We start from the raw sequence: 54,945 nt of genomic DNA on the forward strand, positions 1-54,945 counted from the left end.
CTGCTGCCCGAGGTGCAGAACGACTTCATCTTCGCCGGCATCGGCGAGGAGATCGGCCTGTTCGGCCTCTCCGCGCTGCTCGTGGTCTACCTGCTGATCGTCGAGCGGGGGCTGCGCGCCGCGCTGGCGGTACGGGACTCGTTCGGCAAGCTGCTCGCCGGCGGCCTGGCCTTCACCCTCGGCCTGCAGGTGTTCGTGATCGTCGGCGGGATCAGCAAGCTCATCCCGCTCACCGGTCAGACCACCCCGTTCCTCTCCGCCGGTGGCTCGTCGCTGATGGCGAACTGGCTGCTGATCGCGGTGCTGCTGCGGGTCTCCGACGCGGCCCGCCGCCCGGTCACCGGCGGCGGCGGGCCGGTCCGACCCTCCGGCGGCCCGCCGGAGCAACTGCACGGTGCTCCCACGGAGGTGATCAGGCCGTGAACGCACCCCTGCGCCGGGTCGGCGTCGTCGTGATGATCCTCTTCGGGCTGCTCTTCGCGAACCTGAACTGGATCCAGGCCTACAAGGCGGACGAGTACCGCACCAGCGACTACAACGGTCGGGTCCAGGTCGCCGAGTACGAGCGCAAGCGCGGCAACATCGAGGCCGGCGGCACCGCGTTCGCGGTCAGCAAGGAGACCGACGGCGAGCTGAAGTACCAGCGCACCTACCCGGGCGGCGCCAAGTACGCGCACGTGCTCGGCTACAAGCCGGTCAACCTCGCCGACACCGGCATCGAGCGGAGCGAGAACGACTTCCTCGCCGGCACCAGCGACCAGCTCTTCATCGACCGGTTCAAGGACATGTTCACCGGCGACCAGACCGCCGGCGGCAACGTGCTGCTGACCATCTCCAAGCGCGCCCAGGACGTCGCGTACGACCAGCTGCGCAACAACAAGGAGGGGGTCAGCAAGGGGGCGGCGATCGCCATCGACCCGCGTACCGGGGCGGTGCAGGCGCTCGTCTCCATGCCGAGCTTCGACCCGAACCCGCTGGCCAGCCACGACACCAAGGCGGCCACCGCGGCGTACAACAAGCTGGAGCAGGACGCGGACCGCCCGCTGCGCAACCGCGCGCTCGGCGAGGTGCTGCCGCCCGGCTCCACCTTCAAGATCGTGGTGGCGGCCGCGGCGCTGGAGAACGGCGTCGGCAAGAACACCCAGATCCCGGCCGGCGCCAGCTTCACCCCGCCGACCTCCGGCACTCCGATCAGCAACGCCGCCCCGTCCATCTGCCCGGAGTCCCAGGTCAGCCTGCTGGAAGCGGTCACCGAGTCGTGCAACACCGGCTTCGCCAAGCTCGGCATCCGGCTCGGCGCCGAGGCCATCAAGGAGAAGGCCCGCCAGTTCGGCTTCGAGCAGGACGACCTCACCGTCGGCCAACTCGGCGAGGGCGGGCACCCAGTGGCGGCCAGCCGTACCGGCGACATGCAGAACGCCGACGGCGGCGACGACCCGGCGGCGCTCGCCCAGTCCTCCATCGGCCAGCGCGACGTCCGGATGACCCCGCTGGAGGGGGCGATGATCGCCGCGTCGGTCGCCAACGGCGGCAGCCAGATGCGGCCCTACCTGGTCCGCCAGCTGCTCGGCCCGGATCGCACCACCAGCTATTACACCGCCAACCCGCGGGAGCTGCGCCAGCCGGTCAGCGGCCAGGTCGCCGCCGACCTGCGGGAAATGATGGTCAGCGTGGTCGAGAACGGCACCGGCCGCAACGCGCGGATCAACGGCTACACCGTCGGCGGCAAGACCGGCACCGCCCAGTCCGGCCCGCAGACCCCTGACCACGGCTGGTTCATCGGCTTCGCGCTCGACAAGAACGGCACCCCGGTCTCCGCTGTCTGCGTCCTGCTGGAGGAGGCGGGCGACGGCGGCAGCGCCGAGGCGGCCCGGATCGGCGGCCAGATCATGCGGGCGGCGATCACCGACCCGGGGGGCCGCTGACATGCTCAGCCCCGGTGTGCTGCTCGGCAACCGATACCGCCTCGACGAGCGGATCGCCAGCGGCGGCATGGGCGACGTCTGGCGCGGCACCGACCAGGTGCTCGGCCGGACGGTCGCGGTGAAGAGCCTGCTCCCCGCGCTGCTCGACGAGCCCGGCTTCGCGGAGCGGTTCCGCGGCGAGGCCCGCACCATGGCCACCATCAACCACCCGGGCGTGGTCGACGTCTACGACTTCGGCAACGACCAGCAGATCGCCTTCCTGGTGATGGAGTACGTCGAGGGCGACGCGCTGTCGGCCACCCTGAACCGGGTCGGCCGGCTCACCCCCGCCCGGACGATGGCGCTGATGGCCCAGGCGGCCGACGCGCTGCACGCCGCGCACGAGAAGGGCATCGTGCACCGGGACGTCAAGCCCGGCAACCTGCTGGTCCGGCCGAACGGCACGCTGGTGCTGACCGACTTCGGCATCGCCCGCTCCGACCTGGTCGGGCAGCTCACCGCGGCCGGCTCGGTGCTCGGCACCGCCTCGTACATCTCGCCGGAGCAGGCCACCGGCGGCGTCGCCACCCCCGCCTCCGATGTCTACGCCCTCGGCGTGGTCGCCTACCAGTGCCTCGCCGGGCGGCGGCCGTTCGAGGGTGACAACCCGCTCGAGATCGCCATGCGGCACGTCCGGGAGGCCCCCCGGCCGCTGCCCGCCGACATCCCGCCGCAGGTCCGGGCTGTGGTCGAGCGGGCCCTGGCCAAGGATCCGGCCGCCCGCTGGCCCAGCGCCGCCGCGCTGGCCGGGGTGGCCCGGCAGCTGAAGCTCGCACTCTCCCAGCAGGCCCGGGCCGCCGGTCAGGCCAGCCCGGTCTCCGCCGCCCCGTCCTCGCCCGCCGCCCCGGCCGCTCCGGCCGCCCGCGCCCAGGTGCGCCCGCCGACGGCGGTGGCCCGCCCGCCGGCCGCCGCGCCGCAGCAGTCCCGCCCGCCGGTCGCGCCGCGCGCGACGGCCGCGCCGCAGCGCCCCACTGCGGTCGCGCCGGCCGCGCCGCCCCGCCCGCCAGCGGCCCAGGCCGGCTACCCGCGCGGCGCCGCCCCGGTGCCCCCACCCGCCGCAGCCCGTCCGATGGCGTACGCCCCGCAGCCGGCCCCCCGCCGGTCCCGACCCGGCATGGTGTTCGTCGCCATCCTCCTGGCCGTACTGGTACTCATCTGCTCCGGCGTGATTTCCTACAGTCTGCGGAAGGGCACGCAGTCGGGCGCGCTCGCCCCGCAGACGGTGACGTCCGGCGCGCTGCGGCATGACGGACGCGACGATCCGGCCGAATGGTCGTACCGTCGACAGGTACGGCCCGGGCTGGGCAGCGGCGAGACGACGACGAGCGAAGGACGACAGACGCGATGACAGCGCAGGCCCGCCTGCTCGGTGGCAGGTACCAGGTCGGCGAGCTGCTCGGCTACGGCGGCATGGCCGAGGTGCACCGCGGTCGCGACCTCCGGCTCGGGCGGGATGTCGCGATCAAGATGCTTCGGGCGGATCTGGCCCGGGACGCGACCTTCCAGATGCGGTTCCGCCGTGAGGCGCAGAACGCCGCGTCGCTCAACCACCCGGCGATCGTGGCCGTCTACGACACCGGCGAGGAGACCGCGCCGACCGGCGAGACGCTGCCGTTCATCGTGATGGAGTTCGTCAACGGGCGGACCCTCAAGGAGGTGCTCGGCGCCGAGGGGCGGCTCCAGCCGCGCCGGGCGCTGGAGATCTGCGCCGACATGTGCGCGGCGCTGGAGTTCAGCCACCGGCACGGCATCATCCACCGGGACATCAAGCCCGGCAACGTGATGTTGACCCAGACCGGCCAGGTCAAGGTGATGGACTTCGGCATCGCCCGGGCGCTGGCCAGCGGCGCCACCACCATGACGCAGACCAGCGCGGTGATCGGGACGGCCCAGTACCTCTCCCCGGAGCAGGCCCGGGGCGAGGCGGTGGACGCCCGCTCCGACGTCTACGCGGCCGGATGCGTGCTCTTCGAACTGCTCTGCGGCCACCCGCCGTTCGTCGGGGACAGCCCGGTCAGCGTCGCCTACCAGCACGTCCGGGAGGCGCCGCCGACGCCGAGCGACATCAACCCGGACGTCAACCCGGCGGTCGACGCGATCGTGCTCAAGGCGCTGTCGAAGAATCCGCTCAACCGCTACCAGAGCGCCGGCGAGATGCGCGCCGACCTGCTCCGTGCGGCCGCCGGCCGGCCGGTGCTGGCCACCCCGGTGATGCGCGAGGACGAGACCATGCCGATGGCGCCGGCCGCCGGCGCGGCCGGCTACCCGCCGGCCCCCGGCGCCCCGCAGACCCGGCAGATCCCGGCCCGGGTCGGCGACCCGCGTCAGCGCAAGGCGTCGTCCTGGCTGATCGCCACCTTCTCCGCGGTCGGCGTGCTCGCGGTGATCGCCCTGGTCGCCGCGCTGCTCTGGAACCAGCAGGCGGAGAAGCAGGTCACCGTGCCCACGGTGACCGGTCTGACCCAGGACCAGGCGTTCGCCCAGATCCAGCAGGCCGGCCTGGTACCCCAGGCCGGCGACCAGATCTTCAACGCCACCTGCCAGAAGGGCACGGTCGCCCAGCAGAACCCGCTTCCGAACGCCCGGCTCGAGGCGAACCAGGTGGTCACGGTCCAGGTCTGCGGCGGCCCGGCGACGAAGGCCATCCCGTCCGGGCTCGAGGGGTCGACGTACGAGAGCGCGAAGAAGCGGCTGGAGGACGAGGGCTTCGTGGTCGACCGGAAGGAGGCGGACAGCCCGGAGCGGAAGGACACCGTGCTCAAGGTGTCGCCGACCGAGGGCACGGCGGTCGCGGAGGGCGCGACGGTCACCCTCACCGTCTCCAAGGGCAACGTCGCTCAGGTGCCGAACGTCCTCAACGCCACCGCGGAGGACGCCCGGGACGAGCTGGAGGACGCCGGCTACCGGGTGGATGTGGAGCAGGGGGACGCGGTACCGGCCGACCGAGCGGGCCGGGTGCAGTCGCAGAACCCGAAGGCCGGTGAGCCCCTCGCGAAGGGCAAGACGGTGACCATCGTGGTCACTGTGCCGGAGGTGGTCGACCCGACGCCGACCGGCACGGCGACCCCGACGCCGACGAACACGCCCGACGGCGGTGGCGGCGGCTTCCCGCTGTTCCCGACCGCCCCGACGACCCCGCCGGCCCGCCTCTCCAACGACTGATGCGGCGTCCACCTCGGCTGGCGAGGGCGCACCGGTGAGGTTACGGCTGCTCGTCGGAAGCAGTTGGTGAGAGCCGTGACCGGCCGTTCCGGCTTGGCGCTCCGGTGGCGGCGGCACCTGGTACGCGGGGTCGCGCTGGGTCTGGGCGCGCTGCTGCTGAGCAGCCTTCCGTGGCTGTGGACGACGATGGGCGCGTACGGGCACGTGTACGACGAGGCGGAGGCGCCCACCGCCGACGTCGTGATCGTCCTGGGCACCGCGGTGGCGGCGGACGGGCGGCAACCGGGGGACCGGCTCGCCGGCCGCCTGGAGACGGCTGCTGCGCTGGTGCACAGCGAGCGCGCCCGGGTGGTGTTGGTCTCGGGCGACGGGGGCGGGACGTCCGGTGACGAGCCGGCGGTGATGACCTCGTACCTGACCGAGCGGCTCGGTGTCGATCCGGGCCGCGTCGTGGCCGACCCGTTCGGCCTGGACACGTACGACAGCTGTGCGCGGGCGCGCGAGGTGTACGGCGTCGAGCGGGCCCTGATCGTGACCCAGTCCTATCACCTGTCACGAGCGGTGACGCTGTGCCGACACCTCGGCCTCGATGTCGACGGAGTGGCCGCCCGGTGCTCCGGCTGCGGGTCCGCCGTGCTCGTCGGGAAAGCGGTCCGGGAGTACTTCGCCAGTGGCAAGGCGGCGTGGGACGCGTTCCGACGCAGGCCGCCGGCGGTCCACTCGCCCGCGAACCCGGGGATCCAGGACGCGCTGAAGGGCTGACCGTCCGACGGGTCAGGTGGTGGCGAAGGCGGCGCGGCGGCGCGCGTCCACCTCGGCGGCGAGTTCCGGGGCGCGCTCCAGCGCCTCCGGGTGACCGCAGCCGGCCAGCCAGTTCGCCAGCATCAGGTGGCCGCCCTCGGTGAGCACCGACTCGGGGTGGAACTGGACGCCCTCGATCGGCAGCGTGCGGTGGCGCATCGCCATCACCACGCCGGAGCCGGTCCAGCCGGTGACCTCCAGCTCGTTCGGCAGCGTCTCGGGCAGCACGGCCAGCGAGTGGTAGCGGGTCGCGGTGAACGGGTCGGGTAGGCCGGCGAGCACGCCGACCCCGTCGTGCCGCACCTCGGAGGTCTTGCCGTGCAGCAGTTCGGGGGCGCGGGCCACGGTGGCGCCGAACGCCTCGCCGATCGCCTGGTGGCCGAGGCAGACCCCGAAGATGGGCAGCTGGCCGGCGTAGGCGCGGATGACGTCGAGGCAGATGCCGGCCCGGTCGGGGCTGCCCGGCCCGGGCGAGAGCAGGACGCCAGCCGCGCCGACCCGCCCCACCTCGGCCACGTCGATCTCGTCGTTGCGGCGTACCTCGCACTCCACGCCGAGCTGGCCCAGGTACTGCACCAGGTTGAAGACGAACGAGTCGTAGTTGTCGATCACCAGGACGCGCATCGACTCACCTGTCCGGAGAGGGGGGCGGGGTGTTGTTCCGCTCGGTGTCGTACGGCAGGTCGTGCTCGTCGCCCGGGGGCGCGTCCCCCGGCACCACGTCGCCACCGGGGTCACCGGGTACGCCGGAGTCCTGGGTGACCTGCACGTCGTCGAAGGGCAGCAGCGGCTCGGCCCAGGGGAAGACCACGTACCAGAGCAGGGCCACCATCGCGGCGGCGATCAGCACGCTGCCGGTGAGCTTGCCGGGCAGCCCGAACGGGAGCTTCCGCCAGATCCAGGCGTACACGCCGTCAGCCTCCCAGCTCCGCCGGGCGACCCGCCGACTTCGGCTGGGAACGGTCCAGCTCGGCGTGGATGATCAGGCGTTGGTAGTTGTCGAACTTCGGGTTGCAGGTGGTCAGCGTGAGCATCCGCTGGGTCGGCTTCTGGCCCGGCTTGCCCGGCACCGGCGCCACCACCTCGACCTGGGTCGGCTTCACGATGTGGTTGCGGGTCACCTTGTAGACGTACCAGGTGTTCTTGTCCTCGACCACGATGGCGTCGCCGTCGTGCAGCTCGTCCAGCCGCCAGAAGGTGGCCCGGTTGCGGTGCCCGGCCACCGAGAAGTTGCCCACCTGGCCGGGCATGGCGCTGGTCGGGTAGTGGCCCGGCGCGTACCGGATGTCCTTCTGGGTGACGCCCTCGACCACCACCCAGTTCTTGTCCAGCTTCGGGATGTAGAGGCCGGCGATCGGCTTGCCCTGCACCGGTGGCTTGGGCTTGGCGGTCGGGCTGGCGCTGGCCGACGGCGCCACGGTCGGGTCGCCGTCCGGCCCCCACGCCTGCGCCAACTGCTGGCTGAGGTCGTTCTGGTGGGCGTCCACGATCGCCGACTTGCCCCACACCTCGTAGCCGGCGAAGAGGAGCACCACCAGCCCGAACGTGATCAGCACCTCGCCGGTGACCCGGATGCCGGCGCGCAGCCGGGAGGCGAGCGACGGGCGGGTCAGCTCCGAGTAGACGCTCCGGTAGCCCTCGCCGGTCTGCTCCGGCCGGAGCTGGACCACCCGCTCACCGCGGCGCGGGCGGAGCGGCTCGTCCACGTTCTCCGAGTCGCCGGCCGGGTCGGTGGGCGTACGCGGGACGGCACCCATCAGAGCGGTCGAGTCGACGGCGGGCGGGCCGCCCGGCGTACGCCCGGTGACGGCCGGGATCAGCGCGGTGGCCGCGGGGTCGGCGGCGCGGTCGGGGCTGGCCGGGGAGACCGGGGTGGCCGGCCCGGCACCCGCCGTGGCGGGGCGGGCGACCTGCGGAAGGAACGCGGTCGGCGCGTCCGTGGCGGGCGTGGGTCGCCCGGCCGGGGTCTCGGCGCGGTCGGCGAGCGGGTTCGCGGCCGGGCCGGACCGGGCGGGCGAGACCGGCCGGTCGGCGTCGAGCGGCGCGCCGGACAAGCCCGGCGCCGCCGGGCCGCGTGGCGTGAGCGGGGCCGCCGGCCGGAGGGTGCCGTTGCCCGGCCACGGCGGCGGCGCACCGGTGTGCCCCGGCCCCGTGGCGGCCGGGGAGTCGGTGTGGCTCGGCCCGGTCGGCGTGGCTGGTTGGCCAGGCACAGTGGCGGGCCGGCCGGGACCGGCGCCGGTCCACTCGGACGCCCCGCCCGGCCGCTCTGGCGCGTTGCCGGGCCGCTCGGAGGCGTTGCCGGATCGCTCGGCGACGGGGTGACCGGAGACGTCGGGCAGCCCGGTCGGGCCGGTGGCGGCCGCGCGGGGCTCGGTGGGCGCACCGGCTCGGCCGGGGTTCGCCGGCCAGCCCGGCTGCTGCTGCGCGGCCGGAGTACGCGCCGGATCGGCCGACCACGCCGGGCCGGTGGACGATTGCGGGCCGGGCGGATCGGCGAACCAGCCGGCCCCCGTGGCGGGGGTCGGGTCGGCGGGCCAGCCCCGTTCCGCGGACCGCCCGGGCCGGACACCCTCGGCGGTCCAGTCCGGCTGGTTCGCGCGGGTGGGCTCGGCGGGGCGCGGCACGTCGACCGGGTCGCGCCCGGGGGCCTGGCTGCCGCCCGAGGGCCCGGCTGCCACGTTGCGCGGCAGGACCGGATCCGGCCAGCCGCCCGTCGGGCGGGGCGTCGGAGCGGGCCGGTCGGTCTTGGGGATGAACGCGGTCGGCTCGTCGGCCGGGTCGCGGTGTCGCCCGTCCCGGCTCTCCCACCAGTCCTCCGGCGCGCGACTCACCGGGGCACCGTCGCCGAACGCAGGGCGGTCGAGTCCTCGAACGCCGGGACGGTCACCGTGGAGACGTACTCCTTGTAGCCGAGCTGGTAGTGGTCGACCGCGTCCTTGAACAACCGGACTCCCTCAGAGCCGGCGAGGGCCTGCTGGAGGGCAGCGGGATCGCCGATTGCTACGATCTTGAATGGCGGGGAGTACACCCGACCGTGCAGCAGCAGGGTGTTACCCACGCAGCGTACCGCGCTGGTGGCGAGCACGCGGACGTTCATGATTGACATGGCCTCCGCGCCGCCTGCCCAGAGCGCGTTCACCACCGCCTGGACGTCGCCCTGGTGGACGACCAGGTAGTCGTTGCTGACCCCTTCGGGCAGGTTCTGCTCGCTGCGCCGGGGGGCGTCGTTGAGTTCCACCGTGACGCCCGGCCCGGTGAGGGCGGTGAAGCCGGCGGCCTCCCGGGCGGCGTCGGCTCGCTGCTGCTGTTCCTTGATCGGTCCGTCGGTGTCGGCCAGCGCGCTGGTCTGCTGCTCCACCTCGTGGCGGAGCGCCGCGGCCTGGCGCTCGCTCGCCGCCACCTGCTCGCGGCGGTCCTCGATCAACTGGTTGAGCTGGGGCCGCCGGTCCTCGCGCAGCGCGGTGCCGCCGGCCGTGGTGGCGGTGGTGGTGAAGAGCAGTCCGGCCGCGGCGGCGATCAGCGGCACGCCGATCGACCAGCCCGGTCGTCGCTGCCGAGGTCGCCGGGGCAGCAGCGCGGCGACGGCCCGCCGGAGCACCTTCTGCCAGGAGGCCGCGCCGGATGTGTACTCCACCGAGCGTTCCTTCCGCGTCGTCTGGTTTCGGCCCGGCACCGTGCGAGCTGATGCGGTGACCGATTCGCCCCGCCTTTTTCGGTCACCCGGTGCACCGGCCTGACCCCATTCGTGGCCTGGACGGGTCTTCGGGACTACGCTAGCTGTCGAACATTATTGGCCATGGACCGTCGCCCCCGCGCCCGGTTGTCAGGCCGGACGAGGTCAGTCATCCCCTCTGGAGAGCGTCGTGCCCAAGTCTCAGGTCCGCAAGAAGAAGGTGTACACCCCGCCGACGGACGTGCGTCCGACGGCGACGGCGGCGACGCGTAAGCCTAGCCCGGTGTGGTTGCCGGTCACCGCGGTCGCGCTCATCGTCGGCGGTATCGGCTGGCTGGTGGTCTACTACCTGTCCGAGCAGGAGTACCCGGTCATGTCGTGGGGTTACTGGAACCTCGCGGTCGGCTTCGGCGCGATGGTCGCCTCGCTGCTCCTGCTCTCCCGCTGGCGCTGACCCCCGACCGCCGCCGCTGACCGCGGCGGCAGCGGCACCCAGGGCCCGGCGTGCGTCGCGGCGGCGGCGCACCCAGGGCCGGCGTGGGCGGCGCGGCGGCAGCGGCACCCGCTCCGCCCGGCTCCTGTGCGGCAATCCACATCACTCGACGCGGCCCCTGCCCGGCGGTTCCGGGCGGGGGACCCTATGGTGTGCGCAGGGCGGCGTGGCCGGGTGCGAGAAGACTCACGTTACCGCTGGGTAACCTTGCGCGTAGGCTGCACTGCATGACCGAGCGGAGCGAGGTCATCGACCGGTCCGGTCGAGGGTGCGGCAGCGGCGACTCGCCGATCGCGCCCTGACCCGGCCCCCGGTCGCCGAGCCGCTCGCCAGGCAGCAGACCGGGGAGGCCAATCTCGATGGGCAGCGTCCAGATCGTCACCACGATCCTCGCGTTCGCCATCACCGCCGTGGCGGTGGGGCTGGCGGTACGCGCGGTCATGAAGATGACGGCCGTCATCCGGCTGGGTCAGCCCGACCCGGAGCGGTTCGGGAACAAGGGCACCCGCACGAAGACCATGCTGGTCGAGACCGCCGGCCACACCCGGATGCTCCGGTGGAGCGTGGTCGGCGCGGCGCACTGGTTCGTGATGATCGCCTTCGTCGTGCTCTCGCTGCTGGTGCTCGAGGCGTACTTCGAGGTGGTCAGCACCACCGGTGAGCTGCCGGTGATCGGGCACTGGACGATCTTCGGCCTGGCCACCGAGGTCATCGGGGTGCTCGGCCTGGTCGGCATCGTGGTGCTGATGGCGATCCGGCTGCGCAACCGGCCCACCCGGCCGGGCGGCCGCTCCCGGTTCACCGGCTCCACCATGTGGCAGGGCTACTTCGTCGAGTGGGTCGTGCTGCTGGTCCTGATCTTCGGCTTCCTGATCCGTGGCTTCAAGGTCGCCACCGACCACTTCGTGTACCCGGCCTGGGCCACCCCGGTCAGCCACGCCATCGGCGCCGCGCTGCCGAACTGGGAGGCGGGCGTCAGCCTCGCCGCGCTGATCAAGATCGTCATCTCGATGACCTGGCTCATCGTCATCTCGCTGAACGTCACCATGGGCGTGGCCTGGCACCGCTTCCTGGCATTCCCGAACATCTTCTTCAAGCGCAACCCGGACCGGGCCGGCTCCGGCCTCGGCGCGCTGCGGCCGATGATGAGCGCCGGCAAGCCGCTCGACTTCGAGGAGGCCGACCCGGAGAAGGACCAGTTCGGCGTCGCCCAGGTGGAGCAGTTCACCTGGAAGGGCCTGCTGGACTTCAGCACCTGCACCGAGTGCGGCCGCTGCCAGTCGCAGTGCCCGGCGTGGAACACCGGCAAGCCGCTGTCGCCGAAGCTGCTGGTGCTGAGCCTGCGCGACCACGCGTACGCCAAGGCGCCCTACCTGCTGGCCGGCGGCGGCAAGGACCTGACCGGTGAGGAGAAGGCCACCGCCGCCCAGCTCGCGCACGTCGACGTGCTCGCCCTCGCCGAGGCCGACAAGCCGCTGATCGGCACGGCCGAGGAGGGCGGCGTCATCGACCCGGACGTGCTCTGGTCCTGCACCACCTGCGGCGCCTGCGTCGAGCAGTGCCCGGTGGACATCGAGCACGTCGACCACATCGTCGACATGCGTCGCTACCAGGTGCTCATCGAGTCGAGCTTCCCGTCCGAGGCCGGCGTGATGCTGCGCAACCTGGAGAACAAGGGCAACCCGTGGGGCGCCCCGCAGAACACCCGCGAGGACTGGACCAAGGGCCTGGACTTCGAGGTGCCGCGGGTCGGCGAGGTCGAGGACTTCGAGTACCTCTTCTGGGTCGGCTGCGCCGGCGCGTTCGAGGACCGGGCCAAGAAGACCACCCGGGCGGTCGCCACGCTGCTCAACGAGGCGGGCGTGAAGTTCGCGATCCTCGGCGAGGGCGAGACCTGCTCGGGCGACCCGGCCCGCCGGATCGGCAACGAGTTCGTCTTCCAGATGCTCGCCCAGCAGAACGTCGAGACGCTCAACGAGGCGTTCGGCGACCGGGAGAAGAGCAAGCGGAAGATCGTCGCGACCTGCCCGCACTGCTTCAACACCCTGGGCAACGAGTACGGCCAGCTCGGCGGCGAGTTCGAGGTGGTGCACCACACCCAGCTGCTGGCCCACCTGGTCGCCACCGGCAAGCTCACCCCGGTGCAGCCGGTCGACGGCGGCGTCACCTACCACGACCCCTGCTACCTGGGCCGGCACAACCGGGTCTTCGCCCCGCCGCGTGAGGTGCTCGGCACCGCGATCTCCGGCGAGCTCACCGAGATGCCGCGGAACAGCGAGCGCTCCTTCTGCTGCGGTGCCGGCGGCGCCCGGATGTGGATGGAGGAGAAGATCGGCAAGCGGATCAACGTGGAGCGGGTCGAGGAGGCCATGTCCACCGGGGCGAAGACGGTCGCCGTCGGCTGCCCGTTCTGCTCGACGATGCTCAACGACGGTGTGAACGGCAAGGGCGCCAGCGAGCAGGTCGAGGTGGTCGACGTGGCCAGCGTGCTGCTCCGTTCGGTCAAGCCGGAGCAGGCGCAGGGCGACAAGGAGACCGAGCCGGTCGCCGGCTGAGGCGTACCGCCGCGGGCGCGGTGCCACCGGGAGGTGGTGCCGCGTCCGCGGCGGTTCAGGAGGTGGCGGCGGTCATCGTCGCGGCGGTCGCGGCCGAGGTGATCACCATCAGCACGGCGGCCTCGGTCTCCTGGAGGGCCTTGCGGGTCGCGGCGGACGCCCAGTCACCGGCGGCGATCTCGGCCAGCCGGTGCTTCACCCGGTCGCTGGGCAAATCCTGGAAGAGGTGCCGATCCAGCCGGACCGCCCGGGCCAGGCCGATCAGCGCGGCGGTCCGCGGCTCCACCGGGCCGTCGGCAGCCACCGCGGCGGTCATCCGCTGCCGGGCCCGGGTCTCCGCCGCCGGCTCCGCGCCGGTCTCGGACGGATAGCGGGTACGCGGGAAGACCCACAGCACCCGGTCCGACTCCCGGCGCAGCACGCCGGCGGTGACCAGCCCGTCCAGCACCTGCTCGGGCAGGTCCCGGGCGAGCCGGCCGACCCAGTCCTTGGGCCGGCGACGCTTGTCGTCGGCGCCGATCCGGGCCAGTGCGTCGTCGAGTTGCCGCTGACCGAGCGGGGTCGGGTCGGCCACCACCAGGCGGTCGTCGACCACTTCGACCCGGCCGGCGAGCGCCAGTTCCAGCAGTAGCGCCCCGGCCAACCCGTGGTCGAGGGCGGGCCGGTTGAGCTGGAGCGTCCCCTTGTCGTCGTAGGCCAGCAGGGCCAGTTCGTGCGCGAGGGTGAGTTCGGCCATGGCCTCGACGGTAACCCGGTCGGGCCCACTCCACCCGCGACGCGCGGGTCGTGCCACCACGACCTGCCCGTGCGAGAATCGCGCCGAGGTGAGGCGACCATCGACGGCCTGCTCCTGACCACGCTGCTTCCCCTGGTCGGCTTCCTGCTGCTGACCGGCGGCAACGCGTTCTTCGTCGCGGCCGAGTTCGCCCTGGTCACCGTGGACCGCGCCGAGATCGACCGGCGGGCCGCCGGCGGTGACGGCCCGGCCGCGACCGTACGGCGGGCGCTGCGCGAGCTCTCCTTCCAGCTCTCCGGCGCGCAGCTCGGCATCACCATCACCGCCCTGCTCACCGGCTACCTCGCCGAACCCGCGCTGGCCCGGCTCTTCGCGCCGCTGCTGGACCCGATCGCCGGGCCGGCCACCGACCGGCTCACCCCGTTCCTGGCGCTCGCCCTGGCCACCCTGATCTCCATGCTCTTCGGGGAGCTGGTGCCGAAGAACCTCGCGCTGGCCCGGCCGATGCCCGCGGCGCTGGCCACCGCGGCGCCGATGCGGGCCTTCTCGCGCACCTTCGGCTGGCTGATCCGGGGCCTGAACGGCTCGGCGAACCGCCTGGTCCGCGCGTTCGGCATCGAGCCGCAGGAGGAGCTGGCCAGCGCTCGCTCACCGGAGGAGCTGGGCCTGCTGGCGGCCATCTCGGCCCGGGCCGGTGCGCTGCCGCCGGACACCGCGATGCTGCTGCGCCGCACCATCCGCTTCGGTGAGAAGCGGGCGGCCGAGGCGATGACGCCCCGGGTGGACGTGATCGCGCTGCGCGCCACGGCCACGGTGGCCGAGCTGCTCGATCTCGCCCGGCACACCGGCCGGACCCGGTTCCCGGTCTACGAGGAGACGCTCGACCTGGTCACCGGCGTCGCCGGGGTGTCCGACGCGCTCGGCGTGCCGCCGGACCGGCGCGCCTCGACCGCCGTCGGTTCGGTGGCCCGCGAGCCGGTGTACGTGCCGGAGAGCCTCGACCTCGACGGGGTGCTCGCCGCGCTCCGGGCCGCCGACGCCGACCTCGCCATCGTGGTCGACGAGTACGGCGGCACGGACGGCGTGGTGACCGTCGAGGACCTGGTGGAGGAGCTGGTCGGCGAGATCGCCGACGAGTTCGACCCGGCCGCGGTGCCCGACGTCGGGCCGGTCGAGCTGACGGTGCCCGGCGGGGAACGCACGGTGCTGGTCGACGGCGTGCTGCGCTCGGACGAGCTGGTCGAGCAGACCGGGTTCCGGCTGCCCGAGGGTCCGTACGAGACGCTCGCCGGGTTCCTGATGGCCCGGCTGGGGCACATTCCGGTCGCCGGCGAGACGGTCGAGGATTCCGGGTACGAGTTCACCGTCGTGGAGGTGGAGCGGCACCGGATCGAGCAGGTCCGGGTGCTCCGCCCCGAGGATCCGGACGACGATGGCTGAGCTGCTGGTCACGGTGCTGCTGCTGCTCGGCAACGCGTTTTTCGTGGGCAGCGAGTTCGCCCTGATCGCGTCCCGGCGCACGGTGGTGGAACCGCTCGCGGCGACCTCCCAGCGGGCCCGGTGGGCGCTCTCCGCGATGAACCAGATCCCGCTGATGATCGCCGGCGCCCAGTTGGGCATCACCATCTGCTCGCTGGGGCTCGGCGCGATCGCCGAGCCGGCCCTGGCCCACCTGCTGGAGCCGGCGTTCCACGCGCTCGGCCTGCCGGCGCCGGCGGTGCACCCGGTCGCCTTCGTGCTCGCCCTCGGGATCGTGGTCTTCCTGCACACCGTGGTCGGCGAGATGGTGCCGAAGAACATCACGCTGGCCGGGCCGGAGCCGTCCGCGCTCTGGCTGGGCCCGGCCATGCTGGCGTTCTGCCTGGCCACCAAGCCGCTGCTGCTGGCCATGAAGTGGGCGTCCCGGCGGGTGCTGCGGCTGTGGCGGATCGAGGCCACCGAGGCGGTCAAGACGGTGTTCACCGCCGCGGAACTGGCCGCGCTGGTGTCGCAGGCGCGTACCGAGGGGCTGCTCGACGCCGAGGAGCACGCGCGGATCACCGGCGCACTCGCCCTGCACGCCCGGACCGCGGCCGACGCGCTGCGGCCCTGGTCGGCGGTGACCACCGTCGCCGAGGACGTCTCGCCTGCCTCGCTGGAGGTGCTGGCCACCCGGACCGGCCGGTCCCGGTTCCCGGTGGTGCAGCGCTCCACCCGACGGGTGCTCGGCTTCGTGCACGTCAAGGACGTGCTCGGGTACGCCGGGGTGAGCCGGCGGGCGCCGGTGCCGGCGGAGGTGTACCGGCCGCTGGCAGTGGTGCCGCCGGAGCGTACGCTCGCCGACCTGCTGCTGGCGATGCGACGCGAGCGGCGGCACATGGTGCTGGTGAGCGACGGCCGCCGGCCGCTCGGTGTGGTGACGCTCGACGATGTATTGATGGCAATCGTTGGCTGACGTGCGCACACCCTTGGTACACAAGCGGTTGCGCAGGCGTGATGTGGACGTTGGTCGCCTTGATTCCGCTGCGGCCCTTCCCTAATGTGGGGCACCGGCCGCTGTGGGTCGTCTGCCTCGCCCCTTCCCCTCGGCGAGGCGCCCGGCGGTCGGACGCTAAGGAGTCGGTGCCGGTGGCAATCCTGCCCCCCCATCGTCACGCACCGGGACGGTCTGCTCGTCCGGGTGGCCTGCGCCGGGCCGCCCACCGTCTGCTCACCCTGGTCGCCGCCGCGGCCGTCGGTGCCGGCCTGCTCGCCGCGCCGGCGTACGCCGCGCCCTCGGTCGAGGAGATCGAGGCGCAGATCGACAAGCAGTGGGAGCAGTTGGAGCCCACCATCGAGCAGTACAACAAGGTGCGGGCGCAGCTGAAGAAGAACCGCAGCAAGGCAGCGGACCTGGAGAAGAAGATTCAGCCGTTGGCGCTGGAGAGCGAGCTGGCGATGGACCGGGTGGGCGATCTCGCCTCCCGCTACTACATCACCGGCCCGTCCCAGGACGTCGCGGCCCTGCTGGTCAGCGCCAAGCCGAGCACGCTCACCGAGCAGCTCACCCTCCTCGACCGGCTGGCCGCGCAGGAGCGCAAGCAGATCGAGGGTGTGCTCGCGGTCCGCAAGAAGTACGACGACCAGAAGCAGCAGCTCGAGGCGCTGATCGCGGACCAGGTCAAGCAGCAGGACGAGCTGGCGACGAAGAAGAAGCACATCGAGGGCGAGGTCAAGCGGCTGGAGAAGATGCTGCCGGTGACCACGGTCAAGACGGACCAGTGCCCGACCATCAACGGGGTGGTCAGCGAGAAGGCCCGGATCGCGATCCGGACCGCCTGCGCCCAGGTCGGCAAGCCGTACGTGTGGGGCGCCGACGGGCCGAACTCGTTCGACTGCTCCGGCCTGACCCAGTACGCGTACAAGGCGGCCGGGGTCTACCTGACCCACCACACCGGCGCGCAGTGGAACGAGGGCAAGGCCATCTCGCGCTCCGACGCGCGCCCGGGTGACCTGGTCTTCTTCTTCAGCGACCTGCATCATGTCGGGCTATATCTCGGCAACGACAAGATGGTGCACGCGCCACGCGCCGGCAAACCGGTCAACGTCTCCAGCATCAACACCATGCCGGTCGCCGGGTTCCGCCGACCCTGATCCGGCACCGAGAACGAAACGCGGGCCCCCGGTCTACCCGGGGGCCCGCGTTCGTGTCGGGCGGCTCGGCGACGAGCCCCGACTCAGGCCGGGCGGCTCACCGCGGAGCGCCCACCGGGGACGGCAGGATCAGCACGTCGTCCAGGTTCACGTAGCCGATCCGGTGACCGAACTGGACCTGCACGTAGCGCAGGTCGCCGCGGATAACCGTCCAGTCGCCCGGGGACGACCCGTCGAAGGTGACGGCCCGGTAGTACTCGCTCGGCAGGACACCGCCCACCGCGTACCGCTGGCCTGCGGCGAGCGTGTACTGCAACGGGGTGATCGCCTGGTACGGCACCCCGGTCGGGTAGGCGTCCCGCTCCGGGTAGCCCCGCCCGTAGACCGGGATGGTGGCCTTGCCGGGCTTCGGCGTCACTACGAAGCCGGTTGCCCACTTCGCGGTACGCGCCGACGCCGGGTTGTGGAACCAGGCCTTCTGGCCGAGGTACCAGATCGCCGTCCAGTCACCGCGTACCTCGGCCACCGCGTACGTCTGGCCGGCCGACGCCCGGGCGCTGTGGTCCGGGACGTACATGGTGCCCGGCGATCCGTCCGGGTGCTCGCCGAGGTCGACGGCGAGCGGCGCGTCGTGGCTCGGCGCGGTGCGCAGCAGCACCGCCGACGAGCCGCGTAGCGGGCAGGGGTCGGTGACCGGCGGCGGCGGGTTCGGCACCCCCGGGGGCTGCCGCGAGCAGCCGGTGAACGCCGGCTGGTTGTCGGCGAACTCGGGGTCGATGGTCACCAGCCCGGTGTGCGCCGTGCCGGTGGTCCGGAACGGCGCCTTGAGCAGGTCGAAGTAGTGCGACCAGTCCCAGTACGGCCCCGGGTCCCAGTGCATCCCGGCGACGGTCGACGGCACGGTGCCCGGGACGTTGTCGTGCCCGATGATGTGGTGCCGGTCGAGCGGGATGTTGAACCGCAGCGCCAGGTGCCGGACCAGCTTGGCCGAGGTGCGGTACATCGCCTCGGTGTACCAGGTGCCGTGCCCGGCGAAGCCCTCGTGCTCCAGGCCGATGGACTTGGCGTTGACGTACCAGTTGCCGGCGTGCCAGCCGACGTCCTTGGCCTTGATGTGCTGGGCGATGTGGCCGTCCACCGAGCGCAGCGTGTAGTGCCAGCCGACGTAGTCGGCCCGTTTCACCAGGCCGACGCTCGGCCAGAAGTAGCCCTCGGTGTCGTGGATGACGATGTACTCGATCTTCTGCTGGGCTGGCCGGTTGCCCAGGTCGTGGTTGCCGTAGTCGCCGGCGCCCGGGCCGTACTTCTCGTACGGGGCCGGGATCCACTCGCAGCCGAGGCCGACCGGGCACTCCAGCCCGTCGGGCCGCTCGCCGCGCCGCAGCCCGAGCTGGTGCAGCGTCGAGGTGTCCGGGTTGACCTCCCGCGCGGCGAGGGTCACCCGGTACCCGTCGTCGGTGGTCCGGCTCGCGCCCTCGCGGAGCTGCCCGTACACCTCGTCGGCGAAGGCGGCTGCGGTGTCCTCGGCGCCGGCGCCGGAGTAGCGGGCCACCGCGGCGTACCAGGCCGCCGGGTCGCTGGCCGCGTCGACCGGGCCACCCAGTTCCCGCTGGTACGCGGCGAGCAGCGCCGCTCCGCCACGGATGTTCGCGGTCGGGTCGGAGCGCAGCGCCTCCTCGCTGGCGCCGGTGAGCGCGGCGGCGGCCTGGAGGGTCTGCAGCGCGGCGTCGCCGAGAGCGGCCGGTGCCAACTCGCTGACGGCGGGCGCGGCGACGGTCAGCGGCCGTGCCTCGTCACCGCGCGGGTCCTCGCCCTCGTCGATGTGGCCACCGGCGGGCTGGGCGGTGACGTGGGCGGCGTCGGTGAGGTGCATCGGACCGTAGCCGCCACTGGTGCTCGGGTTGCCGGGATGGGTGTCCCAGCGCGACTCGAGGTACGACACGGCGAGCAGGACGCTCTCCGGCACGCCGAACTCGGCGGCCGCGGCGGCGTACTGCTGCTGCCGGTCGAGGGGCTCGGCGGCGGCCGGAGCGGCGGTGAACGGGGTGACCGCCAGGGCGAGCGTCGCGGCGGCGGCGAGCAGGGTGCGCCTGCTCCTCGATCTCGTGGATCTCGTGGATCTCGTGGACCTTGTGGACCTTGTGGACAACTGCATCGGACCCCCTGGTCAGACGGGTGGACGATGCGGCCACCTTCACCCCGGGCCGGGCCTGTCGTCAATACCTTTCCATGTATCAACTCCTAAGGAAGAAAACCTTCGACGCGTCCCGGCGAGAACCGTCGATCGCCGGGGCGTACGGAGTGTCACGGCGACACGGGTTGCGGATTGATAACGACCGTCTCTACTCTGGTCATTCGTCGGCCCGGCAACAGGTCCGTCCAACCCGGGCGGTAACGGTCCGACACCGCCGAATCGCTCGCGAGCGAACCGGGGAACCAGGTAACCCGGGGTGAATCCGCAGCCACTGCGGTAGGGCGTCCCCTTCCCGCCCGAACCCGTCAGCTAACCCGGTAGGCGGTCTGGGAAGAAGGAGTACGGAGCCCGGTGGCACACCATGCCCCGCGGCCACCGTCGGCACGGTCGGCGTACGCCGGCCCGGCGACGGCTGCGCCGCGTTCACGCTGGTCCCGCTTCACCACCGCACTCGCCGCCCTGGTCGGCTTCGCCGCCGTCCTGACCGGCGGCGCCACGGCGGCCCACGCCGAACCCACCGTCGCCGAGATCGAGCGCCAGATCGACGAGGACTGGAACAAGCTCGAACCGATCATCGAACGGCACAACGCCACCCGCCAGGACCTGGCCGCCAAGCGGAAGCAGGCCGACGCCCTGGCCGCCCAGATCAAACCGCTCCAGGCCCAGGTCGACGAGGCGATGGAGAAGGTCAGCGCGCTGGCCGTCCGCGCCTACAAGGGCGAGAACGTGCTCACCATCAACGCCCTGCTGGGCAGTCGCTCGCCGGGCGAGGTGGTCGGGCAGCTCGAAATGCTCGACCGGTTCGCCGACCGCCAGCAGCAGGACGTGCGACAGGTCGCCGACCTGCGCGACCAACTGGCCGCCAAGAAGGCGCCGCTTGACGAGATGGTCGCCCAGCTCGCCCAGGTCGAGGCGCAGCTGGCGGCGAAGAAGAAGCAGATCAACGCCGAGATCGACCGGCTGCAGAAGCTGCGGATCAAGGTGTACGGCAACGGCGGCGGCGGGCCGCTGCGTCCCGCCCCCTGCCCGGCCAGCTATCCGGGCGGCGCGGCGGGGGTGGCGGTCAAGTTCGCCTGCGCCCAGATCGGCAAGCCGTACGTCTGGGGCGCCGAGGGCCCGAACTCGTACGACTGTTCCGGGCTGATGCTGGCCGCCTGGGCCAAGGCCGGGGTCTCGCTGCCGCACAACGCCGCGCAGCAGCGCGGAGTCACCAAGACGGTCAGCCGGGGCGAGCTGCGCCCGGGTGACCTGGTCTTCTACTACGCCGACCTGCACCACGTCGGCATGTACGTCGGCGGCGGCTGGGTGGTGCACGCCTCCCGGGCCGGGGTGCCGATCAAGATGAAGAAGGTCGACGACGGCCCGATCCACAGCTACGGCAGGCCGGGCTGACCGCGTACCACCGAAAAGGGCCCGCTCCGGCGTCGGAGCGGGCCCTTTCCTGCTGCGTCAGCGGGTCGGCCAGGTGCGCCACTGCTGCCAGGAGCGGCTCGGCGTCGGGCCGCGCTGCCCCTGGTAGCGGGAGCCGTAGACGGCCGAGCCGTACGGGTGCTCGGCCGGTGAGGAGAGCCGGAAGATGCAGAGCTGACCGATCTTCATGCCCGGCCAGAGGGTGATCGGCAGGTTCGCCACGTTGGAGAGCTCCAGCGTCACGTGGCCGGAGAAGCCCGGGTCGATGAAGCCGGCGGTGGAGTGGGTGAGCAGGCCCAGCCGGCCCAGGCTCGACTTGCCCTCCAGCCGGCCGGCGAGCTGGTCGCCGAGCGAGATCACCTCGAGCGTGGAGGCGAGCACGAACTCGCCCGGGTGCAGCACGAACGGCTCGCCGTCGGGCACCTCGACCACCGAGGTCAGCTCGTCCTGCTGCTGCGCCGGGTCGATGTGCGTGTAGAGGTGGTTGTTGAAGACCCGGAACAGCTTGTCCAGGCGTACGTCGATGCTGGACGGCTGCACCAGCGTGGGCTCGAACGGCTCCAGCGCCAGGGCGCCCGCCTTGATCTCGGAGACCAGGTCGCGGTCGGAGAGCAGCATCGGAACACCATAGCGAAGCCGCCCGGGTGACCTGCGTGTCGGACTAGGTGTTCGTACACCTGTTCGATAGACTGTCCACATGGCTTCCTGGTCCGAATTCGCCGCTGACGAGCCCCGACTCGCCGACGGGATCCGCGTTCTCATGCAGCAGTACGGGCCGGGCTTCGGCTACCTGGCCACGGTCCGCGCCGACGGCGGGCCCCGGGTGCACCCGGTCTCCCCGGTGATCACCGACGAGGGGCTGTTCTGCTTCGTGGTCGACTCGCCGAAACGGCGTGACCTGGAACGCGACGGGCGCTATGCGCTGCACTCCTTCCCGCCGGAGGAGAGCGACGACGAGGCCTACGTCGCCGGGCACGCCCGCCCGGTCACCGACCCGGCCCGGGTCGCCCGGCTGGCCCGCAGCCACCGGGCCGCTCCGCACGTCGACTGGCGGCTGTTCGAGTTCACCGTCGACGTGGCGATGCTGACCCGCCGTGACGCGGGTGCCGCGGGTGGCCCCGGCAACGGTCACGGCCGCCCCGCCGTCCAGGTCTGGCTCGACCCGGGTGCGCCCGCCGACGCCCCGGCCGCCGACCCCGCGTCGCGGCTGCGGCACCACGACGCCCGCCGCGAGGCCGCCTAGCCGCGAAGACAGCGGTGCCGGCTCCGTCGTGCGGAGCCGGCACCGATGGCCGTACGTCAGATCAGGCCGCGCGGTACGCGTTCCACGCGGTCAGCATCCGGCTCGCCTGGCCGGCGGTGAACTGGTACATGCACGAGTCGTAGGTGTAGTCCATGAAGTTGGTGATCGGGTCGGCGCCCGGGGCGGTGCAGGTGTCCCGCCCGGTCGGGCACTGGAAGGCCGGCGAGGCCTCGGCCGGAGTGTCGCTGACGCCGTCGCCCTGGCCCGAGCAGCCGCCCTGGAAGGTGTGGTAGAGGTTCAGCCAGTGGCCGACCTCGTGGGTGCCGGTGTCGCCCTGGTTGTAGTTGGCGGCGGTGCCGCCCGGCAGCGACTCGCTCAGCACGACCACGCCGTCCATGCTGCTCAGCTTGCGCTGCGGGAAGGTCGCCCAACCGAGCAGGTCGTTGCTCAGCTCGCCCAGGTACACGTTGAGGGTGTTCTTGCCGCCCTCCCGCAGCGAGGACTTCATCGACCGCTCCGCCGACGAGCCCTGCACGATCGGGTACCACGCCGGGTTGGTCACCCGGTTAATCTTCTGCAGCTGGAAGCTGAACGCGGTGGCCGCGCCGCCGGTCGCGCCGCTGTAAGACTGGTTCAGCACGTTGATCTGCGAGGTGATCATCGAGTCCGGGATGTTGCCGCCGGCCCGGGTGCTGTTCTCCTGGATCACGTGCACCACGACCGGGATCGTCACGGTCGCGGCGAGGGTGGTCGCCCCGGCGCCAGCGCGGAAGCGCGCCCGCTCGCGCAGCGCGGCGGCCAGGTCGGCCTCCCGCTCGCGGGTCTCCGCGAGGGTCAGCTCGTTCGGTTCGTGCCTGGCCGCGCCGCCCGCCTTGATCCGGGCATCGGCGTGGACGTCGGCCGGCTCGACGCATGCCTCACCGGGTGCGGCGGAGAAGGCCGAAGCGGCCGGTACGACGCCCACCGCGGCGGTGCTGAGCAGCAGCGCGAGGGTCGTCGACGCGACACCGGCGGCACGCCGGGTCAGCAGGTCGGGACGAAGTCCCATGGGCCCACCTCTTTCTGGCGGCGCGACAGGGGGTATGTCACGCCGTGGCTGAGAACGTGGGCCAGACGTTACAACCGATCGACAGATTTGAGAACGCCCATATGTTGCCGGACTGAAACTTTTTCGTGGCAGCGGCTGGTCCCTCGGCCGGGCGGCCCGGCTGGGTCGGCGCGACATCCCGCAAGTTGTTGCCTCGCGGGGTCTGTGAGGCCGCTACTTCCCGAAAGTTGTGTGTGGATCTTGCGGCGCGCCGCCCGCGGGGCTGACGGCGCGGTCCGGCGGAGGGGGTACCTGGATGCACCGGCGTGGTGACTCAGGTACAGTGGTGCCGCTTGCGGGTGTAGTTCAATGGCAGAACATCAGCTTCCCAAGCTGACAGTGCGGGTTCGATTCCCGTCACCCGCTCCACCGCAAGGCCCCGGCTCAGGGCAGGTTTCCTGGCTGGGGCCTTCATCGTTGCCACCGCTTCTTGCGCCGGCCGTGCCCGCTGCGTGCCCGATCCCTGCTCTCCTTGATCTGCGAGCTGAGGCCGTCAGCGATGTGCTCGTCACGCTCCCGGGCCGTGTGCTGATGGATCACCACGGCCCGGGCGGAGGGGCCGCGCTAGCTTGCCTCACCCTGAACGGCACGGCGCTGTGAGGTCCAGGGCTGCTCCGCTCGCCGCCGGATGGCAAGCTCGTGCCTCGTGATCGATGACTTCGCCAAGGACCATCTGCACGGCCAGCTCAGGTCGATACGTCCGGCGCTGATGTGGAAGCTCGGTGGGGACGCCGTGAGAAATCCGGATCTCGTGGAGGTTCGCCCGTGAGGGCGGTCATCGTCGCGGCCGCGGTCGCGTTCATCATCTCCCTGTTCGGCACGCCGGTGGCGATTCGCGTCTTCACCGCGCTCAAGGCCGGCCAGCCGATCCGATCCATCGGGCTCGCCAGCAACCAGGGCAAGAAGGGCACGCCCACGATGGGCGGCGTCGTCTTCATCGTGGCGACCGTCCTCGCCTACGTCGCCGGGCACATCGCCCTGACCACCCTGCCCGAGCGGCAGATCGCGCAGGAGGGGCCGACCATGACGGCCCTGGTGCTGCTCGGGCTGTTCGTCTTCTGCGGCGCGGTCGGCTTCTTCGACGACTTCCTCAAGGTGCGCTGGCGCAACTCCGATGGCCTGTCCGCCAGAGGCAAGCTCCTCGGCCAGGCGCTCGTCGGCGGCGGGTTCGGCATCGCCGCGCTCTACGTGCCGAGCACCGACGGCCAGACCGTGGCCAGCGAGCACATCTCGCTCATCCGCGACATCAGCTGGCTGGACGTCGGCAAGGTCGGCGCGGTCATGGTCATCGTCTTCGTGATCATGGCGATGTCGAACGGCGTGAACCTCACCGACGGCCTCGACGGCCTGGCCACCGGCGCGTCGATCCTGGTGCTCGGCGCGTACGCGCTGATCGGGTTCTGGCAGTACCGGCACTGGTGCGCCGACGACGCGTACGCCCGCGTGAACGACTATTGCTACCAGGTCCGGGATCCCCTGGAGATCGCCATGATCGCCGCGGCGGCGGCCGGCGCCTGCGTGGGCTTCCTGTGGTGGAACACGTCCCCGGCGCGGATCTTCATGGGTGACGTGGGCTCGCTCGGGCTCGGCGCCCTGATCGGCGGGCTCGCGGTGGCAACCCGCACGACGCTGCTTTCGATCATGATCGGCGGGCTCTTCGTCATCATCACGACGACCTGGGTGATCCAGATCGTCTCGTTCCGGACCACCGGTAGACGCGTCTTCCGGATGGTGCCGTTGCACCACCACTTCGAGTTGGCCGGATGGAGCGAGGTCAACATTGTGGTCCGGTTCTGGATCGTGGCCGGCGTCTGCGTGGCGGTCGGCCTGGGCCTGTTCTACTCGGATTACTTGGCGGTCGTTGGATAAGAGCCACGCGACAAGCCTGTTGTACCCGGAGGCAGCGTGCCGCGGCGTGCGGCTCTGATAGGTGGTTGCCGGTAATCATCGGGCCGGAGAGGACACAAGCCACGGTGAGAGTTCGTCAACGAGGCGGGAGTCTTGGATGGGTCCACCGGGGAAACGCGATGAGGACTGGTTCACCAGGGTCTACGCGGCCGATTACGGGCAGGTGGTGAAGTACGGCCAGCGCCGGCTCGCCGACATGGAAGCGGCGGCTGAACTTGCTCAGGAGGTGTTCGTCATCGCCTGGCGGCGTCGCCGCGAGGTCCCGGACCGCAGCCTGCCCTGGCTGTACGGGGTGGCTCGGCGCCTGCTCGCGAACGAATGGCGAGCGCGGAGAGCTGCGCCGAATGTACTACCGATCACCGACGCTGGCCTACTGCAGAAACCGGGCTCGCCCGGCGCCGACGCGACCGTGGGCGTGGCCGATCTTCGGGCCGCCCTGGCGACCCTCACCGACCTTGATCAGGAAATCCTCCGGTTGGTCGGTTGGGAGGAGCTGACGGTTGCCGAGGCCGCCCAGGTCCTTGGCTGTACCCGCACCACCGCCGCGGTGCGCCTGCACCGCGCCCGTAGACGCCTCAACGACGCGATGTCGTACCGACCTGGATCGCCGGCACAGCAGCCGGTGCTGGCTAGTCCTCGAAAGGCCGTGTGATGTTCGGAGAAGAGCGAACCCGTACCCTCCTCAAGCCGATCGACCCGGCTCGGCACACCACCATCGCACCGCCCAGGCTGTCGGCACACGACTTGATCAACCGGGCTGAAGTTGTCGCGGAGCCCGTCGCCCATCGCCGTCAGGCACGCCCGACCCGCAGGCTGGTTCTGACGGCCGGGTCGCTGGCCGTAGCGGTCGGCGCCGCAGCGATCGCGCAAACCTTCGGCCCGTCCAACCCGGACACCTCGGAGAACGTCAGTCCACCCGGAGCGGATCCGGGGGTGGTGCTCGTGCCGGTGGCGTACGGCGCTGGCGCCCGTGACGCGGGGAGCGAGCTGCGCGCGTTGGCGAGCAGGCTCATCGACTCGGAGTACGACAACCGCACCGGCCGGTACATGTACCACCACACGAAGACGTGGGGCGACCCGGTGATGACGTCCGCCGACGGTCGCCACCACGTCGCTTTCGCGGACGAGACCAAGGTCTGGCAGGCGGCCGACGGGACCGGTAAGCAGGTCACGACTCAACTTGAGCCGCAGTATCCAGACCAGGAGTCCCGGGACTACTGGCAGCGCAACCTCAAGCCCAAGGCTGCCGCCTCCGCCACCCCCGCTCCCGACGACATGCCCCTGCCGCCGACGGACCTCGCGCCGCTGCCGTCGGGTCGGGCACAGCTGAACGAAATGCTCAAGGTCAGGTTCGGCGCAGGCGCCGTCAGCAAGGAAGTCAGCACGGTGTACGGGCGGTATGTCGTTCCGCGCCAGACGCGCGCTGAGATCCTGCGGGTCCTTGCCGATGTGCCCGGTTTCCTGTGGCGGGGCCAGGTGACCGATCGGGCCGGTCGCAAGGGTGTGGCCGTCACCTTCGACGACCGCGAGCACAACCAGCAGTCCCTTCTGATCTTCCACCCGAACACCGGGGAACTGCTCGCCCACGAGCTGCTGACCCTCTCGCCCGTACAGATCAGCTCGTACCAGGTGATCCTCGACACCGCCTGGGCCGATCAACCCAACTGAATCGCCGGTGCCGGGAGCCACTCCTACGGGGTGGCCTCCGGCCACCTCCGCGGTCGGGGCTGGGCCATTCACGGGCCACAAGCCGGTGTCAGGGGCCTCGATCGTTGCTACCGCTTCTTGCGCTGGCCGTGCCCTGAGGTACCGGCCGCGGTGGGCCGCAGCCAGTCGGCGGTGGACTCGATCACCGGCCGGTCACCGCCCGGCCGAGTCGTTCGGGGACGTCCTGAATCAGCAGGTTCGATGGGGTGACGAAGGCGTCGAAGCGACCGTCGATCGACCGGTCGAGCAGCGGCTTGTGCCGCTCGGACGGTAGGCCCGCCAGCCCGAGAAACCAGCCGAGCACCTGCCGGCAGTGCCACTCCCAACCGCCGTCGGCGCAGGTGCGGTCGACCACCACGGTGACCAGGTGCAGCGCTGCCCGTTCCCAGTCGGCCGGGTCGGCGGGGCCGGCGACGAGTAGCGGCAGGAACCGGTCGAAGCGTTCGGCCAATTCCTCCAGCCACCCCCGCCACTCGATCAGCGCCTCGGCCACCACGCCGAGCGTCTGCTCCGGGTCACCCATGCTGTCGGCGGGGCAGCACCAGGCATGGACCGGGCCGCCGCCAAAGTCGGCCTCGCCGACACCCCACCGCCAGCCCGACGCCCAGTGCCCGTAGTGATCGACGATCGCAAAGCTCATCTCGTCCGCCCACCGGGTGCCCTGCTGCTGCCCCCATCTGTACACCTCCGGTCTGCCCGACCGGCCGGATGGCCGGGTGGGGACGGCGGCGGAGGGCGGCAGCGATTGGATGACGGCCGGGGCGGTGTCCGGATCGAACGGCTGTCGGGCCGGGTTCACCTCCGCCCACGTCAGGTACCAGGGCACGATCATCGGGTCCCGGCTGGGGAGGTACGGCTCGGTGTATGGCACGTCGGACAAACAACCGCTCCAGTGGGGCCGGCCTCTGACTCGCCCACCGTATTAGACCGGCTGCCTCGACTCGACCCCATTGATCACGGCCGGCCTGGTGGCGGAACAGGCCGCTTGGCTGTCGGCGTGTCCGATGCCTGCCCGATTCCCTTGGCCCTCTTCTGGTCGGCGCGCACCGCATCGTGCAGCGCCTGGGGCGATGACCCGATCAGCCTCCGCCGTGGCGTGCCGCGTTCGGCCATACTGGTCCGCCATGGACCTGGACGAGTATCAGCGCGGCGCCCTCCGTACCGCCGCTCCACGTGACAAGCGGAACGAGCTGCTTCACCTGGTGCTCGGGCTGGTCGGCGAATCGGGTGAGATCGCCGAGAAGTTCAAGAAGTGGGTCCGCGACCTGGACAGCGACGAGTCGCGGATCGACCGGGCCGACATCGCCAAGGAACTCGGTGACGTGCTCTGGTACGTGGCCGTGCTCGCCGACTACCTCGACCTGTCGCTGGACGACATCGCGACGGCCAACCTGGCCAAGCTGGCCAGCCGCCAGGGCCGTGGCGTGCTGAGTGGCAGCGGCGACAACCGCTGAGCCAGGGGTTGGGCGTACCCACAACCATCGACCGTGCGGATGCTTCGTCCGGGAAGTCGTACAGGACCTGGCCTGGGGTTTCCTCCTCCAAGGAGCGGGGAGATCGGACGCGTGGAGCATCTGGAGGAGTCCCCCGAGGGTCGGCTGGTTCGGGAGCTGAGAGGGCTGAGCAGGGAGGAGGCCGGGCTGTCGTTCTGGTCCGCTCTGCAATACATCACGGACGCCGCCGCCGTCCATCGCGACGAGGAGCTGTACCGCGCCGCCCGCAAGATCGGCATGGCCGCGTTGTCCCAGGGCATCCCGTTGCCGTTCAACGCGAAGTACGTACTTTGCCCCGTCTGCCATGCCTATCCCGGTCAGAGCTGCAGCAACCTGCCGGGCCACGTCTTGGAGGACGAGTTGCACTCGGAGCGGGTCGAGCGGGGTCGGAAGCTGCGCGAGTTGATCAAAGAATGAAGCTGCCCCCGCGCGAACCACGACGCGACGCAAGGGTGACCCGGGTCTGGTGGGTTCGGCCCGATAGCGTGTCGGCATGAACGAATCGCCGGAGGGCGACGAGTACGAGGCCGAGTCCAGGCCGGTGCGGGCCTTGCCGGAGGCGACCGTCGCGGGAGACTGGCCTATCCTCGCCGCCATCGCGGTCGCAGTCGCAGGTCTGCTCATTTGGCGTCGACGGAGCCGACGCGGCTAGCAGCGACACGTCGTGGCGGGTTCGGGCTTGCGGCCACGAGCAGGCACGAGACGCATCTCCGCCGACCTCCGGCCGCAAGCGCTTCGGGCAGCACGACCCCTTGAGCACGCTTGTCCGAACTGAGGCGCGCCGGACAGCGGTGCCCGGGAGCGGTGCATATTCTCCCGGCCATGGGAGCAATCAAGCCGTGGCACCTGTTCGTCCTGACACTCTGCTGCCTTGTGCCGACTGCCGCCGCGATCGTTGGCGGGGTCTGGGCGGTCCGCCGATCCCGTAACCGTCGCTGACCGGAGTCGCCGGGCGCTTCCGGCCAGCGGCCGCTCGTCACGTGGGACGTGGTTCGTAGAACGGGCGGAGCTTCACAGCGCGGACGTCTTCGAACAGGACGTTGAGGTGCTCGTCGTACCCACTGTCGGCGTGGGCGTGCAGCAGCAGGGTTGAATGGCTAATGCTGTAGCGCCAAGGGCGAAACCGGCGGCGCAGCGTGAGGGGTCCCATCGCCCGATCATGACCCCGACGGCCCGCGTCGACCACGCGGCTCAGCGGACCCGACAGGCCAGCCGATCTTGTCCGATCCCGAGCTGACAGTGGCCGTCCGCGACCCGCAAGCTCGGAACTGCCGGCGATGATCTCAGTAGTATTTTCCCGTGTCCCGGCCCGTGATCTTCGACCTCTTCCACACCCTGGTCCACGGTGCCGACGACGAACGCGACCGGGTGGTCGGCGAGATGGCGCTCATGGTCGGGGTGGATCCGGCCGCGCTGGTCGCCGCGTACCACGCCACCTGGCGTGAGCGGCTTGTCCGGTGGGACGTGGAGGAGACGATCCGCGTCCTCGCCGGACGGCTCGGCGGCGCCCCGACCGACGAGCAGGTGACCCGTGCGGCTGCCCACCGACGATCCCTCGCGCGCCGGGTGCTGGGCTCGGTCTCGACCGCGACCCTGGACATGCTCGACGCGCTGCGCGACGCCGGGCATCCGCTGGCGCTCATCAGCAATGCGACGTCGGAGACCGCCGAGGCATGGCCGCGGAGTCCACTCGCCCGCCGCTTCGACGTCGCGGTCTTCTCCTGCGACGTCGGGGTGGCCAAGCCGGACCCGGCGATCTACCGGACGACCGCTGAGCTGCTGGGCGTCGCGCCGGCGGAGTGCGTCTTCGTCGGGGACGGCGCGGACGGCGAGCTGGCCGGCGCGGCAGGGGTCGGGATGACCGTGCTCCGGACCACGGAGCACAACGACACCGACCCGAGCTGGGACGGGCCGGCGTTCGCCACCCTTCGCGACCTGCCCACCCTGCTGCACCAGCCGCCCGGGGCTTCAGGAAGTACCGGCCGCGCGTCTCGCACAACGCCAACCGATGACCTGAGGTAAGGCGGGATGTGATTAGCCCGCCGGGCAGATTAGGTGCTGTGGGTAGGGTGCTCGCCATGGTCGGGGACGCCGTATGCCGTTGACGAATCCGTGGCTGTCCGGGCCCACGCCGAACAAGCGGCTCGACCGCGAACGGCTGGAAGAACGCATCCTCAACCTGCTGTCGTCGCAGAACATGTGTGTGCTCGCGACCACGGGTCCGGACGGCCCCCTGGCCACCCCGGTGCGCTACTACCCGCTCGGCTTCGCGGTGCTCTTCACCGCGGCGCCGCGTTCGCCCAAGATGCGCAACATCGCCGCCGACCCGCGCGTCTCTGTCGGCATCTTCGCGCCACTGGTGGGGCTGGCCAGCAGCCGCGGCGCCCAACTGTTCGGGACCGCCAGGGTGCTGGATCCGCAGCATCCGGACCGTGCGCACTACTGGACGGCGTTCCGCTGGGAGAACGAGCACGCGGAGCGCGGGCGACCGCTGTCCGAGCCGCCCGAGGACACACTCGTGGTCATCGAAGCGGAGCGGATCGTCTACACCGAGCACTGGCTGCGGCGGGAAGGGTTCGCACCACGCCAGTTCTGGCGTCGCTGACGACGCCTCCCGCGGCGTGGCGGGCGGCTGGAACCGCACCACTACATCGCCCGCCACGTCGCCTCAGGGGAGGTGGGCCGTGGCCGAATTGGCGGACCCCGCCGCTGGCACGACGTACGCACCGGCCCGTGCCGCGGCTGCGGCGGCCTCGGCGGCGCGGTCCGCGGCGGCCTCGTCCAGTGGGTCACCGCTGAGCAGCAGGCGATGGTAGAGCGGAGCGGAAACGGCGCGGATCACCTCGCGGGCGTCGGTGCCGGTGGGCACCTCGCCGCGATCGACGGCTTGCCGCACGCAGGGCGCCCACTCCTGCAGGCGCGTGTCGTAGAACCGGTGCAGGGCCTCCGCGGTCCGCTCGTCCCAGCTGGCGGCTGCGATCACCGCCTTGAAGAGCGGTCCCTGTCGCGGGTCGGTCAGCGTGCGCTGCACGAGTCGGGCGTTCGCCCGCAGATCGCCGAGGAGCGACCCGGTGTCGGTTCGGGGTAGTGAGTCCTCGGCCATCTCCACCAGCAACTCGGCCACCAGTCCGGCGGCCGAGCCCCAGCGACGGTAGACGGTCGTCTTGCCGACGCCGGCACGTTCGGCGACCTCGGCCAGGTCCAGGTGACGGAAGCCTTTCTCGGCCAGTACGTCGCCGGTGGCCCGCAACACCGCTCGCCGCACCCGCGCGGTCCGTCCGCCGGGCCGCAGCGTCCCGGCCGGCGCCTCGTCAGCAACCATAACGGGCCTCCAGTTTCGTTAAGGGCGGGTCGATGTTATCGTAGCCAGGCACCTAACGGAACTACAGTTCCGTTAGGTGCTGCTGCTGCCGACCTAGGGAAGGACCGGTCATGGAATTTCGACGCCTGGGAGCGTCCGGCCTCACGGTGCCCGTGTTGAGCTTCGGCGCCGGCACCTTTGGCGGTCGGGGGCCGTTGTTCGGAGCCTGGGGCACCACAGACGTGCCGGAGGCCCGGCGGCTGGTGGACATCTGCCTGGACGCCGGCGTCACGATGTTCGACACCGCCGATGTCTACTCCGACGGAGCCTCCGAGGAGGTGCTGGGTGCGGCGATCAAGGGGCGCCGGGACGGCCTCATCCTCTCGACGAAGAGCGGCCTTCCGGTGGGCGACGGACCGAACGACGCCGGCTCCTCGCGGCTGCGGCTGATCCGAGCGTGTGAGGACGCGCTGCGTCGCCTCGGCACCGACTACATCGATCTCTTTCAGCTGCACGCCTTCGACGCCGGCACGCCGATCGAGGAGGTGCTCTCGACGCTCGACGACCTCGTACGGGCCGGGAAGATCCGCTATGTCGGCGTCTCCAACTTCGCCGGCTGGCAGTTGATGAAGTCCCTCGCCGTCGCCGAACGCTACGGCTACCCCCGCCACGTCGCCCACCAGGTCTACTACTCCCTCGTCGGGCGCGACTACGAATGGGAACTGCTACCCCTCGGGCGCGACCAGGGGGTCGGCGCCGTGGTCTGGAGCCCGCTCGGCTGGGGCCGGCTCACCGGCAAGGTACGCCGAGGCGCGCCGCTGCCGGCGCAGAGTCGCCTGCACCAGACCGCCGACTACGGCCCGCCGGTCCCCGACGAGCTGCTCTACCGGGTGGTCGATGTCCTCGACGAGATCGCGGCGGAGACCGGCAGGGCCGTACCGCAGATCGCCCTCAACTGGTTGCTGCGGCGCCCGACCGTGTCGTCCGTTGTCGTCGGCGCCCGGAACGAGGCCCAGCTGCGCCAGAATCTCGGCGCCGTTGGTTGGTCGCTCAGCGACGAGCAGGTGGCACGGCTCGACGCGGCGAGCGCCACGACGCCGCCCTACCCGTACTTCCCGTACCACCGACAGGAGGGGTTCGCTCGCGTCAACCCGCCGGCGGTCCCCGCCGCGGTCCACGCCGGTCGGGGTTGACCCGGGAACGACGACGGCCCCTCGGCTCCGCGGGCGTGCCGCGCCGGGTGCCGCCCCGGCGCTGGCCGCCCGACGGGCGCCAAACATGCAACCGAAGGTTGCACGTCGGGAGGTGGTTGGGTAGGTTAGACGCAACCAAAGGTTGCGAAAGGGTGGTACGCATGGAGTACGGATCGATCGAGCGCGACATCCAGGTCGACGCCTCGCCCGAGGTGGTCTTCGAGGTGATCAGTCGGCCCGAGCACATGCGGGAGTGGTGGCCCGACGACGCGCGGTTCGAGTCGGTCGCCGGCGCACCCGGCGAGCTCGTCTGGCGCGACGCGGAGACCGGCGAGACGACGACCATCGCCCTCGCCGTCGTCGAGGTCGATCCACCGAAGCGGTTCTCGTTCCGGTGGTGCTACTCAGCGCCGGACCGGGCCGGGAACTCGCTGTTCGTCACCTTCGACCTGGTCCCCACCGGCGGGGGCACCCGGGTCCGGATGACGGAGACCGGTTTCCGGGAGATGGGCTGGGAGATCGCCCAGCTCGAGGCGCAGTACCGCGACCACGAGAGCGGTTGGGACCACTACCTCCCCGCGCTCGGCGCGTACGTGGCGCGGCTGGTCGCCACCGCATGAGCACGGCGATCGACGACGAGCTGTGGTCGGCGGTCGGCGACCCCATCCGGCGTACGATGATCGATCTTCTGCTCGCCGGAGGGCCGGGAACGGCCACGTCACTGAGCGAGCGGCTGCCCGTCACCCGCCAGGCCGTCTCGAAGCACCTGGCCGTCCTGGACCGGGTCGGCCTGGTGCACGGCACGCCGGCCGGTCGGGAGCGCCGCTACCAGGTCGATGAGGCGCAGCTCGCCCGAGCTGTCGCCCAGTTGTCGGCGGTGGGCGCCACCTGGGACGCCCGACTCCGCCGGATCAAGCGGATCGCCGAGGCGATCGAACGCAACCGCGACAACAACCGAGGAGACTGAGATGGTCGACATCCTGCACCGGGTCGGCGTCGTCGCGCCGCTCGACGACGTCTACCGGGCGGTGGCAACGCCGGAGGGCATCGCCGGCTGGTGGACGACGGACACCACGGGCAAGAGCGAGGTCGGCGGCCAGCTGGCGTTCCGGTTCGGCGACGTCGGCGGCTTCGACATGGAGGTCCTGGAGCTCGATCCCGCCGGCCACGTACGGTGGCGGGTCACCGACGGGCCCGCGGAATGGGTCGGCACCGAGATCGACTGGCGCCTCGACCGGCGCGGCGAGTACACCATCGTCCAGTTCCGGCACGAGGGCTGGCGCGAGCCGGTCGAGTTCATGCACCACTGCAGCACCAAGTGGGCGACGTTCCTGCTCAGTCTCAAGGAGCTGGTGGAGACCGGGCGCGGCCGGCCGGCGCCGGACGACGTCCGGATCAGCGACTGGCACTGATCCCGGCGGCCGGACCCGGACCGACGCGCCGACGCCGGTCCGGGTCCGGCACCCGCTCAGCGACAGCGGCAGAACCGGGTCCGGCACCCACTCAGAGGTAGAGGCAGAAGGGGTGGCCGGCGGGGTCGAGGTGCACCCGTACGTCGTCCTGGGGTTGGAAGTCCGCCAGGGTGGCCCCGGCGGCGACGGCGTGGGCGGAGGCCGCCTCCAGGTCGTCGACCTGGATGTCGAGGTGGATCATCATCTGCGGATCTCCCGGCCCGGCCGGCCACACCGGCCGTACGTAGTCCGACTCGGTCTGGAACGCCAGGCCGGCGCCGCCGCCCGGCGCGCGCAGCGTGACCCAGTCCGGTTCGTCCTCGTCCCGCGGCCACCCGAGCAGGCGTTCGTAGAACGCGGCCAGTTCCCGGGCGTCGGGCGAATCCAGCACGGTGGCGGTCAGCGTCAGCCGAGGTCGATCCTCCATACCACCGTCCATACCCAGGTGTCGGCGTGGGTCAAGCACGCGCGCCCCGACCGGCCTTCCGCCCCGGCCGGCCTTCCGCCCCCGGCCGGCCGGGGCGCCGCGGCTCAGGCGCGCCCGCTCAGCCGCTCGGCGGCGTCGACGGCGTTGCGGAAGAGCATCGCCACCGTGGTCGGGCCGACCCCGCCGACCCGGGGCGTGATCGCGCTGGCCACCTCGGCGCACGACTCGTCGACGTCCGGCAGCAGCCGGCGGCCCTCGTAGCGGACGCCGGCCCCGATCACCACCGCGCCCGGCTTGACGTGCTCCGGCTGGATGATCCCGGGTACGCCGGCGGCGGCGACCAGGATGTCGGCGCGCCGGGTGTAGCGGTCCCAGTCCGGCACGCCGGTGTGCACGACGGTGACCGCCGCGTTGGCGGTGGGCCGCTTCTGCGCCAGCATGATCGACAGCGGCCGGCCGAGGGTCGCGCCCCGGCCCAGGATGACCACCTCACGCCCGGCGACCGGGATGTCGTAGTGGGCCAGCAGCGCCTCGATGCCGGCCGGCGTGCAGGGCAGCGGCCCGGGCAGCCCGAGCGCCAGCCGCCCGATGTTGAGCGGGTGCATCCCGTCGACGTCCTTGTCCGGGTCGACGCTCTGCAACGCCCGGTCGTAGTCGAGGTGGGCCGGGACCGGGTACTGCACGAGCAGCCCGTGCACCCCCGGGTCGGCGTTGTAGCCGGCGATCACCCGGTGCAGGTCCTCCTGCGTGGCGTCGGCCGGCAGGTGGGTGTGCGGCGACTCGAAGTTCAGCTCCGCCGCCTGGCGCTGCTTGATCCGGATGTAACCGGCGCTGGCGTCGTCGTCACCGACCAGTACGGTCGCGAGCGCCGGCACGACGCCCGCCCGGCGCAGCCGGGACACCCGGTCGGCCACCTCGGCGAAGACCTTGTCGGCGAGCGGCTTGCCGGACAGCAGCCGGGCGGTGTGCGGGATCACGGCGGTGTCGTCTGCGATGGGCATGGCTCCCCCAACGTGGGTGCCCAGGCGGTCGACTCCCACGGCGAGCTCCCCGATGGTTGGTGCCATCCCCGTGCCGCCAGTCGCGTTCCCACCCAGCTTGCCCCATCCGGCGTCGGCGGCGCCAGGCGACCCCGGGCGCCGCCGGCACCGTCGCCGGAAAAAATCTTGGCCGGTACGGTCCGGAACCGGGCCACCCGTTCGTCACCCTGGTGAGAATCACCGACCAGGGAGAGCCGAGATGAAGTACATGATGTTCGTCTGCAGCGACACCGAGCCGGACGCCGACCGGGAGAACTGGCCCGACATCGAGGCGTGGGTGGCCGAGAACGACGCCCGTGGCCGCCGGCTGACCGGCGACGTGCTGGCCGAGACGACGGCGGCCACCACGGTCCGGGTGCGCAACGGCGAGCTGCTGGTGTCCGACGGTCCGTTCACCGAGACCAAGGAGGTGATCGTGGGCTTCGACCTGCTGGAGTGCGCCGACCTGGACGAGGCGATCGAGGTGGCCCGGACCCATCCGATGGCCCGGGCCGGCCGGATCGAGCTGCGCCCCTTCGCCGATCTGGCCCCGGGTGACTGACCCACCGGCGGCCGCGACGGCGGACGCCGTCGCGGCCGCCTGCGCCGACTCGTACGCCCGGATCGTCGCCGCGCTGATCCGGGTGACCGGGGACTGGACGCTGGCCGAGGACTGCGCCCAGGAGGCGCTGGCGCTCGCCCTCGAACGGTGGCCCGGCGACGGCGTGCCGGCCAACCCGGGTGGCTGGCTGATGACGGTGGCCCGCAACCGCGCGCTGGACGTGCTGCGCCGGGCCTCCGTCGAACGCCGCAAGCTGCACGAGCTGGCGCTGCTCACGCTGGCCGGCCCGGAACCCGCCGGGGAGGCACCGGCCGGCCCGGACCTCGCGACCGGGGAGGAGATCGTGGACGACCGGCTGCGGCTCGTCTTCACCTGCTGCCATCCGGCGCTGTCGCTGGACGCCCGGGTGGCGCTGACGCTGCGCGTCGTCTGCGGCGTGCCGACCGCCGACATCGCGCGCGCCCTGCTGGTCAGCGAGTCGACGATGACCCGGCGGCTGACCCGGGCGAAGACCCGGATCACCACCGCCGGCATCCCCTACCGGGTGCCGACCGGCCCGATGCTCGCCGAGCGGCTGCCCGGCGTACTCGCGGTGCTCTACCTGCTCTTCACCAGGGGCTACGACGCCGACGGCGAGCCCGCGTTCGCCGACGAGGCGATCCGGCTGGCCCGCCTGCTCGTCCGGCTCATGCCCGACCAGCCGGAGGTCGCCGCGCTGCTCGCGCTCTTCCTGTTGCAGCACTCCCGCCGGGACGCCCGGCGCGACGCCGACGGCAACCTGCTCACGCTCGACCGGCAGGACCGCACCCGCTGGGACCGCGCGGCGATCGCCGAGGCCGTCGACCTCCTGGCCCGGGTGCGCCCGGCCGGCCCGTACGCCCTCCAGGCCCGGATCGCCGCGTGCCACGCCACCGCCGCCTCCGCCGCGGCCACCGACTGGCCGGCCATCGCCCGGGCGTACGACGACCTCGCCCGGATCCAGCCGTCACCGGTGATCGGGCTGAACCGCGCGGTGGCGCACGGCTTCGCGCACGGGCCGGCGGCCGGGCTGGCGCTGCTGGCCGAGGCCCGGGCCGGCGGGGCGCTGGACGGCTACCCGCCGGCCGTGGCGGCCGAGGCCGAGCTGACCGCCCGCCAGGGGGACCGTGAGCGGGCGGCGGCGCTGTTCCGGCGGGCCGCCGCGATGTGCCGGGCGGGTTCCGAGCGGCGCGCCCTGCTGGACCGCGCCGCCGACCTGTCGACCTGAACCGCCGCCGACCGGATCAGGTGCCCGCCGTCAGTGCCGGTGCGCGGCCATCCAGGCGGTGGCGTGGTCGACCAGGGCGGGCTGCGGCATCAGCCGGGCGGTCGCCCCGCCGACCCGGCCGGTCGTCGCCTGCCCGGTGGCGTCGAAGTCGGCGCCCAGGCGGTCGAAGTCGCTCTCGTCGGTCACCACGTCGACCCAGGTGGCCCACCGGCTGGTCCCGTCCGGCTGCCGCAGGGACGACCCGGTCGCCGCGCGCGGCGGCGCGGCCTGCCGGTACTCGGCGAGGTGCAGGGAGGTGTTCGAGTCGTACCCGCAGCCGAGCAGCAGCACCTTGCCGGCCAGCCGGTACACCGCGCCGAGCGGCGAGCGCTCGCCCAGCGCGTCGTCCAGCGGGTGCCCGGCCACCACCTCCACCGCGTGCCGGCCGAGGGCGGCGAAGGAGACCTGCGGGTGGTCGCTGCGCAGCGCCCCCGGCCAGGTGCGGACCGTCTCGGCCAGGACTCCCATGTACCGGCTGGGCGTGCGCGCCGGGTCGAAGCCGGGCGTCCGCTCCCGGATCACCGGCCACCACGCCTCCGGTACGGGCGGGTGCCGCCAGCCGGCCGGGTCGGTGTTGTCCGGCGTGTGGGTCGGCACGACCAGGGTTCCGTCGGGGCCGACGGCGGCCAGCAGCGCCTGCACGACCGCCTGGGTGCCACCGGCGACGAACCCGAGACTCCGGTAGGACGAGTGCACCAGCACCACGTCACCGGCGGCGAGGCCGAGGGCGCGCAGGTCCGACGCGAGGCTGTCCACGGTGTGCGGCATCGACTGGTCCACGCGGCGCAGCGTACGAGGCGGAGGTGCCGCCGCCCACCGGTTTCCGGCGGTCAGCCCGCCGCGGCGGTGGGCAGCGGGTCGGCAGCGCGGCGCGGCAGGGCGGCCAGCGCCAGCCCGAGCAGCGCGCAGAGCGTGCCGGCCACGAAGAACATCGCGAGCGCGGGTTGCCCGAGCCATTCCCACAGCGGGTGCCAGCTCGGGTGCGGCTCGTCGAGGTGGTGGCCGAACAGGTGCGGAACGGTCAGCAGGACCGGTGACCACCACAGGAACATGCTCACCGCGAACAGGACGGTGACCGCGTTGCGGGCCGGGTGCGCGGCCTCGGTGCGCCGGCTCGCCCACCCGAAGAGCAGCCAACCGATGCCGGCGCCGAGCAGGCCACCGAGCAGGCCGGCGGGCAGCACCGCGGGCGGGGCGGCCCGGTTCAGGCTCACCATCAGGTAGCTGCTCACCCCCTGGGGCGGCGAGGTGATCGTCACCCGCAGCACGGTGTCTCCCCGACGGGCCAGGACGGTGGTCTCGGTGTACCGCACGACCGAGGCGCACCACTTGTCGGTGCAGCCGGAGTCCCCGGTGACCATCGGCTCGGACAACTGCCAGCCGGCCTGCCGGAGCCGCCGCTCGGTGTCGGCGACCGTCCGCTCGGCCGGCGCGGGCGGCGCGCCGGCCGCGGTGAGCACCGTCTCGCCCAGTTGGTACTCGCCGCCGTCCGGGAAGAGCACCTGGTCGAGGTTACGAAGCCGCAGCGGCTGGCTGTAGAAGGTGAACAGGGCCGTAGCGGGCTCGACGTCGCCGAGCCGGTGACCGGGGAACACGTCGGCGAAGAGCGCGGCGGCCTCGGCGCGGTCCGGCTGCGGGCGGGAGGTCTCCCAGGCGACCCGGGTGGCGGCGGCCGCGGTGAACAGCCCGCAGATGACGGCCGCGAGGGTCGCCCAGGCACCCACCGTACGGCTGGCCGGGCGGCCGAGCCGGCAGCGCAGCCCGTGCCGGAGCAGATCGACCGCCTCCCGCAGGGTCGGTCGGGTGCGGCCGGGCGGTGCGGCGTCCAGCAGCACGCCGACCATCTCCTCGCCCCGGGCGCGGCGGTAGGCGCGCGGGTGGCAGCAGAGCAGCCGCCGGTAGCGGCGGGCGAGTGGATCGCCGGTCGGCGGCATGGCCGTCCCTTCGAAGGTGGCGCGGGTCAGGCGGTACGCGGGCGGAGCGGGCGTAGCCGGGCCTCGGCGGCGGTGGTGAGCTGGCGCAGCCGGGCGGTCTCGGCGTCGAGGGCGGTGACGCCGTCCGGGGTCAGCCGGTAGTAGCGGCGTAGCCGCCCGTCGACGGTCTCCTCGCGGTCGGGGGCGACCAGCCCCTGCGCGCTGAGCCGGTCGAGGGCGGCGTAGAGGGTGCCGGGCAGCAGCGTGACGCGTTGCTCGGAGAGGGCGGCGACCTCCTGGATGATGCCGTAGCCGTGCCGCGGGCCGGCGGCGAGCGCGGTGAGGATGAGGAACGTCGGCTCGCGCATCGGGGTCACGCGGGTCAACATATTCAGATCATTGATACATGGCAAGGCCGGCAGCCCGACCCGGCGGTTTCCGTCGGTGCCGGTGGTTAGGCTGCTGATCATGCGGATTGGCATCGTGATCCTTCCCGACCAGCGCTGGTCCGAGTCGCAGCGCCGCTGGCGGCAGGCGGACGAGTGGGGCTTCGACCACGCCTGGACGTACGACCACCTGGGCTGGCGGGACCTGGTCGACGGGCCGTGGTTCGACTCGATGGCCACGCTGACCGCCGCCGCGACGGTGACCTCCCGGATCCGCCTCGGCACGCTGGTCGCCTCGCCGAACTTCCGGCACCCGGCCGCGTTCGCCCGGCAGGTGACCGCGCTCGACGACGTCTGCGGTGGCCGGTTGCTGCTCGGCCTCGGCGCCGGCGGCATCGGCTTCGACGCCGCCGTGCTCGGCGGCGAGACGCTGCCGCCGCGGCAGCGGGTGGACCGGTTCGGCGAGTTCACCGAGCTGCTGGACCTCGTCCTGCGTGAGGACGGGACGACCTGGCGGGGTGACTGGTTCGCCGCGGTGGACGCCCGGAACAACCCCGGCTGCGTCCAGCTGCCCCGGGTGCCGTTCGTGGTGGCGGCGAACGGGCCCCGCTCGATGAAGCTGGTGGCCCGGTTCGGCCAGGGGTGGGTCACCACCGGCTCCGGCGGCGACGACCTGGACAGCTGGTGGGACGGGGTCGGCGAGCTGTGCGCCCGGCTGGACAAGACGCTGGCCGCCGCCGGGCGCGACCCGGTCACCCTGGACCGCTACCTCTCGCTCGACTCGGCGCCGGAGTTCTCGCTGCGCAGCGCCCAGTTCTTCGCCGACCAGGTCGAGCGCGCCGCCGCGCTCGGCTTCACCGACGTGGTGACCCACTGGCCCCGGGCCAGCAGCTGGTACGCCGGCGACGAGGAGGTGCTGGTGGACGTGGCCACCCGGCTGCTGCCCGAGCTGCGCCGCGGCTGACCGGTCCGCCCGCTGCCCCGACCTGCGGCGGTTCCGGCGGCTACGGTCCGAGGTCGCCGGTGGCCACGCCGCCCTCGCCGGCGGACACCAGCCGGAAGCGGATGCAGACGATGTCGGTGTCGTCGGTGACCGGGGTGCCGACCCGGTCCCAGTAGGCCGCGTGCCCGGCCCGCCACTCCTCGATCGACCGGTCGCCCTCCCCCTCCGAGCGGGCGAAGTCCCAGGACACCTCGGCGAACGGGACCACCTCGACGCCGGTCACCTCGACGACGCCGGCCAGCGCGTCCGCGTCGTCGACGAGGACCAGCCGCTCACCGACCTGCTCCAGCTCCTCGCCCTCCTCGGCGTACTCGGTGAGCAGGCCGGCGGTGGCGGTCTTCACCCCGGCCAGCACCAACGTGTTCAGCCGCGTCCGCAGCTCGCCGGGAGTGCCGAGGGCGAGCGTGCGCAGTCCACCGATCCGAGGCCACATCCTGCCGAGGCTACGCCCGGGACGGTCGGGGGTCGCCAGATTTGTCGCCCACGGACGGACGGTCCGGCGATACGGTGGGCGGATCGACGATCAGGAGGCAGCCATGGCGGACCGGCGTGCGGTGCTCATCCCTGGCCGAGGCTATGACACCCGGTTCCCGCTCTTCCTCTACCTTGGTGAGGCGCTGCGCCGCGCCGGCTTCGCCCTGCACGCCATCTCCTGGCAGGTGCCCGAGAGCCTCGGGTCGGACCGGGACGGGGCGGGCTCGGCCGCCGACTGGGTGACCGGGCAGGTCGCCCCGACCCTCACCGGGCGGATGGAACTGCTGGTCGGCAAGTCCCTCGGTACGCTGGCCGCGCCGCTCGCCGCCGACCGGGGGCTGCCCGCCGTCTGGCTCACCCCGCTGCTGCACATGGCACCGGTGGTCGACGCGCTGGACCGCGCCACCGCACCGTTCCTGCTGATCGGGGGCACCGCCGACCCGTCCTGGGACGGCGCGGTCGCCCGCCGGCTCACCCCACACGTGGTGGAGATCGACCAGGCCGACCACGCGCTGATGGTCCCGGGTCCGCTGGCCCGCTCCGCCGAGGCGCTCGGCCGGGTCTGCACGGCGGTGGAGGAGTTCGTCCGCTGAGCCGGCCGGCCGCCCGGTGCCGCGCCCACTCCCCGCGGCTGCGGGCAGCGACGTGGCCCCGCCCGGCCGTTCAAGCGTGCAGCGCGTCGGCGGTCACCAGGCCCCGGATCCGTAGCTCGACGGCGAGCTCCGGGGCGCAGTCGAGGACCACGGTGGCGGTGCCGACCGGTTCGGCCCCCCGGGCGGCGCAGATCTCGTAGATCGCGCGCACCTGTGCCGCGGTGGCCACCCAGTCGTCCACCACCAGCACCCGGTCGGTCCGGTCCAGGGCGTGGTCCCGCACGGCCAGGTCCACCCGCCGGCCGCGGAAGTCCGGCGGGCTCTGCGCCCAGGTCAGCGGCCCGGCCGGCAGGCGACCGTCGCCCGGCTTGTGCGCCGGCACGAAACCCACCCCGAGCGCGGTCGCGGCGAGCGGACCGAGCAGGAAACCGGTGACCGCCGGGGAGACGACCACGGTGGGCCGGGCCGCCCGGAACGGCTCCACCAGGGCCGGACCCAGGCGGGTGAGCACATCCGGATCCCGCCACCAGCCGGAGACGTCGCTGACCAGGTGGCTGGCGCCGGGACCGGGGTCGATCCAGCGGAACAACGCGGCCAGACGTTCGCTCAGCTCAGCGGGCATGTCACCCATCCTGCGGGATCGGCGCGAACCCCGGCGGGGCAGGCGAGCACCGGGCGGTCACGGGCGGTCACCGGGCCGGGCGGCCCACCTCGGGTCGGATGATCGGCCACACGTATGACCGCAATTCCGGGCATACCACAATGATCACGTTGACTTCGGAAGTACTTCTCTCGTTACGGTCCGAGCCGGTTTGTTCAGATCGCGAAAGGACCGGTTCCGGTGGCTGGTAGGCACCACGTCCGTACCCGCAGGTTCTCCTCGCCGGCCGGGATCGCGGCCGCCGCGGCGCTCGGCGTCGCGCTCGCCGTCGGCGGCACCGTGGGCGCCGTGCAGCTCACCGCCGGCTCGGAGCCGGCGCGGCCGGTCGCCGTCGACCTCTCGCCGGCCACGCCCGGCAGCGCCGCACCCAGCCCGTCGAGCCCGAGCCCGTCGCCGAGCGTGACCGCGAGCCCCGCGGCCACCCGGTCGCCGCAGGCGCCGTCGCGGAGCAAGCCCCGCACCGCCAGCCCGAAGCCGACCGCGACGGCGAAGAAGACCGCCACCACCAAGGTGGTGGAGAGCGGCTCGTGCGGCGCCTCCTTCTACTCCGACGGCCAGCTGACCGCCAACGGCGAGAACTTCAACCCGGACGCGCTGACCGCCGCGCACAAGACGCTGCCGTTCAACACCCGGGTCCGGGTGACCAACCCGGACAACGGCAAGTCGGTGACCGTACGGATCAACGACCGGGGCCCGTTCATCGAGGGCCGCTGCATCGACCTGTCCCGGGCCGCGTTCGCCGAGATCGCGTCGCTCGACCTCGGGCACGTGGACGTGCGCTACGAGGTGCTCGGCTGAGCCCGTGCCGGACGGCGATCGGCCCGGCGGCGGGGGCCGCGCGGTCAGAACCTCCTCAGTCGACGGGCCAGGTCCATTCAACCGTTCACGTCCATCAGGCATGCTGTCCCTCGTACGTACGCAACCCTTCCAGTCGGGCCGCGGCCCGCTGAGCCCCGGATCCCGCGCCGGTCTCGGCGCGGCCCTCGCCCTGCTCGCGATCGTGTCCTCGGTCGAGCTGGCCGACGGGCGGCCGGCCCACTACATCGCACTCATGGTGGCCGCGCCCTTCCTGGCCGCCGCGCTGGCGTCCTGGCGGGTGGTGCTGGGCGTCGGCGTCGTGGCCACTGCGATCGGCGCTACGTTCGCCCTCTGTGACTGGTCGATCTCCCTGGTCAACGGGGTGAACGTGGCCGGCATCGCGCTCGGCACCGGCATCGCGGCCGCTGTCGCCGCGGTGCGGCAGCGACAGGCCGAGCAGATCGCCGAGCTGTCCAAGCTGGCGGCGGTGGCCCAGCAGGCGGTGCTGCGCCCGCTCGGCCCGCAGGTCGGCACGCTCTCCGTCGCCGGCCGGTACATCTCGTCCACCGCCACCGCCGAGATCGGCGGCGACCTGTACGAGGCGATCGACACCCCGTACGGGGTCCGCATGATCATCGGCGACGTACGGGGCAAGGGGCTGGAGGCGGTCCGGCTGGCCAGCATCGTGCTGGGTTCCTACCGGCACGTCGCGTACGAGCGGGCCGACCTGCGCGCCGTGGTGGCCGACCTGGACCGGGCGGTGGCCCGCAGCGTCGGCGACGAGGACTTCGTCACCGCGGCGCTGGTCGAGGAGCGGGGCGGGACGCTCACCATCGTCAACTGCGGCCACCCGCCGCCGCTGCTGCTGCGCCGGGGCGCGGTGATCCCGCTGGAACCGCCGGCGCCCGCCCCGCCGCTGGGCTTCATGCCGGTGGTCCGGCCCCGGGTCGAGCGGCTGGAGCCGGGCGACCGGCTGCTGCTCTTCACCGACGGGCTCGGCGAGGCCCGGCGGGACGGGGAGTTCTTCCCCACCGCCGACCGGGCCTGGCGGCTGCTCGGCCACGGCACCGTCGCCGACGGGCTGGCCTCGCTGGAGACCGCGCTGGTGGAGTGGGTGCACGGCCGGCTCGACGACGACATCGCCCTGGTGCTGATGGAGTACACCGGCTCCCGGGGCGGCTCGGACACGCCCGTCCCCAGCTGGGAGGTCGGCGCCGCCGAGAGCTGAGCGCGACGGCCGCCGGCACGGCGTACCGGGCCGGAAGGACAGCTGAACCGCAGGTGTGTAATCGCTGTCACTTCCGGAATCGGGTTGTCGGTACCTACCCGTGAGTAATACAGTCTGGGTTACTGATCGGTAACACCTGTCCGGAAGCGGGGCCAGCGAGCATGACCCACTACAAGAGCAACCTTCGGGACCTCGAGTTCAACCTCTTCGAGGTCTTCGGGGCGGACCGGGCGTTCGGCCAGGAGCCGTACTCGGATCTCGACGTCGACACCGCGCGCAGCATCCTCGCCGAGGTCGACCGCCTCGCTCGCGAGGACCTGGCCGCCAGCTACTCGGACAGCGACCGCAACCCGCCGGTCTTCGACCCGGCCACGCACACCGCGCCGCTGCCGGAGTCGTTCAAGAAGTCGTACCAGGCGTTCATGGAGTCCGAGTTCTGGCGCCTCGACCTGCCGCCGGAGCTGGACGGCACCAACGCCCCGCGGGCCCTGTGGTGGGCGCTCGCCGAGCTGGTCCTCGGCTCGAACGCCCCGGTCTGGATGTACGCCTCCGGCCCGTCCTTCGCGCACGTGCTGCACGTCGAGGGCACCGAGCGGCAGAAGAAGTGGGCCAAGCTCTTCATCGACAAGCAGTGGGGCTCCACCATGGTGCTCACCGAGCCGGACGCCGGCTCGGACGTCGGCGCCGGCCGCACCCGCGCCATCCCGCAGCCGGACGGCTCGTGGCACATCGAGGGCGTCAAGCGCTTCATCACCTCGGGCGAGCACGACCTGACCGACAACATCGTCCACTACGTGCTGGCCCGGCCGGTCGGCGTGGAGGGCGTGGGCGGCCCGGGCACCAAGGGTCTGTCCCTGTTCGTCGTGCCGAAGTACCACTTCGACGAGGAGACCGGCGAGCTGGGCGAGCGCAACGGCGTCTTCGCCACCAACGTCGAGCACAAGATGGGCATCAAGGTCTCGAACACCTGCGAGATGACCTTCGGTGAGCACGGCGTGCCGGCCAAGGGCTGGCTGCTGGGCGACAAGCACGACGGCATCCGGCAGATGTTCATGATCATCGAGTACGCCCGGATGATGGTCGGCACCAAGGCGATCGCCACCCTCTCCACCGGCTACCTGAACGCCCTCGAGTACGCGAAGAGCCGCGTGCAGGGCGCCGACCTGATCCAGCAGGCCGACAAGACCGCGCCCCGGGTGACCATCACCCACCACCCGGACGTGCGCCGCTCGCTGCTGCTGCAGAAGTCGTACGCCGAGGGTCTGCGCGCCCTCGTCCTCTACACCGCGTCCTGGCAGGACAAGGTCGCCATCGCCGAGGCGGCCGGCGACGAGAAGGCGACCAAGCTCGCCAAGCGGGTCAACGACCTGCTGCTGCCGCTGGTCAAGGGCGTCGGCTCGGAGCGGGCGTACGAGCTGCTCGGCCACGAGGCGCTGCAGACCTTCGGCGGTTCCGGCTTCCTGCAGGACTACCCGCTGGAGCAGTACGTCCGGGACGCCAAGATCGACACCCTGTACGAGGGCACCACGGCGATCCAGAGCCTCGACCTGATCTTCCGGAAGATCGTCCGGGACAACGGCAAGGCCCTGATGGCGGTGGCCGCCGAGATCCAGGAGTTCATCACCACCGAGGGCGGCAACGGCCAGCTCAAGGAGGAGCGCCAGGCGCTCGGCAAGGCGCTCGCCGAGGTGCAGAACATCCTCGGCGTGATGACCGGCTGGCTCGGCGAGGCGCAGGGCGGTGACACCCGGGCCCTCTACAAGGTCGGCCTGAGCAGCCGCCGGTTCCTGCTGGCGATCGGCGACCTGGTGGTCGGCTGGCTGCTCCAGCGGCAGGCCGACGTGGCGCTGAGCGCCCTGAACGGCGAGGTGTCCGCCGCCGACAAGGCGTTCTACACCGGCAAGGTGGCCGCCGCCCGGTTCTTCGCCCGCGAGGTGCTGCCCCGCATCGGCGCCGACCGCCGGATCATCGAGGGCACCGACCTGGACGTCATGGACCTCCCGGAGGAGGCCTTCTGAGTCACGCCGTACCGCGCCCCGGCGCGGCGGCGAAGCCGGGGTGACCCGGCACCGGCCCGGCACCGACGGCCGGCGGGCAGCAGCCCGCCGGCCGTCGGCGTGTCTCCGGGCCGGGTGTCGGTCCGTGTCCCTGCCGTCCGGATCGCCCCGGGGTCGGCCATACCGGGTGCGACGGCGCTCGGGTGGGAAGTCGCGGGATTTGCCGGTGCCGGCCGGGTAGCCCGTCGGTGTGGCGGGTAACCCTCGCGCGACGAACGTCAGAGCACGCCCAGAGCCACCGCACGGGGGAGTGCAGCGCACATGGGCATTGGTAGCGGGATCTTTCTCATCGCCATCGGCGCGATCCTGACCTTCGCCATCCGGGCCAACGTCTGGTGGATCGACCTGCGCGCCGTCGGCTGGGTCTTCATCCTGGCCGGGCTGGCCGTACTGCTCACCACGCTCTGGTTCTGGCAGGACCGGCGCAAGCGGGCGCGGACGCTCATCGTGGAGGAGAACCGGCTGTCCCATCCGACCGCGATGATGCCGCCCCCACCGGACCCGCCGCCGCCGACCGCACCGCCCTCGTGAGCCGGCCGCCGACGGCCTGAGGGCCGCCTCCGGAGCGCCGCGTCCACCAGCGGCACCCGAGCCACCCGCCGAGCACCGGGCGGGTGGCTCGACCACGTCCACCCGCGCACAGGCTCAGCCGCGGGCGGTGTGCCGGTCGGTGATCTCGGCCCGTCCGCGGCCCAGTTCCGCCCAGGTCACCCCGGTGCGGTGCACCACCACGTCGCTGGTGCGCAGGCCGTCCTGGTCCGCCCGCTCCGGGTCGAGCAGCGCGGAGAAGAGCGAGATGCCCGGGTTGTGGGCGACCAGCAGCACCGTCCGGGCGGCCGGGTCGACCCGCCGGACCAGCGCCAGCAGGTCCTCCGGCTGCGCCTCGTAGGCGTCGGCCTCGTAGTGCACCGCCGGCGCGGGGCCCGCCGGGCCGCCCTCCGGCGGCGTACCGGTCATGCCCATCGCCACCCGGTGCCAGGTCTGCCGGGTGCGCCGGGAGGCCGAGCAGATCACCACGTCGGGCAGCAGCTCGTGCCGGGCCAGCCAGGCGCCGGCCGCCGCGGCGTCGGCCGCCCCGCGTACGGACAGGCCCCGATCGACGTCCGGCCCGTCGTCGGGCGGCTCGGCCTTGGAGTGCCGGAGCAACACCAGCGTCCGTTCCTCGGCGTACGCGTCCGTCATGTCCTCAGCTTGCCCGATTGGCGATCACAGCGCCGGGGTAAGTCGATGGATGCCGCAACCTCACCGATGGCCGCGGCGGAGGTAAACGCCAGCTGACAGCCGAGGAGGCGCCGAGATGGGCATTGGTGGCAGTATCTTCCTGATCGCACTGGGTGCGATCTTCGCGTTCGCCGTGCAGGCGGATCTGGGCTGGCTCGACCTGAGCGTCGTCGGCTGGGTGCTGATGCTCGCCGGGGTCGCCGGTCTGCTCGTCACCCTCTACTTCTGGAACTCCCGGCGGCGCACGGTGGTCGCCACCCCCGCCCGGGGCGACCGGGTGGTCGCCGAGCGGGTGGTGCCGGTGCAGGACGACCGGGTCGTGCAGGAGTACCGCGAGGTGCGCCGCCCGGGCCGCACGGTCTGACGCCATCGCCTGCTTCCGGGGGCTCCGCGACGTCGCGGAGCCCCCGGCGCGCGTCCGTCAGGCGAAGAGCGCGAAGTAGATGGCGATGTGGTGGCAGATCGCGGCGACCAGCGTGCAGGCGTGGAAGAACTCGTGGTGGCCGAAGACGGTGGGCCACGGATTGGGCCGGCGGAGCGCGTAGAAGATGGCGCCGACGCTGTAGATGGCGCCACCGACGATCAGCAGCACCAGCGCGGCCACCCCGCCGGAGTGCAGGATGTCCGGCAGCATCGCGACCGACACCCAGCCGAGGGCCAGGTAGAGCGGCGCGGAGACCCAGCGGGGGGCGTGCGGCCAGACCAGCTTGAGCGCCACTCCGGCCAGCGCACCGCCCCAGACCACCGACAGCATGACCACCGCCGGCCGGAAGTCCAGCAGCAGGACGCAGAACGGCGTGTAGGTGCCGGCGATGAACACGAAGATCATCGAGTGGTCCAGCCGGCGCATGATCTGGTAGCCGCGCTCCGACCACACCCGACGGTGGTAGAGGGCGCTGGTGCCGAAGAGGCCGCAGACCGTCAGGCTGTAGACCACGCAGCTGACCAGCGGCGCCCAGCCGGGCCGGGTGGCGGCGATCGAGCAGAGCACGATCCCGCAGACGAGGGCGACGAAGAAGGCGTACGTGTGCAGCCAGCCGCGCATCCGGGGTTTACCGATGTCGACCGGCTTGAGTCGAAGCGGGGCGGAGGTCGTCACGCCCAATAGGTTACGGCACCGTAGGTTACTTGTTGGTAGTGCAACCGGTCACTCCCGCCGCGGGACCTCCGACCCTCCCGCCCGGCCAGCCGGATCGGCGAGGATGGCCGGATGCGGATCCGACCCGTCGGGGCGCACGCCCTGCTGCTCGACTGCGCCGAACCGGAAGCCCACCCCGCGCCCGCGCCGGACGTCGCGGAGCTGGTCGAGGCGTGGCGGGCCGAGCTGTGGCACCGTCGGGAACGCGGTGAGCTGGACGCCGCCGAGATCGTGCCGGCGGCCACCACCGTCCTGCTCGACGGCGTGCCGGACCCGGCGGCCACCGCCGCCCGGATCGCCGGCTGGACCCCGCGACCGCCCGCCACCACGGCCGCCGCCGCGACGGTCCAGATTCCGGTGACGTACGACGGGGAGGACCTGCCCGCCGTCGCCGGCCACTGGGGCGTGGACGTGCCGACGGTGGTCCGGCGGCTGCGCCAGACCCGGTTCCGGGTGGCCTTCTGCGGCTTCGCGCCCGGTTTCGCGTACCTGACCGGGCTGCCGGCCGGGCTGGCCGTGCCCCGGCTGCCCAGTCCGCGCCCCCGGGTGCCGGCCGGCTCGGTCGCCCTGGCCGGCCCGTACGCCGGCATCTACCCGAGCGCCTCACCGGGCGGCTGGCTGCTGGTCGGGCGCACCGGGACGACCCTCTTCGACGTGCACGCCGACCCGCCCGCCCGGCTCACCCCCGGCACCGAGGTACGCCTGGTGGCCGCGTGACGGCGGCGACCGTCGAGGTGCTTCGGGCCGGCGCGCTCACCACCGTCCAGGACCTGGGCCGGCCCGGCTGGGCACACCTCGGCGTACCCCGCTCCGGCGCGCTCGACCCGGCCGCGCTGCGGCTGGCCAACCGGCTGGTCGGCAACCCCGAGGCGGCGGCCGGCCTGGAGATCACCCTGACCGGCTGCGAGCTGCGATTCTCCCGGGCCGCCCCGGTCGCGGTGACCGGCGCCGGCACCACCGTCCGGGTCGACGACCGCCCCGGCGACGTGGGTCGGCCGCTGTCCCTGCCCGCGGGCGCGGTGCTGCGGATCGGCCCACCCCCCGACGGGCTGCGCAACTGGCTCGCGGTCGGCGGCGGCATCGCCGTCGAGCCGGTGCTCGGCAGCCGGTCCACCGACACCCTCTCCGGGCTCGGCCCGGCACCACTGCGCGACGGCGACCGGCTGCCACTGGGCACGCCGTCCGGGCCGCCCGCCCCGGTGGACCTGACCGTCGGCGCGCCCGCCCCGGCCGAGCTGCGCCTGGCCCTGCGGCTCGGGCCCCGGCACGACTGGTTCACCCCGGACGCGCTGGACCGGCTGCTCGGCACGGCGTACGCGGTGAGCCCGCTGAGCAACCGGGTCGGCGCGCGCCTCACCGGCGCGCCGCTACCCCGCGCGGTGGCCCGGGAACTGCCCAGCGAAGGGCTGGTGCTCGGCGCGGTGCAGGTGCCGGCGGACGGCCAGCCACTGGTCTTCCTCGCCGACCATCCGACCACCGGCGGCTACCCGGTCGTCGGGGTGGTGGCCGACGTGACCCCGCTCGCGCAGGCCCGGCCAGGCACTACGGTGAGGTTTCATGGACCTCAACGCTGACCTCGGCGAGGGTTTCGGCATCTGGCGGCTCGGTGACGACGACGCGCTGCTGAACCTGGTCACCTCCGCCAACGTCGCCTGCGGCTTCCACGGTGGTGACCCGCCCACCATGCGCCGGGTCTGCGCCGCCGCCGTCCAGCGGGGCGTCGCGATCGGCGCTCAGGTCGGCTACCGGGACCTCGCCGGGTTCGGCCGCCGGCACATCGGGTACGCCTTCGCCGAGCTGCGCGACGAGATCATCTACCAGCTCGGCGCGTTGGACGCGTTCTGCCGGGTGTTCCGCGGCCGGGTGCGCTACCTGAAACCGCACGGCGCGCTCTACCACGCCGCGGCCCGCGACGAGTCCCAGGCCGCGGCGGTGGTCGCCGCCGTCGGCGAGTACGACCACGAGCTGCCGGTGCTCTGCGCGCCCGGCTCGATGCTCGCCCAGCTCGCGGTCGGCGCCGGCCTGCGGGTGGTGGCGGAGGGCTTCGCCGACCGGGGCTACCTGCCCAACGGGCAACTGGTGCCGCGCACCGCGTTCGGCGCGCTGGTCACCGACCCGGAGGAGGTGGCCGCCCGGGCCGTCCGGATGGCCACCGAGCGGACCGTGGTGGCCGTCGACGGCAGCGTGATCCCGTGCCCGGTGGAGTCGATCTGCCTGCACGGCGACAGCCCCGGCGCGGTGGCCGCCGCCGAGCTGGTCCGCGCCGCCCTGATCGACGCCGGCGTCACGCCCACGCCGTTCGCCCGGTAGCCGGCGCGGACCCCCTCAGGCGTCCAGCCCGCGCAGCACCAGCGGCAACCGCGCCGCGCCGCCGTCGACCACCCGCACCGGCACGCCCCAGTCCTGCCGGGTCAGGTGGCAGGCCGCGTGCTCGACGTCGGCGTCGCAGGTCGCCGCCTGCGCGGTCACCTGGAGCACGCCTTCGGTGACGTCGCCGTTGACCACCAGCCGGCGGGACAGTTCGGTGCCGGTGCCCGCCCCCTCGACGAGCAGCTCCGGCGGGGACGCGGAGACCACCAGCCGGGTGGACGGCCCGTACGTCTCGTCCAGCTTCTGCCCCGGCGCCGGGGTGAAGATGACGTCCAGCGACAGCTCGCCGGCCGCGACGTCGATCGGCTTCCGCTCGGCGCGGTGCCGGGGCCCGTCCACGGTGCTCGCCCCGGCGGCGGAGAGCGCACCCGGGGCCAACCGGGTGAGCCGGTGCGCCGCGGACTCCACCACCAGCACCTCGCCCGCCGGAGTGAGCACCAGGTCGCTCGGCTCGCCCAGCCCGTCGGCGACCGTGGAGACCTGGTCGCCCGCCGGGTCGTAGCGGCGCACCGCGCCGTTGTAGGTGTCGGCGATCAGCACCGAGCCGTCCGGCAGCGCGCAGACCCCGAGCGGGTGCTGGAGCAGCGCCGAGGCGGCCGGCCCGTCGACATGGCCGAAGTCGAAGAGGCCCTGCCCGACGGCGGTGCCCATGACGCCGTCCTCGACGTACCGGATGGCGCTGGTCTCGCTGTCTGCCACCCAGAGCCGGGCGCCGTCGGCGGAGACCGACAGGCCGGAGGGCTGGGCCATCCAGGCGTCGGCCAGCGGTCCGTCGCGCAGCGCCTCGACCGTGGTGCCGGCGTACATGCCGGCGGTCCGCTTCACCGGGTCGAACCACCAGAGCTGGTGGATCCCGGCCATGGCGATGACCACCTTGTCGTCGTACCAGGCCAGATCCCATGGAGAGGAGAGGTCGACGGCCAGCGCGTCGTGGGCGTGGTCGTCGACGGTGGAGCGCCACTGCCGGCCGGAGCCGGCCACGGTGACCACCTCGCCGGTGGCCAGGCGTACGCCGCGCAGCAGGTGGTTGACGGTGTCCGCGACGACCAGGTCGTAGCCGGCCACCTCGGCGACGTGCGCGGGCAGCAGGCAGAGCCCCTGCGGCTCGGAGAACCCGGCCGCCTCGGCCGGACCGTCGGCCCGGCCCCGGCTGCCCGAGCCGATCCGACGGACCAGCGTCTCGCCGTCCGGCGCCAGCTCGGCCAGCGAGTGCCGGGCCGAGTCCGACACCAGCAGGTTGCCGTTCTCCAGCAGCACGGCCTTGCCGGGGAAGCGCAGCGTGGTCTCCGGCTCGGCCGGCGGCACGTACGGGCCGTCACCGCGGTGCAGCGTGCCCTTGGCCTCGTGGGTGGCGATCAGCTCGTCGATCAGCCGGGCCAGCCCCTCGGCGTGCCCCTCGCCGGCCATGGTGGCCACCACGTAGCCCTCCGGGTCGATCACCGACAGGGTCGGCCAGGCGCGGGCCGCGTACTGCTGCCACATGTCGAGCTCGGGGTCGTCGAGCACCGGGTGGTGCACCCCGTACCGCTCGACCGCCGCGGCGAGCGCGTCCGCGTCCTTCTCGTGCTCGAACTTCGGCGAGTGCACGCCGATCACCACGAGCACGTCGCCGTACTTCTCCTCCAGCGGGCGCAGCTCGTCGAGTACGTGCAGGCAGTTGATGCAGCAGAAGGTCCAGAAATCGGCGATTACGATCTTGCCGCGCAGGTCGGCGAGCTTCAGCTCCCGACCGCCGGTGTTCAGCCAGCCGCGACCGCGCAGCTCCGGTGCCCGTACTCGTGCGCTCATGCCGCCAGTCTGCCGGACGGCACCCGTCGTTCCGGCCGGTACCCCGGCGCGGGTTCCGTCACATCCGCCCGGGACCGTCGGGTCGCGTTCGGGCCCGGAAACGGCGGCGGGGCTACGGTCACCCCGTGGCCCCGCCGGTCGTCTCGTACGGCTACTGCCCGGCGGGCTTCAGGCAGAGCACCCGGTTGGCACCGTCGCCGGCGAGCCGCACGTGCGGCTGGGCCGGGTCGGCGCACTTCTCCGGCGCGTCCACCTTGGAGACGATGGTGAACGCGCCGGCCTCGGCGCAGTCCGCGGCGGCCGCGCCGTCACCGGACTTCTTGACGCAGGTGCCGACCGCCGGGTCGAAGGCCGGCGTCTCGGAGCCGCCGACCTTGCCGAGCAGCATCAGCAGACCCAGCGGCACGGCCAGGATCAGCACGGCGGCGACCAGCACCGCGGCGAGCACCCGGCCGTTGCGCACCTTGGGGGTGGGCGCCTCGGTCTTCGGTTCCGCCTCCGGCTTGAATGCGTCGAACCGGTTCTGCTCGGCCGGGGCCTGGTCCCAGGACGGGCCGGCCGGCGGCTGCGCCGGCGGCGGGAACGACGGCGGGAAGCCGCCGCCCGGGGCCGGGTCGGCCGTCGGGGCGGGACCGTAACCGGGCACGGCCGCGCCCACCGGCGCACCGCCACCGGCGCCGGGGCCGCCGAAGTGGTCCGCCGGGCCGCCGAACTGGTCGGCCGGACGGTCGCCGGCGTGCGGCCGGACCCCGTTCACCGGCCGGTTCTGCGGCGGCGCGTCGACGAAGGAGGGCACCCCGGGCGGGAACGCCGGCGGCGGCGCGGGCGAGGCCGGCGCGACCGGGGCGGCCCCGGCGAAGCCGTTCGGCCCGGCGGGCGCGCGGTCGTCGAAGCCGTTCGGGCCCCCTGCCGCCCGGTCGTCGAAGCCGTTCGGCCCAACCGGCGGCCGGTCGTCGAAGCGCGGCTCCGGCGTCGGGTCGAACCGCGGCGGCGGGGCGTGTTCGGGGCGGACCGCCTCCTGCTCGGCCGGCCCCGGCTCGTCCACCGGCTCCTGGCGGGCCGGCCGCCCGTACACCCGCGGCTGCGGCGCGGGCGTGCCGGCCGGTCGCAGCGCCTCGTCGGCGGGGGGCATCACCCGGCTGGCCAGCGGCACTGCGGCGCTCGCCGAGACGCTGCCGGCGGCGGGCTCGGCGGCCTCCGGAGAAGTACGCGGGGCGGGCACCACCGGACCGGCCGGGGACTGCGGCTCCTCGTGCCGCGATCCGGCCGGCGCCCAGCCCGCCTGTTCCCGCTCGTACGCCAGCGCGCCGGCCTCGCGGGCGGACTGCTCGGCGTACGCCGGCTGCTCCGGCGCGAACTGGGCGGGCGGGGTGTAGTCGGCCGGCGGCGCGGCGGCCAGGCTGGCGCCCGGCACCCGCTGCTCCTGCGGGGGCAGCGGCACCGCGTTGGCCGGCGAGATGCCGGGCCCGGGGGCGGGCTGGTAGATCGGTGCCTGCTCGGCCCGGTCGGCCTCCCGGTCGGTGCCGGACGGCTGGGCATCGGCGCGGCCCCACGCCTCGGCGGCATCCCAGGGCTCGACGTCGGGCAGGCTGGGCGTCCGCGAGGGCAGGTCGTTGTCGAGGGCTGGACGGTCGGTGCCGGTCCGCTGCGGCGGCTGCCCGGCGGCGACCGGCGACCAGACCGGCGGTCCGCCGTCGCCGGGCACGGACGCGGTGGCCCGGGCGGGTGGCGTGGCGGCCGGCTCGGCCGGCGTCCAGCCGTTCTCGTCAGGCCGGTCGACCGGCTGCGGCGCGGCGGCGGCACCCCAGGCGCCGGGCTCGTCGCGGGCCGGTGCCGGGTCATCGGCCGATCCGCCCCAGGCGCCGCCGGGGCGCTGCTCGGCGGGGGCCTCCCACCCGCCCGGGGACCGGTCCTCCGACGCGGCCCAGTCCGGCTGCCGCGGCTGGTCGTCCTGGCCGGCGGCCGCCCAGCCGCCGGAGCGGGCCGGGTCGTCCTGCTGCGGCGCGGCGGCCCAGTCGGGTTGGCGCGGCTGGTCGTCC

At 72.9% G+C, this 54,945-nt stretch carries 57 protein-coding genes, 1 tRNA gene and 2 riboswitches (2 of these 60 cut by a window edge); of the genes, 36 read left to right on the forward strand and 22 right to left on the reverse strand.

Annotated elements, in window-relative coordinates; translation table 11 throughout:
* The 5 genes from GA0070609_RS29205 to GA0070609_RS29225 form a co-directional block, all read left to right on the forward strand.
* A protein-coding gene (locus GA0070609_RS29205; RefSeq protein WP_088996762.1) for an FtsW/RodA/SpoVE family cell cycle protein crosses the window boundary here: on the forward strand, positions 1–423 show its 3' portion. Its footprint begins 1,068 nt before the window's first position; the window shows 423 of its 1,491 coding nt (coding positions 1,069–1,491); its start codon lies off the left edge, out of view; its stop codon occupies positions 421–423.
* Positions 420–1,925: a peptidoglycan D,D-transpeptidase FtsI family protein gene (locus GA0070609_RS29210; RefSeq protein WP_088996763.1), complete on the forward strand. Its 1,506-nt coding sequence runs from the start codon at positions 420–422 to the stop codon at positions 1,923–1,925. The genes GA0070609_RS29205 and GA0070609_RS29210 overlap by 4 nt, the downstream gene beginning before the upstream one ends.
* 1 nt (position 1,926) lies before the next feature.
* Complete coding sequence (locus GA0070609_RS29215; RefSeq protein WP_088996764.1) at positions 1,927–3,312, forward strand: serine/threonine-protein kinase; 1,386 nt, start codon at positions 1,927–1,929, stop codon at positions 3,310–3,312.
* Positions 3,309–5,126 carry a Stk1 family PASTA domain-containing Ser/Thr kinase gene (gene pknB / locus GA0070609_RS29220; protein ID WP_088996765.1) on the forward strand — a complete coding sequence of 606 codons (1,818 nt, stop codon included), beginning with the start codon at positions 3,309–3,311 and terminating at the stop codon, positions 5,124–5,126. Before GA0070609_RS29215 ends, pknB begins: the two co-directional genes overlap by 4 nt.
* A gap of 75 nt (positions 5,127–5,201) precedes the next feature.
* A complete protein-coding gene (locus GA0070609_RS29225; RefSeq protein ID WP_231928450.1) occupies positions 5,202–5,888 on the forward strand; it encodes a SanA/YdcF family protein in 687 nt (228 codons plus the stop codon).
* 12 nt (positions 5,889–5,900) lie between these two features.
* On the opposite strand, the gene GA0070609_RS29230 is transcribed toward GA0070609_RS29225, so the two are convergent.
* Genes GA0070609_RS29230 through GA0070609_RS29245 form a run of 4 tightly spaced genes read right to left on the reverse strand, consistent with a single transcriptional unit; the run spans position 5,901 to position 9,561 of the window.
* Positions 5,901–6,551 (reverse strand): aminodeoxychorismate/anthranilate synthase component II, encoded by a 651-nt coding sequence (locus GA0070609_RS29230; RefSeq protein WP_088996767.1) that lies wholly within the window; start codon positions 6,549–6,551, stop codon positions 5,901–5,903.
* 4 nt (positions 6,552–6,555) lie between these two features.
* Positions 6,556–6,837 (reverse strand): hypothetical protein, encoded by a 282-nt coding sequence (locus GA0070609_RS29235; protein WP_088996768.1) that lies wholly within the window; start codon positions 6,835–6,837, stop codon positions 6,556–6,558.
* 4 nt (positions 6,838–6,841) lie between these two features.
* On the reverse strand, positions 6,842–8,758 hold the full coding sequence (locus GA0070609_RS29240) for a class E sortase (RefSeq protein WP_231928451.1): 1,917 nt from the start codon (positions 8,756–8,758) through the stop codon (positions 6,842–6,844).
* A complete protein-coding gene (locus GA0070609_RS29245; RefSeq protein ID WP_088996769.1) occupies positions 8,755–9,561 on the reverse strand; it encodes a DUF881 domain-containing protein in 807 nt (268 codons plus the stop codon). The genes GA0070609_RS29240 and GA0070609_RS29245 overlap by 4 nt, the downstream gene beginning before the upstream one ends.
* 229 nt (positions 9,562–9,790) lie before the next feature.
* Between GA0070609_RS29245 and GA0070609_RS29250 the strand changes: the two genes are divergently transcribed.
* Positions 9,791–10,054: a cell division protein CrgA gene (locus GA0070609_RS29250; RefSeq protein ID WP_088996770.1), complete on the forward strand. Its 264-nt coding sequence runs from the start codon at positions 9,791–9,793 to the stop codon at positions 10,052–10,054.
* Between the two features lie 398 nt (positions 10,055–10,452).
* The gene (locus GA0070609_RS29255) at positions 10,453–12,648 is read left to right on the forward strand and encodes a (Fe-S)-binding protein (protein ID WP_088996771.1); all 2,196 of its coding nucleotides are present in this window, start codon (positions 10,453–10,455) and stop codon (positions 12,646–12,648) included.
* Between the two features lie 55 nt (positions 12,649–12,703).
* Here GA0070609_RS29255 and GA0070609_RS29260 read toward each other — a convergent pair whose 3' ends face one another.
* On the reverse strand, positions 12,704–13,384 hold the full coding sequence (locus tag GA0070609_RS29260; protein ID WP_088996772.1) for a GOLPH3/VPS74 family protein: 681 nt from the start codon (positions 13,382–13,384) through the stop codon (positions 12,704–12,706).
* A 69-nt stretch (positions 13,385–13,453) separates the two neighbouring features.
* Between GA0070609_RS29260 and GA0070609_RS29265 the strand changes: the two genes are divergently transcribed.
* The 3 genes from GA0070609_RS29265 (at position 13,454) to GA0070609_RS29275 (ending at position 16,996) form a co-directional block, all read left to right on the forward strand.
* Entirely contained in the window at positions 13,454–14,824 is a 1,371-nt protein-coding gene (locus GA0070609_RS29265) for a hemolysin family protein (protein ID WP_456299182.1), read from the forward strand.
* Complete coding sequence (locus GA0070609_RS29270) at positions 14,817–15,818, forward strand: hemolysin family protein (protein WP_088996773.1); 1,002 nt, start codon at positions 14,817–14,819, stop codon at positions 15,816–15,818. The genes GA0070609_RS29265 and GA0070609_RS29270 overlap by 8 nt, the downstream gene beginning before the upstream one ends.
* A gap of 167 nt (positions 15,819–15,985) precedes the next feature.
* Positions 15,986–16,996, forward strand: a complete 1,011-nt coding sequence (locus GA0070609_RS29275) for a C40 family peptidase (RefSeq protein WP_088996774.1) — start codon at positions 15,986–15,988, stop codon at positions 16,994–16,996.
* Between the two features lie 97 nt (positions 16,997–17,093).
* Here GA0070609_RS29275 and GA0070609_RS29280 read toward each other — a convergent pair whose 3' ends face one another.
* Positions 17,094–19,151: an N-acetylmuramoyl-L-alanine amidase gene (locus tag GA0070609_RS29280; RefSeq protein ID WP_088996775.1), complete on the reverse strand. Its 2,058-nt coding sequence runs from the start codon at positions 19,149–19,151 to the stop codon at positions 17,094–17,096.
* Positions 19,152–19,392: 241 nt separating this feature from the next.
* A riboswitch (cyclic di-AMP (ydaO/yuaA leader) is annotated at positions 19,393–19,529 on the forward strand.
* A gap of 12 nt (positions 19,530–19,541) precedes the next feature.
* Between GA0070609_RS29280 and GA0070609_RS29285 the strand changes: the two genes are divergently transcribed.
* Complete coding sequence (locus GA0070609_RS29285) at positions 19,542–20,582, forward strand: C40 family peptidase (RefSeq protein ID WP_088996776.1); 1,041 nt, start codon at positions 19,542–19,544, stop codon at positions 20,580–20,582.
* A gap of 57 nt (positions 20,583–20,639) precedes the next feature.
* On the opposite strand, the gene dcd is transcribed toward GA0070609_RS29285, so the two are convergent.
* Entirely contained in the window at positions 20,640–21,218 is a 579-nt protein-coding gene (gene dcd, locus GA0070609_RS29290) for a dCTP deaminase (protein WP_088996777.1), read from the reverse strand.
* A 79-nt stretch (positions 21,219–21,297) separates the two neighbouring features.
* Between dcd and GA0070609_RS29295 the strand changes: the two genes are divergently transcribed.
* Positions 21,298–21,843 carry a pyridoxamine 5'-phosphate oxidase family protein gene (locus GA0070609_RS29295; RefSeq protein ID WP_088996778.1) on the forward strand — a complete coding sequence of 182 codons (546 nt, stop codon included), beginning with the start codon at positions 21,298–21,300 and terminating at the stop codon, positions 21,841–21,843.
* A 61-nt stretch (positions 21,844–21,904) separates the two neighbouring features.
* On the opposite strand, the gene GA0070609_RS29300 is transcribed toward GA0070609_RS29295, so the two are convergent.
* Complete coding sequence (locus GA0070609_RS29300) at positions 21,905–22,891, reverse strand: zinc metalloprotease (RefSeq protein WP_088996779.1); 987 nt, start codon at positions 22,889–22,891, stop codon at positions 21,905–21,907.
* A gap of 334 nt (positions 22,892–23,225) precedes the next feature.
* Between GA0070609_RS29300 and GA0070609_RS29305 the strand changes: the two genes are divergently transcribed.
* The 4 genes from GA0070609_RS29305 to GA0070609_RS29320 all read left to right on the forward strand — a co-directional run bounded on the left by GA0070609_RS29305 (position 23,226) and on the right by GA0070609_RS29320 (position 26,506).
* Positions 23,226–23,299 (forward strand) — tRNA-Gly (locus GA0070609_RS29305).
* A gap of 396 nt (positions 23,300–23,695) precedes the next feature.
* Positions 23,696–24,799, forward strand: a complete 1,104-nt coding sequence (gene mraY / locus GA0070609_RS29310) for a phospho-N-acetylmuramoyl-pentapeptide-transferase (protein WP_088996780.1) — start codon at positions 23,696–23,698, stop codon at positions 24,797–24,799.
* A 136-nt stretch (positions 24,800–24,935) separates the two neighbouring features.
* Complete coding sequence (locus GA0070609_RS29315; protein ID WP_088996781.1) at positions 24,936–25,490, forward strand: RNA polymerase sigma factor; 555 nt, start codon at positions 24,936–24,938, stop codon at positions 25,488–25,490.
* Complete coding sequence (locus GA0070609_RS29320) at positions 25,490–26,506, forward strand: CU044_5270 family protein (protein ID WP_088998034.1); 1,017 nt, start codon at positions 25,490–25,492, stop codon at positions 26,504–26,506. Before GA0070609_RS29315 ends, GA0070609_RS29320 begins: the two co-directional genes overlap by 1 nt.
* Positions 26,507–26,687: 181 nt before the next feature.
* On the opposite strand, the gene GA0070609_RS29325 is transcribed toward GA0070609_RS29320, so the two are convergent.
* Positions 26,688–27,425: a hypothetical protein gene (locus GA0070609_RS29325; RefSeq protein ID WP_088996782.1), complete on the reverse strand. Its 738-nt coding sequence runs from the start codon at positions 27,423–27,425 to the stop codon at positions 26,688–26,690.
* A 244-nt stretch (positions 27,426–27,669) separates the two neighbouring features.
* Here GA0070609_RS29325 and GA0070609_RS29330 point away from each other — a divergent pair, with 244 nt between their 5' ends.
* Positions 27,670–27,999, forward strand: a complete 330-nt coding sequence (locus GA0070609_RS29330) for a nucleoside triphosphate pyrophosphohydrolase family protein (RefSeq protein WP_088996783.1) — start codon at positions 27,670–27,672, stop codon at positions 27,997–27,999.
* Positions 28,000–28,110: 111 nt separating this feature from the next.
* Positions 28,111–28,455 carry a zinc finger domain-containing protein gene (locus GA0070609_RS29335; RefSeq protein ID WP_088996784.1) on the forward strand — a complete coding sequence of 115 codons (345 nt, stop codon included), beginning with the start codon at positions 28,111–28,113 and terminating at the stop codon, positions 28,453–28,455.
* Positions 28,456–29,014: 559 nt separating this feature from the next.
* On the opposite strand, the gene GA0070609_RS33440 is transcribed toward GA0070609_RS29335, so the two are convergent.
* A complete protein-coding gene (locus tag GA0070609_RS33440; RefSeq protein WP_157748326.1) occupies positions 29,015–29,188 on the reverse strand; it encodes a hypothetical protein in 174 nt (57 codons plus the stop codon).
* 149 nt (positions 29,189–29,337) lie between these two features.
* Between GA0070609_RS33440 and GA0070609_RS29340 the strand changes: the two genes are divergently transcribed.
* Entirely contained in the window at positions 29,338–30,060 is a 723-nt protein-coding gene (locus GA0070609_RS29340) for an HAD family hydrolase (protein WP_088996785.1), read from the forward strand.
* A gap of 73 nt (positions 30,061–30,133) precedes the next feature.
* Positions 30,134–30,643: a pyridoxamine 5'-phosphate oxidase family protein gene (locus GA0070609_RS29345; protein WP_088996786.1), complete on the forward strand. Its 510-nt coding sequence runs from the start codon at positions 30,134–30,136 to the stop codon at positions 30,641–30,643.
* Between the two features lie 63 nt (positions 30,644–30,706).
* Here the strand turns inward: GA0070609_RS29345 and GA0070609_RS29350 are convergent, their stop codons facing one another.
* Complete coding sequence (locus tag GA0070609_RS29350) at positions 30,707–31,291, reverse strand: TetR/AcrR family transcriptional regulator (RefSeq protein ID WP_231928452.1); 585 nt, start codon at positions 31,289–31,291, stop codon at positions 30,707–30,709.
* 179 nt (positions 31,292–31,470) lie between these two features.
* Between GA0070609_RS29350 and GA0070609_RS29355 the strand changes: the two genes are divergently transcribed.
* The 4 genes from GA0070609_RS29355 (at position 31,471) to GA0070609_RS29370 (ending at position 33,944) form a co-directional block, all read left to right on the forward strand.
* Positions 31,471–32,532: an aldo/keto reductase gene (locus tag GA0070609_RS29355; protein ID WP_088996788.1), complete on the forward strand. Its 1,062-nt coding sequence runs from the start codon at positions 31,471–31,473 to the stop codon at positions 32,530–32,532.
* A 161-nt stretch (positions 32,533–32,693) separates the two neighbouring features.
* On the forward strand, positions 32,694–33,152 hold the full coding sequence (locus GA0070609_RS29360; RefSeq protein ID WP_088996789.1) for an SRPBCC family protein: 459 nt from the start codon (positions 32,694–32,696) through the stop codon (positions 33,150–33,152).
* Positions 33,149–33,499 carry an ArsR/SmtB family transcription factor gene (locus GA0070609_RS29365; protein ID WP_088996790.1) on the forward strand — a complete coding sequence of 117 codons (351 nt, stop codon included), beginning with the start codon at positions 33,149–33,151 and terminating at the stop codon, positions 33,497–33,499. The genes GA0070609_RS29360 and GA0070609_RS29365 overlap by 4 nt, the downstream gene beginning before the upstream one ends.
* 1 nt (position 33,500) lies before the next feature.
* Positions 33,501–33,944, forward strand: a complete 444-nt coding sequence (locus GA0070609_RS29370) for an SRPBCC family protein (RefSeq protein ID WP_088996791.1) — start codon at positions 33,501–33,503, stop codon at positions 33,942–33,944.
* Positions 33,945–34,035: 91 nt separating this feature from the next.
* Here GA0070609_RS29370 and GA0070609_RS29375 read toward each other — a convergent pair whose 3' ends face one another.
* Both GA0070609_RS29375 and GA0070609_RS29380 read right to left on the reverse strand, forming a co-directional pair.
* A complete protein-coding gene (locus GA0070609_RS29375) occupies positions 34,036–34,410 on the reverse strand; it encodes a VOC family protein (RefSeq protein ID WP_088996792.1) in 375 nt (124 codons plus the stop codon).
* A gap of 104 nt (positions 34,411–34,514) precedes the next feature.
* Entirely contained in the window at positions 34,515–35,411 is an 897-nt protein-coding gene (locus tag GA0070609_RS29380; protein ID WP_088996793.1) for a bifunctional 5,10-methylenetetrahydrofolate dehydrogenase/5,10-methenyltetrahydrofolate cyclohydrolase, read from the reverse strand.
* Positions 35,412–35,422: 11 nt separating this feature from the next.
* A riboswitch (ZMP/ZTP riboswitch) is annotated at positions 35,423–35,505 on the reverse strand.
* A 144-nt stretch (positions 35,506–35,649) separates the two neighbouring features.
* On the opposite strand from GA0070609_RS29380, the gene GA0070609_RS29385 reads away from it, so the two are divergent.
* Both GA0070609_RS29385 and GA0070609_RS29390 read left to right on the forward strand, forming a co-directional pair.
* Entirely contained in the window at positions 35,650–35,991 is a 342-nt protein-coding gene (locus tag GA0070609_RS29385) for a YciI family protein (protein ID WP_088996794.1), read from the forward strand.
* Positions 35,984–37,237, forward strand: coding sequence for an RNA polymerase sigma factor (locus tag GA0070609_RS29390; protein ID WP_088996795.1), 1,254 nt, complete (start codon positions 35,984–35,986; stop codon positions 37,235–37,237). Before GA0070609_RS29385 ends, GA0070609_RS29390 begins: the two co-directional genes overlap by 8 nt.
* Positions 37,238–37,267: 30 nt before the next feature.
* On the opposite strand, the gene GA0070609_RS29395 is transcribed toward GA0070609_RS29390, so the two are convergent.
* The 3 genes from GA0070609_RS29395 to GA0070609_RS29405 are packed head-to-tail and all read right to left on the reverse strand — an operon-like array spanning position 37,268 to position 39,557.
* Positions 37,268–38,056 (reverse strand): aminoglycoside N(3)-acetyltransferase, encoded by a 789-nt coding sequence (locus tag GA0070609_RS29395; RefSeq protein WP_088996796.1) that lies wholly within the window; start codon positions 38,054–38,056, stop codon positions 37,268–37,270.
* Between the two features lie 50 nt (positions 38,057–38,106).
* Positions 38,107–39,210: a hypothetical protein gene (locus GA0070609_RS29400; protein WP_088996797.1), complete on the reverse strand. Its 1,104-nt coding sequence runs from the start codon at positions 39,208–39,210 to the stop codon at positions 38,107–38,109.
* Positions 39,211–39,236: 26 nt separating this feature from the next.
* Positions 39,237–39,557, reverse strand: a complete 321-nt coding sequence (locus GA0070609_RS29405; RefSeq protein WP_088998035.1) for a PadR family transcriptional regulator — start codon at positions 39,555–39,557, stop codon at positions 39,237–39,239.
* A 94-nt stretch (positions 39,558–39,651) separates the two neighbouring features.
* Here GA0070609_RS29405 and GA0070609_RS29410 point away from each other — a divergent pair, with 94 nt between their 5' ends.
* Entirely contained in the window at positions 39,652–40,539 is an 888-nt protein-coding gene (locus tag GA0070609_RS29410) for an LLM class flavin-dependent oxidoreductase (protein WP_088998036.1), read from the forward strand.
* A 40-nt stretch (positions 40,540–40,579) separates the two neighbouring features.
* On the opposite strand, the gene GA0070609_RS29415 is transcribed toward GA0070609_RS29410, so the two are convergent.
* On the reverse strand, positions 40,580–41,011 hold the full coding sequence (locus GA0070609_RS29415; RefSeq protein WP_088996798.1) for an ASCH domain-containing protein: 432 nt from the start codon (positions 41,009–41,011) through the stop codon (positions 40,580–40,582).
* A gap of 103 nt (positions 41,012–41,114) precedes the next feature.
* Between GA0070609_RS29415 and GA0070609_RS29420 the strand changes: the two genes are divergently transcribed.
* Positions 41,115–41,645 carry an alpha/beta fold hydrolase gene (locus tag GA0070609_RS29420; RefSeq protein WP_088996799.1) on the forward strand — a complete coding sequence of 177 codons (531 nt, stop codon included), beginning with the start codon at positions 41,115–41,117 and terminating at the stop codon, positions 41,643–41,645.
* Between the two features lie 70 nt (positions 41,646–41,715).
* Here GA0070609_RS29420 and GA0070609_RS29425 read toward each other — a convergent pair whose 3' ends face one another.
* On the reverse strand, positions 41,716–42,267 hold the full coding sequence (locus tag GA0070609_RS29425) for a phosphoribosyltransferase (protein WP_088996800.1): 552 nt from the start codon (positions 42,265–42,267) through the stop codon (positions 41,716–41,718).
* A 219-nt stretch (positions 42,268–42,486) separates the two neighbouring features.
* On the opposite strand from GA0070609_RS29425, the gene GA0070609_RS29430 reads away from it, so the two are divergent.
* The 4 genes from GA0070609_RS29430 (at position 42,487) to GA0070609_RS29445 (ending at position 46,920) form a co-directional block, all read left to right on the forward strand.
* Positions 42,487–43,104, forward strand: coding sequence for a septal ring lytic transglycosylase RlpA family protein (locus GA0070609_RS29430; protein ID WP_088996801.1), 618 nt, complete (start codon positions 42,487–42,489; stop codon positions 43,102–43,104).
* Positions 43,105–43,204: 100 nt separating this feature from the next.
* Positions 43,205–44,332, forward strand: a complete 1,128-nt coding sequence (locus tag GA0070609_RS29435; protein ID WP_088996802.1) for a PP2C family protein-serine/threonine phosphatase — start codon at positions 43,205–43,207, stop codon at positions 44,330–44,332.
* Between the two features lie 161 nt (positions 44,333–44,493).
* Positions 44,494–46,350, forward strand: a complete 1,857-nt coding sequence (locus tag GA0070609_RS29440; protein ID WP_088996803.1) for an acyl-CoA dehydrogenase — start codon at positions 44,494–44,496, stop codon at positions 46,348–46,350.
* A 300-nt stretch (positions 46,351–46,650) separates the two neighbouring features.
* Complete coding sequence (locus GA0070609_RS29445) at positions 46,651–46,920, forward strand: DUF6458 family protein (protein ID WP_088996804.1); 270 nt, start codon at positions 46,651–46,653, stop codon at positions 46,918–46,920.
* Positions 46,921–47,034: 114 nt separating this feature from the next.
* Here GA0070609_RS29445 and GA0070609_RS29450 read toward each other — a convergent pair whose 3' ends face one another.
* Entirely contained in the window at positions 47,035–47,571 is a 537-nt protein-coding gene (locus tag GA0070609_RS29450) for a SixA phosphatase family protein (protein ID WP_088996805.1), read from the reverse strand.
* Between the two features lie 115 nt (positions 47,572–47,686).
* Here GA0070609_RS29450 and GA0070609_RS29455 point away from each other — a divergent pair, with 115 nt between their 5' ends.
* Positions 47,687–47,974 carry a DUF6458 family protein gene (locus GA0070609_RS29455; RefSeq protein ID WP_088996806.1) on the forward strand — a complete coding sequence of 96 codons (288 nt, stop codon included), beginning with the start codon at positions 47,687–47,689 and terminating at the stop codon, positions 47,972–47,974.
* Between the two features lie 57 nt (positions 47,975–48,031).
* On the opposite strand, the gene trhA is transcribed toward GA0070609_RS29455, so the two are convergent.
* Complete coding sequence (gene trhA / locus GA0070609_RS29460) at positions 48,032–48,709, reverse strand: PAQR family membrane homeostasis protein TrhA (RefSeq protein ID WP_088996807.1); 678 nt, start codon at positions 48,707–48,709, stop codon at positions 48,032–48,034.
* 111 nt (positions 48,710–48,820) lie between these two features.
* On the opposite strand from trhA, the gene GA0070609_RS29465 reads away from it, so the two are divergent.
* From GA0070609_RS29465 to GA0070609_RS29475, 3 genes are read left to right on the forward strand one after another with little or no spacing between them, the layout of a single operon-like run.
* Positions 48,821–49,465, forward strand: a complete 645-nt coding sequence (locus GA0070609_RS29465) for a 5-oxoprolinase subunit B family protein (RefSeq protein ID WP_088996808.1) — start codon at positions 48,821–48,823, stop codon at positions 49,463–49,465.
* A complete protein-coding gene (locus tag GA0070609_RS29470) occupies positions 49,363–50,322 on the forward strand; it encodes a 5-oxoprolinase subunit C family protein (RefSeq protein ID WP_408630686.1) in 960 nt (319 codons plus the stop codon). The genes GA0070609_RS29465 and GA0070609_RS29470 overlap by 103 nt, the downstream gene beginning before the upstream one ends.
* Entirely contained in the window at positions 50,306–51,058 is a 753-nt protein-coding gene (locus GA0070609_RS29475; RefSeq protein ID WP_088996810.1) for a LamB/YcsF family protein, read from the forward strand. Before GA0070609_RS29470 ends, GA0070609_RS29475 begins: the two co-directional genes overlap by 17 nt.
* Positions 51,059–51,073: 15 nt before the next feature.
* Here the strand turns inward: GA0070609_RS29475 and GA0070609_RS29480 are convergent, their stop codons facing one another.
* On the reverse strand, positions 51,074–52,906 hold the full coding sequence (locus GA0070609_RS29480) for an NHL domain-containing thioredoxin family protein (RefSeq protein ID WP_088996811.1): 1,833 nt from the start codon (positions 52,904–52,906) through the stop codon (positions 51,074–51,076).
* Positions 52,907–53,057: 151 nt separating this feature from the next.
* Positions 53,058–54,945, reverse strand: the 3' portion of a protein-coding gene (locus tag GA0070609_RS29485; protein ID WP_088996812.1) for a hypothetical protein. Its footprint extends 764 nt past the window's final position; only the last 1,888 of its 2,652 coding nucleotides appear in the window; its start codon lies off the right edge, out of view; it ends in the stop codon at positions 53,058–53,060.

Origin of the sequence: Micromonospora echinaurantiaca (assembly GCF_900090235.1) — a bacterium.
In the GTDB taxonomy this organism is placed as follows: Bacteria; Actinomycetota; Actinomycetes; order Mycobacteriales; family Micromonosporaceae; genus Micromonospora; species Micromonospora echinaurantiaca.

Coding starts and splice junctions, on each gene's coding strand:
- GA0070609_RS29215 (WP_088996764.1), top strand. CDS start 1,927: ATGCTCAGCCCCGGTGTGCTGCTCGGCAACCGATACCGCCTCGACGAG.
- pknB (WP_088996765.1), top strand. CDS start 3,309: ATGACAGCGCAGGCCCGCCTGCTCGGTGGCAGGTACCAGGTCGGCGAG.
- GA0070609_RS29230 (WP_088996767.1), bottom strand. CDS start 6,551: ATGCGCGTCCTGGTGATCGACAACTACGACTCGTTCGTCTTCAACCTG.
- GA0070609_RS29255 (WP_088996771.1), top strand. CDS start 10,453: ATGGGCAGCGTCCAGATCGTCACCACGATCCTCGCGTTCGCCATCACC.
- GA0070609_RS29260 (WP_088996772.1), bottom strand. CDS start 13,384: ATGGCCGAACTCACCCTCGCGCACGAACTGGCCCTGCTGGCCTACGAC.
- GA0070609_RS29270 (WP_088996773.1), top strand. CDS start 14,817: ATGGCTGAGCTGCTGGTCACGGTGCTGCTGCTGCTCGGCAACGCGTTT.
- GA0070609_RS29280 (WP_088996775.1), bottom strand. CDS start 19,151: ATGCAGTTGTCCACAAGGTCCACAAGGTCCACGAGATCCACGAGATCC.
- dcd (WP_088996777.1), bottom strand. CDS start 21,218: ATGCTGCTCTCCGACCGCGACCTGGTCTCCGAGATCAAGGCGGGCGCC.
- GA0070609_RS29295 (WP_088996778.1), top strand. CDS start 21,298: ATGGCTTCCTGGTCCGAATTCGCCGCTGACGAGCCCCGACTCGCCGAC.
- GA0070609_RS29300 (WP_088996779.1), bottom strand. CDS start 22,891: ATGGGACTTCGTCCCGACCTGCTGACCCGGCGTGCCGCCGGTGTCGCG.
- GA0070609_RS29315 (WP_088996781.1), top strand. CDS start 24,936: ATGGGTCCACCGGGGAAACGCGATGAGGACTGGTTCACCAGGGTCTAC.
- GA0070609_RS29320 (WP_088998034.1), top strand. CDS start 25,490: ATGTTCGGAGAAGAGCGAACCCGTACCCTCCTCAAGCCGATCGACCCG.
- GA0070609_RS29330 (WP_088996783.1), top strand. CDS start 27,670: ATGGACCTGGACGAGTATCAGCGCGGCGCCCTCCGTACCGCCGCTCCA.
- GA0070609_RS33440 (WP_157748326.1), bottom strand. CDS start 29,188: ATGGGACCCCTCACGCTGCGCCGCCGGTTTCGCCCTTGGCGCTACAGC.
- GA0070609_RS29345 (WP_088996786.1), top strand. CDS start 30,134: ATGCCGTTGACGAATCCGTGGCTGTCCGGGCCCACGCCGAACAAGCGG.
- GA0070609_RS29355 (WP_088996788.1), top strand. CDS start 31,471: ATGGAATTTCGACGCCTGGGAGCGTCCGGCCTCACGGTGCCCGTGTTG.
- GA0070609_RS29360 (WP_088996789.1), top strand. CDS start 32,694: ATGGAGTACGGATCGATCGAGCGCGACATCCAGGTCGACGCCTCGCCC.
- GA0070609_RS29365 (WP_088996790.1), top strand. CDS start 33,149: ATGAGCACGGCGATCGACGACGAGCTGTGGTCGGCGGTCGGCGACCCC.
- GA0070609_RS29370 (WP_088996791.1), top strand. CDS start 33,501: ATGGTCGACATCCTGCACCGGGTCGGCGTCGTCGCGCCGCTCGACGAC.
- GA0070609_RS29375 (WP_088996792.1), bottom strand. CDS start 34,410: ATGGAGGATCGACCTCGGCTGACGCTGACCGCCACCGTGCTGGATTCG.
- GA0070609_RS29380 (WP_088996793.1), bottom strand. CDS start 35,411: ATGCCCATCGCAGACGACACCGCCGTGATCCCGCACACCGCCCGGCTG.
- GA0070609_RS29385 (WP_088996794.1), top strand. CDS start 35,650: ATGAAGTACATGATGTTCGTCTGCAGCGACACCGAGCCGGACGCCGAC.
- GA0070609_RS29400 (WP_088996797.1), bottom strand. CDS start 39,210: ATGCCGCCGACCGGCGATCCACTCGCCCGCCGCTACCGGCGGCTGCTC.
- GA0070609_RS29405 (WP_088998035.1), bottom strand. CDS start 39,557: ATGCGCGAGCCGACGTTCCTCATCCTCACCGCGCTCGCCGCCGGCCCG.
- GA0070609_RS29415 (WP_088996798.1), bottom strand. CDS start 41,011: ATGTGGCCTCGGATCGGTGGACTGCGCACGCTCGCCCTCGGCACTCCC.
- GA0070609_RS29420 (WP_088996799.1), top strand. CDS start 41,115: ATGGCGGACCGGCGTGCGGTGCTCATCCCTGGCCGAGGCTATGACACC.
- GA0070609_RS29425 (WP_088996800.1), bottom strand. CDS start 42,267: ATGCCCGCTGAGCTGAGCGAACGTCTGGCCGCGTTGTTCCGCTGGATC.
- GA0070609_RS29435 (WP_088996802.1), top strand. CDS start 43,205: ATGCTGTCCCTCGTACGTACGCAACCCTTCCAGTCGGGCCGCGGCCCG.
- GA0070609_RS29440 (WP_088996803.1), top strand. CDS start 44,494: ATGACCCACTACAAGAGCAACCTTCGGGACCTCGAGTTCAACCTCTTC.
- GA0070609_RS29445 (WP_088996804.1), top strand. CDS start 46,651: ATGGGCATTGGTAGCGGGATCTTTCTCATCGCCATCGGCGCGATCCTG.
- GA0070609_RS29450 (WP_088996805.1), bottom strand. CDS start 47,571: ATGACGGACGCGTACGCCGAGGAACGGACGCTGGTGTTGCTCCGGCAC.
- GA0070609_RS29455 (WP_088996806.1), top strand. CDS start 47,687: ATGGGCATTGGTGGCAGTATCTTCCTGATCGCACTGGGTGCGATCTTC.
- GA0070609_RS29465 (WP_088996808.1), top strand. CDS start 48,821: ATGCGGATCCGACCCGTCGGGGCGCACGCCCTGCTGCTCGACTGCGCC.
- GA0070609_RS29475 (WP_088996810.1), top strand. CDS start 50,306: ATGGACCTCAACGCTGACCTCGGCGAGGGTTTCGGCATCTGGCGGCTC.
- GA0070609_RS29480 (WP_088996811.1), bottom strand. CDS start 52,906: ATGAGCGCACGAGTACGGGCACCGGAGCTGCGCGGTCGCGGCTGGCTG.